The 57,671-nt window shown below is 59.0% G+C and carries 52 protein-coding genes (2 of these 52 running past the window's edge); 18 read left to right on the top strand and 34 right to left on the bottom strand.

What is annotated here, in order from left to right; translation table 11 throughout:
• The 14 genes from LARV_RS17695 to rpiB form a co-directional block, all read right to left on the bottom strand.
• Window positions 1-256 carry the start of a DUF58 domain-containing protein gene (locus LARV_RS17695; RefSeq protein WP_075074889.1) on the bottom strand. It extends 998 nt beyond the left edge of the window, so the window shows 256 of its 1,254 coding nt (coding positions 1-256); it begins with the start codon at window positions 254-256; its stop codon lies off the left edge, out of view.
• A complete protein-coding gene (locus LARV_RS17700) occupies window positions 253-1,215 on the bottom strand; it encodes an AAA family ATPase (protein ID WP_075074890.1) in 963 nt (320 codons plus the stop codon). Before LARV_RS17700 ends, LARV_RS17695 begins: the two co-directional genes overlap by 4 nt.
• A complete protein-coding gene (locus LARV_RS17705; protein WP_075074891.1) occupies window positions 1,202-1,789 on the bottom strand; it encodes a hypothetical protein in 588 nt (195 codons plus the stop codon). The genes LARV_RS17700 and LARV_RS17705 overlap by 14 nt, the downstream gene beginning before the upstream one ends.
• A complete protein-coding gene (locus LARV_RS17710; protein WP_075074892.1) occupies window positions 1,786-2,634 on the bottom strand; it encodes a DUF4129 domain-containing protein in 849 nt (282 codons plus the stop codon). Before LARV_RS17710 ends, LARV_RS17705 begins: the two co-directional genes overlap by 4 nt.
• A 270-nt stretch (window positions 2,635-2,904) precedes the next feature.
• Window positions 2,905-3,165: a hypothetical protein gene (locus LARV_RS17715; RefSeq protein ID WP_152031840.1), complete on the bottom strand. Its 261-nt coding sequence runs from the start codon at window positions 3,163-3,165 to the stop codon at window positions 2,905-2,907.
• A 14-nt stretch (window positions 3,166-3,179) separates the two neighbouring features.
• On the bottom strand, window positions 3,180-3,476 hold the full coding sequence (locus LARV_RS17720) for a EutN/CcmL family microcompartment protein (protein WP_075074894.1): 297 nt from the start codon (window positions 3,474-3,476) through the stop codon (window positions 3,180-3,182).
• A gap of 9 nt (window positions 3,477-3,485) precedes the next feature.
• Window positions 3,486-3,806 carry a EutN/CcmL family microcompartment protein gene (locus LARV_RS17725; protein WP_075074895.1) on the bottom strand — a complete coding sequence of 107 codons (321 nt, stop codon included), beginning with the start codon at window positions 3,804-3,806 and terminating at the stop codon, window positions 3,486-3,488.
• Window positions 3,807-3,809: 3 nt separating this feature from the next.
• Window positions 3,810-4,229 (bottom strand): hypothetical protein, encoded by a 420-nt coding sequence (locus LARV_RS17730; protein WP_075074896.1) that lies wholly within the window; start codon window positions 4,227-4,229, stop codon window positions 3,810-3,812.
• Between the two features lie 35 nt (window positions 4,230-4,264).
• Window positions 4,265-4,894, bottom strand: a complete 630-nt coding sequence (locus LARV_RS17735) for a hypothetical protein (RefSeq protein ID WP_075074897.1) — start codon at window positions 4,892-4,894, stop codon at window positions 4,265-4,267.
• A 32-nt stretch (window positions 4,895-4,926) separates the two neighbouring features.
• Window positions 4,927-5,244, bottom strand: a complete 318-nt coding sequence (eutM, locus tag LARV_RS17740) for an ethanolamine utilization microcompartment protein EutM (RefSeq protein WP_075074898.1) — start codon at window positions 5,242-5,244, stop codon at window positions 4,927-4,929.
• Between the two features lie 37 nt (window positions 5,245-5,281).
• Window positions 5,282-6,742, bottom strand: coding sequence for an aldehyde dehydrogenase family protein (locus tag LARV_RS17745; protein WP_201785939.1), 1,461 nt, complete (start codon window positions 6,740-6,742; stop codon window positions 5,282-5,284).
• Window positions 6,743-6,766: 24 nt separating this feature from the next.
• On the bottom strand, window positions 6,767-7,057 hold the full coding sequence (locus LARV_RS17750; protein ID WP_075074900.1) for a EutN/CcmL family microcompartment protein: 291 nt from the start codon (window positions 7,055-7,057) through the stop codon (window positions 6,767-6,769).
• A 10-nt stretch (window positions 7,058-7,067) separates the two neighbouring features.
• Entirely contained in the window at window positions 7,068-7,766 is a 699-nt protein-coding gene (gene deoC, locus LARV_RS17755; RefSeq protein ID WP_075075295.1) for a deoxyribose-phosphate aldolase, read from the bottom strand.
• 236 nt (window positions 7,767-8,002) lie between these two features.
• Window positions 8,003-8,602, bottom strand: a complete 600-nt coding sequence (gene rpiB / locus LARV_RS17760; protein ID WP_201785940.1) for a ribose 5-phosphate isomerase B — start codon at window positions 8,600-8,602, stop codon at window positions 8,003-8,005.
• Between the two features lie 238 nt (window positions 8,603-8,840).
• Here rpiB and LARV_RS17765 point away from each other — a divergent pair, with 238 nt between their 5' ends.
• From LARV_RS17765 to LARV_RS17820, 12 genes are all read left to right on the top strand, one after another.
• Window positions 8,841-9,350 carry a nuclear transport factor 2 family protein gene (locus LARV_RS17765; RefSeq protein ID WP_075074901.1) on the top strand — a complete coding sequence of 170 codons (510 nt, stop codon included), beginning with the start codon at window positions 8,841-8,843 and terminating at the stop codon, window positions 9,348-9,350.
• Between the two features lie 12 nt (window positions 9,351-9,362).
• The gene (locus tag LARV_RS17770; RefSeq protein WP_075074902.1) at window positions 9,363-11,288 is read left to right on the top strand and encodes a DUF5671 domain-containing protein; all 1,926 of its coding nucleotides are present in this window, start codon (window positions 9,363-9,365) and stop codon (window positions 11,286-11,288) included.
• A 315-nt stretch (window positions 11,289-11,603) separates the two neighbouring features.
• Window positions 11,604-12,875 (top strand): argininosuccinate synthase, encoded by a 1,272-nt coding sequence (locus LARV_RS17775; protein ID WP_083522681.1) that lies wholly within the window; start codon window positions 11,604-11,606, stop codon window positions 12,873-12,875.
• A gap of 24 nt (window positions 12,876-12,899) precedes the next feature.
• Window positions 12,900-14,288 carry an argininosuccinate lyase gene (gene argH, locus LARV_RS17780; RefSeq protein ID WP_075074903.1) on the top strand — a complete coding sequence of 463 codons (1,389 nt, stop codon included), beginning with the start codon at window positions 12,900-12,902 and terminating at the stop codon, window positions 14,286-14,288.
• Window positions 14,285-14,455 carry a lysine biosynthesis protein LysW gene (gene lysW, locus LARV_RS17785; RefSeq protein WP_075074904.1) on the top strand — a complete coding sequence of 57 codons (171 nt, stop codon included), beginning with the start codon at window positions 14,285-14,287 and terminating at the stop codon, window positions 14,453-14,455. The genes argH and lysW overlap by 4 nt, the downstream gene beginning before the upstream one ends.
• A gap of 51 nt (window positions 14,456-14,506) precedes the next feature.
• Window positions 14,507-15,379 (top strand): lysine biosynthesis protein LysX, encoded by an 873-nt coding sequence (gene lysX, locus LARV_RS17790; RefSeq protein WP_075074905.1) that lies wholly within the window; start codon window positions 14,507-14,509, stop codon window positions 15,377-15,379.
• 39 nt (window positions 15,380-15,418) lie between these two features.
• Window positions 15,419-16,456, top strand: coding sequence for an N-acetyl-gamma-glutamyl-phosphate reductase (gene argC, locus LARV_RS17795; protein WP_075074906.1), 1,038 nt, complete (start codon window positions 15,419-15,421; stop codon window positions 16,454-16,456).
• A gap of 401 nt (window positions 16,457-16,857) precedes the next feature.
• Entirely contained in the window at window positions 16,858-17,670 is an 813-nt protein-coding gene (locus LARV_RS17800) for a [LysW]-aminoadipate kinase (RefSeq protein WP_075074907.1), read from the top strand.
• Window positions 17,671-17,729: 59 nt separating this feature from the next.
• A complete protein-coding gene (gene carA / locus LARV_RS17805) occupies window positions 17,730-18,857 on the top strand; it encodes a glutamine-hydrolyzing carbamoyl-phosphate synthase small subunit (RefSeq protein ID WP_075074908.1) in 1,128 nt (375 codons plus the stop codon).
• Window positions 18,850-22,077, top strand: coding sequence for a carbamoyl-phosphate synthase large subunit (gene carB, locus LARV_RS17810; RefSeq protein ID WP_075074909.1), 3,228 nt, complete (start codon window positions 18,850-18,852; stop codon window positions 22,075-22,077). The genes carA and carB overlap by 8 nt, the downstream gene beginning before the upstream one ends.
• A gap of 17 nt (window positions 22,078-22,094) precedes the next feature.
• A complete protein-coding gene (locus tag LARV_RS17815; RefSeq protein ID WP_075074910.1) occupies window positions 22,095-23,255 on the top strand; it encodes an aspartate aminotransferase family protein in 1,161 nt (386 codons plus the stop codon).
• On the top strand, window positions 23,252-24,295 hold the full coding sequence (locus LARV_RS17820) for a [LysW]-lysine hydrolase (protein ID WP_075074911.1): 1,044 nt from the start codon (window positions 23,252-23,254) through the stop codon (window positions 24,293-24,295). The genes LARV_RS17815 and LARV_RS17820 overlap by 4 nt, the downstream gene beginning before the upstream one ends.
• A 138-nt stretch (window positions 24,296-24,433) precedes the next feature.
• Here LARV_RS17820 and LARV_RS17825 read toward each other — a convergent pair whose 3' ends face one another.
• The 9 genes from LARV_RS17825 to LARV_RS17860 all read right to left on the bottom strand — a co-directional run bounded on the left by LARV_RS17825 (window position 24,434) and on the right by LARV_RS17860 (window position 34,178).
• Entirely contained in the window at window positions 24,434-25,495 is a 1,062-nt protein-coding gene (locus LARV_RS17825) for a 2-hydroxyacid dehydrogenase (RefSeq protein WP_075074912.1), read from the bottom strand.
• A gap of 108 nt (window positions 25,496-25,603) precedes the next feature.
• Window positions 25,604-26,470 (bottom strand): class II fructose-bisphosphate aldolase, encoded by an 867-nt coding sequence (locus LARV_RS17830; RefSeq protein WP_075074913.1) that lies wholly within the window; start codon window positions 26,468-26,470, stop codon window positions 25,604-25,606.
• A 77-nt stretch (window positions 26,471-26,547) separates the two neighbouring features.
• A complete protein-coding gene (locus LARV_RS17835; protein WP_075074914.1) occupies window positions 26,548-28,080 on the bottom strand; it encodes an FGGY-family carbohydrate kinase in 1,533 nt (510 codons plus the stop codon).
• A 12-nt stretch (window positions 28,081-28,092) separates the two neighbouring features.
• The gene (locus tag LARV_RS17840) at window positions 28,093-29,091 is read right to left on the bottom strand and encodes an ABC transporter permease (protein WP_075074915.1); all 999 of its coding nucleotides are present in this window, start codon (window positions 29,089-29,091) and stop codon (window positions 28,093-28,095) included.
• Window positions 29,088-30,638 carry a sugar ABC transporter ATP-binding protein gene (locus tag LARV_RS17845; RefSeq protein WP_172797919.1) on the bottom strand — a complete coding sequence of 517 codons (1,551 nt, stop codon included), beginning with the start codon at window positions 30,636-30,638 and terminating at the stop codon, window positions 29,088-29,090. The genes LARV_RS17840 and LARV_RS17845 overlap by 4 nt, the downstream gene beginning before the upstream one ends.
• A 92-nt stretch (window positions 30,639-30,730) precedes the next feature.
• On the bottom strand, window positions 30,731-31,987 hold the full coding sequence (locus LARV_RS17850) for a sugar ABC transporter substrate-binding protein (RefSeq protein ID WP_075074917.1): 1,257 nt from the start codon (window positions 31,985-31,987) through the stop codon (window positions 30,731-30,733).
• Window positions 31,988-32,211: 224 nt separating this feature from the next.
• Window positions 32,212-32,946, bottom strand: a complete 735-nt coding sequence (locus LARV_RS17855; RefSeq protein ID WP_075074918.1) for a GntR family transcriptional regulator — start codon at window positions 32,944-32,946, stop codon at window positions 32,212-32,214.
• Between the two features lie 365 nt (window positions 32,947-33,311).
• Window positions 33,312-33,467, bottom strand: a complete 156-nt coding sequence (locus LARV_RS20440) for a hypothetical protein (protein WP_172797920.1) — start codon at window positions 33,465-33,467, stop codon at window positions 33,312-33,314.
• Window positions 33,468-33,533: 66 nt separating this feature from the next.
• On the bottom strand, window positions 33,534-34,178 hold the full coding sequence (locus LARV_RS17860) for an L-fuculose-phosphate aldolase (protein WP_075074919.1): 645 nt from the start codon (window positions 34,176-34,178) through the stop codon (window positions 33,534-33,536).
• A 218-nt stretch (window positions 34,179-34,396) separates the two neighbouring features.
• Here LARV_RS17860 and LARV_RS17865 point away from each other — a divergent pair, with 218 nt between their 5' ends.
• Window positions 34,397-35,416, top strand: coding sequence for an NAD-dependent epimerase/dehydratase family protein (locus LARV_RS17865; RefSeq protein WP_172797921.1), 1,020 nt, complete (start codon window positions 34,397-34,399; stop codon window positions 35,414-35,416).
• Window positions 35,413-36,174, top strand: coding sequence for a DUF1295 domain-containing protein (locus LARV_RS17870; RefSeq protein WP_075074920.1), 762 nt, complete (start codon window positions 35,413-35,415; stop codon window positions 36,172-36,174). The genes LARV_RS17865 and LARV_RS17870 overlap by 4 nt, the downstream gene beginning before the upstream one ends.
• Before the next feature lie 684 nt (window positions 36,175-36,858).
• Here the strand turns inward: LARV_RS17870 and LARV_RS17875 are convergent.
• The 7 genes from LARV_RS17875 to LARV_RS17905 all read right to left on the bottom strand — a co-directional run bounded on the left by LARV_RS17875 (window position 36,859) and on the right by LARV_RS17905 (window position 47,846).
• Window positions 36,859-39,093, bottom strand: a complete 2,235-nt coding sequence (locus LARV_RS17875; protein WP_075074921.1) for a xanthine dehydrogenase family protein molybdopterin-binding subunit — start codon at window positions 39,091-39,093, stop codon at window positions 36,859-36,861.
• 173 nt (window positions 39,094-39,266) lie between these two features.
• Window positions 39,267-42,716 carry a hypothetical protein gene (locus LARV_RS17880; RefSeq protein ID WP_152031842.1) on the bottom strand — a complete coding sequence of 1,150 codons (3,450 nt, stop codon included), beginning with the start codon at window positions 42,714-42,716 and terminating at the stop codon, window positions 39,267-39,269.
• A 91-nt stretch (window positions 42,717-42,807) separates the two neighbouring features.
• Complete coding sequence (locus LARV_RS17885; RefSeq protein ID WP_075074922.1) at window positions 42,808-43,605, bottom strand: glycoside hydrolase family 16 protein; 798 nt, start codon at window positions 43,603-43,605, stop codon at window positions 42,808-42,810.
• 64 nt (window positions 43,606-43,669) lie between these two features.
• On the bottom strand, window positions 43,670-44,500 hold the full coding sequence (locus tag LARV_RS17890; RefSeq protein ID WP_075074923.1) for a glycoside hydrolase family 16 protein: 831 nt from the start codon (window positions 44,498-44,500) through the stop codon (window positions 43,670-43,672).
• Window positions 44,501-44,605: 105 nt separating this feature from the next.
• Complete coding sequence (locus tag LARV_RS17895; RefSeq protein WP_083522686.1) at window positions 44,606-45,454, bottom strand: carbohydrate ABC transporter permease; 849 nt, start codon at window positions 45,452-45,454, stop codon at window positions 44,606-44,608.
• Window positions 45,451-46,380, bottom strand: coding sequence for a carbohydrate ABC transporter permease (locus tag LARV_RS17900; protein ID WP_075074924.1), 930 nt, complete (start codon window positions 46,378-46,380; stop codon window positions 45,451-45,453). Before LARV_RS17900 ends, LARV_RS17895 begins: the two co-directional genes overlap by 4 nt.
• 74 nt (window positions 46,381-46,454) lie before the next feature.
• The gene (locus tag LARV_RS17905; protein ID WP_075074925.1) at window positions 46,455-47,846 is read right to left on the bottom strand and encodes an ABC transporter substrate-binding protein; all 1,392 of its coding nucleotides are present in this window, start codon (window positions 47,844-47,846) and stop codon (window positions 46,455-46,457) included.
• 558 nt (window positions 47,847-48,404) lie between these two features.
• Here LARV_RS17905 and LARV_RS17910 point away from each other — a divergent pair.
• The 4 genes from LARV_RS17910 to LARV_RS17925 are packed head-to-tail and all read left to right on the top strand — an operon-like array spanning window position 48,405 to window position 51,216.
• Window positions 48,405-48,734, top strand: coding sequence for a PadR family transcriptional regulator (locus LARV_RS17910; RefSeq protein WP_075074926.1), 330 nt, complete (start codon window positions 48,405-48,407; stop codon window positions 48,732-48,734).
• 13 nt (window positions 48,735-48,747) lie between these two features.
• Window positions 48,748-49,674: a pentapeptide repeat-containing protein gene (locus LARV_RS17915; RefSeq protein WP_075074927.1), complete on the top strand. Its 927-nt coding sequence runs from the start codon at window positions 48,748-48,750 to the stop codon at window positions 49,672-49,674.
• Window positions 49,675-49,686: 12 nt separating this feature from the next.
• Complete coding sequence (locus LARV_RS17920; protein WP_075074928.1) at window positions 49,687-50,448, top strand: ABC transporter ATP-binding protein; 762 nt, start codon at window positions 49,687-49,689, stop codon at window positions 50,446-50,448.
• A complete protein-coding gene (locus tag LARV_RS17925; RefSeq protein WP_075074929.1) occupies window positions 50,449-51,216 on the top strand; it encodes an ABC transporter permease in 768 nt (255 codons plus the stop codon). It begins immediately after the preceding gene.
• Window positions 51,217-51,315: 99 nt separating this feature from the next.
• On the opposite strand, the gene LARV_RS20740 is transcribed toward LARV_RS17925, so the two are convergent.
• The 4 genes from LARV_RS20740 to LARV_RS17945 all read right to left on the bottom strand — a co-directional run.
• Complete coding sequence (locus tag LARV_RS20740; RefSeq protein WP_075074930.1) at window positions 51,316-54,879, bottom strand: substrate-binding domain-containing protein; 3,564 nt, start codon at window positions 54,877-54,879, stop codon at window positions 51,316-51,318.
• Between the two features lie 238 nt (window positions 54,880-55,117).
• On the bottom strand, window positions 55,118-56,095 hold the full coding sequence (locus LARV_RS17935) for an aldo/keto reductase (RefSeq protein WP_075074931.1): 978 nt from the start codon (window positions 56,093-56,095) through the stop codon (window positions 55,118-55,120).
• A 171-nt stretch (window positions 56,096-56,266) separates the two neighbouring features.
• Window positions 56,267-57,142: a DUF362 domain-containing protein gene (locus tag LARV_RS17940; RefSeq protein WP_075075301.1), complete on the bottom strand. Its 876-nt coding sequence runs from the start codon at window positions 57,140-57,142 to the stop codon at window positions 56,267-56,269.
• Window positions 57,143-57,332: 190 nt separating this feature from the next.
• Window positions 57,333-57,671, bottom strand: partial view of a MerR family transcriptional regulator gene (locus LARV_RS17945; RefSeq protein ID WP_075074932.1) — the 3' portion only. 57 nt of this gene lie beyond the right edge of the window; only the last 339 of its 396 coding nucleotides appear in the window; its start codon lies beyond the right edge, outside the window; the stop codon is at window positions 57,333-57,335.

A 57,671-nucleotide genomic window follows, 5' to 3' on the forward strand; every position in this document is an offset into this window, starting at 1 on the left:
ACCGCAATCGTGGGATCGCCTGGCCCTGGTTTTCGAGCTTCAGGGTCATAGGGATGGGTTCCTGCCCGCTGCAGCGCGCCTGATCCGGCGACCGTCGCGCAACCAGGTGTGGATTTTCCGGGCTGGTCAGCCGCCCCACGCCCAGATAGACCAGGAACGGCAGCGCCATGAGCGCCAGCGCGCCGTTTCGGCTGATCAACGCCCCCAGCAGGAGTGCGATCAAGACGAGCAGGACCAGGTTGGACTTGGAGTTCATTTGGCCGGCGAGGTGACCGGAACCGGCACCGAAGCGGCGATGCCATCGATGACTTCATTCACCGCGTTTTTGCGATTCCACAAGTTCGGATCCAGCAGGATGCGGTGACCCAGCACGGGCAGCATGAAGGTCTTGACGTCATCCGGGATCACGTAATCCCGGTTATGAATGGCCGCCCAGGCGCGGGCGAGCTTCAGCAGGGCCAGCGAACCGCGCGGGCTGGCGCCCAGTTCGATCTGGCGGTGCTTGCGGGTCTTCGCAGTCACCTGGACGATGTAATTTTGAATATCCGGGTTCACGAAGACGTCCTCGACCGCCGCCCGCATCGCCAGGAATTCTTCCGGGTTGACGACGGCCTGCAGGGCAACTGCGTCCTCCTTGCGCTCGGCTCTCCGGGCCAGGATTTGCTGCTCATCTTCGTTGCACGGATAACCTACCGACAGCCGGATCATGAAGCGGTCGAGTTGGGCCTCCGGAAGCGGGAAGGTGCCCTCGTATTCGATCGGGTTCTGGGTGGCGATCACGATGAACGGAAACGGCAGCTTCAGGCTTTCACCTTCCAACGAGACCTGATATTCCTGCATGGCCTCCAGCAGGGCAGACTGCGTCTTCGGCGAAGCGCGGTTGATCTCATCCGCCAGGAGGATATTCGTGAAAAGCGGTCCTTTGCGCAGTACGAACTGATTCTGGCGGGTGTCGAGGATGAAACCGCCGGTGATATCCCCGGGCAGCAGGTCGGGGGTAAACTGGATGCGCTTGAAATCCAGCCCCAGGGCGGTGGCGAAACTGTTGGCAATCAGCGTCTTGGCCAGGCCGGGATAATCCTCGAGCAGAATGTGCCCGCCGGAGGACAGAAAAGCCGCCATCATGCGGGTCAGCACATCGCGCTTGCCGATGACCGCTTTTTCGACTTCATCGAGGATGCATCCGGTCCTGCCGGCTACATCATCGATGCTCATGGTTTTCGTCGGAGACATCATCATTACGGACCTCCAAAAGGATTTCGATTTCAGCCAGAAATGGCTCCAGGATTTCAGCGTAAACAAAATGCCGGCGCAGTTTTTTCACCCCAAGCCAGCGGCGAACGGCTGCGCCGCGTCCCTGGACAGCCTTGGGTTCGAGGACGAATTCATCGACGCCGCGGTTCGTGACCAATTCGTCGGCTTTACGGTTCAGGGAATTGAGCCGGTACTGCAGCGCCCTGCGATTTTCGCCGGATTTCGAGGCGCCTTCGAGCAAGTGCTCCCATTCGTCGACGGCATCCTTCGGCCTGGGCGGCGCCGGTGTGAACGGTACTGAGGATGGGTCGGAACCCCTGGGGAGGATCAGCAGGCTGAACGCAAAAACAACGATCGCCAACAGTCCCCAGTAGACTTGCTGATCGACCATGCCCACCAACCTGAAGAGCATCCACAGCCCGCGGGTGATCGGGTTGATAAAGGCGTTGAGGGCAATCGAAGGAAAGACGAGCGACCCGCCGATGAGCCCGGCGATGATCAGGAAGGCAATCAGAAAGCGCCAGCGAAGCTTCACGTTGCCCTCGCATGGGCCGCCAGGCAGGATTCGCGGATGGCCGTCAGGCAGCGCACGGCCGCCTGCTCATCCTCGGGTTCCGGGGCCTTGTTGCCGTAACGCGCCTTCTCGAACAGGCGCGTGATTTGTAAAATCGGCTCCTGCGGGATGCCACGAGCCGTGAGCAAGGCTTCGAATTCGCGCGGAGTGACCGATTCTTCGCGCTCGATGCCCTGTTCCTCTTTGACGATGCGCAGCATTCGCAGGTAGGCGTTCAGAATCACATCCCTGAAATCGGCTCCATCCTCGATGGCCTTCAGGGCGGCGCCGACCTCCAGCGCCAGCGCGTCCTCCGGCTGCGAAACGCGGATGGATTTGAAGATCAACCAGGCGCCCATCAGGCAGCCGGTCACGATCAGCAGGACCTTGACCACCTGAAACCAGCCGGTGGGTGGGTCGCCCAAGGCTGTGAATTCGTAACCCGCCCCGGCGTCCGTCGATACCGGACTGAGGGTGACAGAATTTTCATTCACCGGCAGGCTGACATCCAGGCGGCTCAAAAGGTAACCCATTGCAATCAAAGCCAGCAGAATGCCGGCCCGGGCGAGCAGTTGCTTGAGGGATGTGTTCTTGACGATGGCGATCAGGATGTTGATCACCACCACCAGAATCCCCAGCGAGATCAGCCCCTTCAAAGCCCAGGGAATCACGAATTCCTCGACCGTGGGATCGATGGGCTGACCGCCCGCGGCCGGCGAGGAGATCTCTCCGCCGACGGGCATGTGGGTTCCTTCCTGGAACCGCAGGTGATCCAGGCTGCCAGCCAGGAGGATCAGGCCGACAACCGCCAGAGCGAGATAAATCAAGGAAGGCTGCCGCTTCGTACGAATTCCTCACTTTCCTGTACATCGAAAAGAAGACAGGAGAGATATCAGCATTGAAATGGGATGATGGCGCGCGTGTAAAGACAGGCTGTGCGCCAGGTTTGTGAATAAGTAATTATATAGGATGAAAACAGAGTCCTGGGACAGTTTTTAACGCACCAAAAGGCCAGGTTTTGACATCCATTTTTTACATTTACTCAAAATTGCGCCTGGGGAATCCTGCCAACGCCGGCGGCTTTCCCGATCCGGTCATTAAATTTCAAACTCGGAAGATAACTCCTTGATGAAATCCGGCGAGAGGATGCCAACCCGGATGGCGACCTTCAACAAATTCAGGAGTTCTTTTTCGGTCAATTCCAGGGGTTGGGATAGTAAACGCCCCTGTTCCCAGCACGAGAAGCGCACCTTTTGTGGTTCCTCCTGCACCGCCGGAATTTCCTCGATCCGTCCTTCGGTGTCACCCAGATTGATCGATACCGCGCGGGACTTCCTGGAATCTCGATGATCGCTCACGTTCGTCTCCTTTTTCAATGCACGGGCTGACCCGCTTCCTCGATTTCGATATAGGCCGAATCGACAATGCCGACGATGACCGAAATGACGCAGGCGTCCGGGTTCCTGAGCACCTGACGGGCGCCGTTCCCTTCCCGGTTCACCAACACCGTGTCGCCGATGCCGGCCTGGCTGTTGTCCAGCGCGATGAAGTCATCCTCGGGGGATTCACCGGCCAAACCCAGCGGCTGCACCACCAGCAGCCGCCGGGTTTTATAATCGCGGTGACCGATGGTGGTCACGACTGTCCCAACCACTTTGCCCAAAATCATCGTTATCTCTCAGGTAAAACGGTTATTACCGCGTTTCAGGGTGAAATCGAAGCCCTCGTCAGGGCGGACGATCAACTCGTCCACCACTCCCACCAGGGCCAGGTCGACCGGGACGAATTTGACGGCCGGCAGCGCCAGCGAGGCCTCGCGCGAGCGGACCATGACGCACAGATCGCCAATGCCGGCATCCACCACGTCCGCGGCCACCTGATATGCGCCCAGCGGCCTGAGCTTGCGATCGAGCGGCTGGACGATCAACAGCTTCAGGCCTTCGGTGCCCGGATATTTCAGCGTGCAAACCGCCGTCCCTGTCACTCTTCCGAACAGCATCCCTTATTTGACTCCTGTATTTTGGAGCACGCGCGTGATGATCACATCCACCAGGTTCGCGTCGACCTGGCTGCCCAAGCGCGCGATCACGGCGTTGCGAATGCGATCATGAACCGCTTCGCCATCCGCCTGAGCTGGTGGGACCGTCTGAGCTGCGCCAGCCGTAACCGGAGCAGCGAACGCCGGGGGCGAAGCCGGCGAAACCGCGGGCGTCGCCGGGCGGGCGAATTGTTGGGCGATGTAGGGCCGCACCGGCGCGGCCGGTGGGGCATCGGGCCGGTCACGCACCAGCCGCATGCCCAGCCGGTTGGCCTTCTCGTAGGCCAGATCGGTCAGCACGACCTGATCGTTGAGTTCGAGCGACAGGATGCCGCGTTTCACCATGTCCTCGATATCGCGTTCTGTAAGAAACTCTTTGGGCATTGATCGCTCCTATCCTACCTCCCGTCGATCCTCGCTCAGCCGCCTTCCCGGCCATGCAGGCTCTCCAGGGCGCGGGTTGCGGCATCCCTGGCGGTCTGGATCTCGGCCTCGCTCCCTGACAACCACATCCGGCCGAAGCGCCCCACCGAAGAGACATGGATGAGCTTGATGCTGGCCGTCTTTTCGGCTTCGTTGCAGGCATAGTTGATATAGGCAGCCGGCGCGCATTCCAGGACCAGCATGGTTTCACCGGGCACCAGGATGCTGCCGCGCCGGAAACGGTTCAGCAGTTGGGACTGGTAGGGATCGATGTGCGTGATCACCTGCGTCGAAACCACCTGCGGGCGGATGCGGTCCTCGATGTTCAATCCCAACCGCTCCAATACAACCCGGCCGGCTTCCTGCACGGCCGCCTGGTTGGGCGAATGCACCTCGAACATGCCGAACTCACGTTCGACGATCTGCGCGCCCGGCCGGGCTTCGGTCGCCTTGACGGCGATATCCAGCACCCGGAAGACCTCGTTGCCGGGTGACATCTCGACGTACAGCGCTGCCATACCCTCGGTCGGCAGGTCGCCCTGCGTGACCGTGCCCACAAAGGCGGCGTACTGGGGCTGCATCCGATCCAGATAACAGTAGCAGCGTAAAGAAAAGACTTCAGCCATGGGTTTCTTTCTTCACTGGATTGTGATCGAGGTTATGCGTTTCTTCCGCCGATGCTCCCCTTGGTCTGCTTGGGCAGGATCATTTCCACGTCATTGTGCGGGCGCGGGATGACATGCACCGAAACGATCTCACCGACCCGCTTGGCCGCGGCTGCGCCGGCATCGGTGGCGGCCTTGACGGCGCCCACATCCCCCCGCACCATGACGGTTACCAGGCCGCCGCCCACGTACTCGGAGCCAATCAGGGTAACGTTGGCCGCCTTGACCATCGCATCGGCGGCTTCGATCGCGGCCACCAGCCCGTGCGTTTCGACCATTCCAAGTGCTATCAAAGAGGTGTCTTGAGCCATTTTGTTCCTTCCTTTGCGGTTTGGGAATCAGATACGGTCAATAGGAGGTTTTACTTTCCAACAAATCATGAATCACCTGCTGGACGACGCGCTCGATTTCCTCGGGCGCGGGGCCGGCCGGAATTTCACCTGCTGAAAACGCTTCGGGCGGCGGCGACAGGGTCTCATACGCCAGGCGCTTGATGTTGATCAGGTGATAGGCGGTGATGTTGTCGCCGGTGATCGATCCGCCCACGCCACCCGAGCCCAGCGTCATCGAAGGCATCAGCCCGGTCGTAAAGCCGATGGCGCCGAGCGTGCCCATGGAGTTGACCAGGATGCGGAATACGGGTTTTTCCAGCCCGAAGGCCATGATGACGCGCTCGTCATTGGCATGAATAATCTGGGTATGCCCGCGCCCACCGGCCTGGATCAAAGCAATCGAGGTCTCGCAGCCCTGTTCCCAGCCGTCCACTTCGTACCAGCCCAGCACCGTGGTCAGTTTCTCGTGCGAGAGCGGCTCGGCCCGCCCGACCTTCAGCAGCGGCGCCACCAGGACGCGCGTCTCCAGCGGCACGTGAAAACCCGCGTACACCGCCACATAGCTGGCTGATTTGCCGACCACGGCCGTGTTCATGCTGCCGTCCGGATGGAAGAGCGCCCGGCGCAGGGCGTCCGTTTCCTGCGGGTTGGTAAAATAGGCGCCTTCCGCGCGCATGAGCTCGGCCAGCCGGCTCGCCACCGGCCGGTCGGCGATGACGGATTGCTCGGTGGCGCATATGGTCGAGTAATCGAAGGCCTTGGAGGCCACGATGTAGCGCGCGGCCTTCTCGATATCCGCCGAACGGTCCACGTAAACGGGCACGTTGCCCGGGCCGACGCCGTAAGCCGGCTTGCCGGCCGAATGCGCGGCTTTGACCATGGCCGTTCCGCCGGTCGCCAGAATCAGGGCCGTGTACTTGTGCGACATCAATTCCTGCGTGCCCGGCAGGGAAACCTGCTGCAGGCAATTGATCAGCCCTTTGGGCGCACCGGCGTTCTCAGCCGCCAGCGCCATGGCCTGGACTGCCTCGTAGATGCAGCGTTTTGCGGAAGGATGCGGCGAAAAGATGATCGCGTTGCGCGCTTTGACCGCGATCAAAGCCTTGAAGAAGGCGGTCGAAGTCGGGTTGGTGGAGGGCACCAGGGCGGCAATCACGCCCATTGGCCAGGCGATCTCGTACAGGCGGCGATCCGGGTCGTGCCGGATGACGCCGACTGTCTTCTGGTCGCGGATGCTCTGCCAGACCACCCGCGAGCCGAATTCATTTTTCAGTTTCTTATGGGCCGCTACGCCATAGCCTGTCTCTTCCTGGGCCAGGCGCCCCACGCGTTCGGAGGCCTGATAACCGGCTTCGGCCATGGCCGCGCACACCCGGTCCACGTCCGCCTGCGAGACACGGCTCCACGCCTTCCAGGCCTCATAGGCTCGGACGACGGTATCGCGCGCTTCTTGAATGGAAGACAGGTCTGGATCCAAGTTCAGGTCCCTTCACAGGTCGAATCAGGTCTTGCGAAAAACCACTTCGCCGTCCACTTCCAGCGAATCGATGATCGACATGATGACCGCGTCAACCGGGGTATCTTTGGTGATGGCCGTCTGGCGCGCCGAGGAGCCCGCGCAGGTCAAAACCAGGTCCCCGATGCCGGCGTCCACGGTATCCACAGCGACGTAGGGTTTCCCCACCGGGCTGCCGCGTTCGTCGGTCTGGCGAACGATGAGCAGCTTGCGCCCGAGCAGTTTTTCGTCCTTGATGGTGGACACCGTCGTTCCGATCACTCTGGCAATCAGCATAAGATTCCCCTCAGTACGTTTTAGCCGGCGCAGCGGTTGATGGCGCGGCCGGTTTTTCAGCGGGGCCCTGGATGATTTTGACGCCGGCGCTGGCGCCGATTCGCGTGGCCCCGGCCTGGACCATCTTTTCGGCGTCCTCGAAAGTTCGCACCCCGCCCGAGGCCTTGACGCCCATCTCGGGGCCGACCACACGCCGCATCAGGGCCACATCATGCACGGTCGCGCCGCCGCTGGAGAAACCGGTGGAGGTCTTGACGAAATCAGCGCCGGCCTCCTTGGCAATCAGGCAGGCAATCGTCTTCTCCTCATCCGTCAACAGGACGGTTTCAAGGATGACCTTCACGATCGGGCCACGGGAGTGGGCCGCGTTTACCACCCCGCGGATATCTTTGGCCACCAGGTCCAGGTCGCGCGCCTTCAACGCGCCGATGTTGAGCACCATGTCGATCTCGGTTGCGCCGTGATCGATGGCGTTTTGGGTCTCGAAAACTTTCACCGCAGAGGCGGTCGCGCCGAGCGGGAAACCGATCACAGTACAGACTTTGGCCTGTGAGCCCTGCAGCAACTGCGCGCATAAGGGAACCCAGGTCGGGTTGACGCATACGGATGCGAAGCCGTACTTGCGGGCTTCGAAACACAACTGGGCGATCTGGTCGGGCGTGGCATCCGGCTTCAGCAACGTATGATCGATCAGGCCCGCCAGGTTCAGGTCGTGCGGGACGCCGCCCAGGGTGGACGAAAGCCGTTCAGCGCCGGCGCTCACCACCATCCCCGCCCGGTCGAAGCAGGTTTTGACGCACAGTCCCTCGGCACAATTCAGCTTGCACTGCTGGCCCTGTGGAAGTGCGGCCCGCGCTTTCTGCTCGACCATGGCAACCAACACTTCGCGGGTGATGATCTCGACCAGTTGCTCGACCGTCTTCAAGTCAGGGTCCATCGTGGCCTCTACTTCGTATAAAGCTTTTCGACAGCGGTAATCTTGTTCACGCGGCGCTGGTGACGCTCGCCGCCGAAGGGGGTCGAAAGCCAGACTTTGAGAATCTGTTTGGCCAGGGCGACGCCGATCAACCCGGCGCCCAGGGTGAGCAGGTTGGTGTCGTTGTGTTCCCGGCTGTTCAGCGCGGAGGAATAGTCGTAGGCCATGCCGGCGCGCACGCCCGGCACCTTGTTGGCGACGATGCAGCTCCCGATGCCGGCGCCGTCGATCATGACCCCGCGCCAGGCCTTGCCGCTGCTGACCAGTTTGGCGACCTCATGCGCGAAATCGGGATAATCGACCGCGTCCTTGGTGTTGGTGCCCACGTCGATGTAATCATAGCCCAATGCGGTCAGCTCGGGCTTGAGGATCTCTTTGAGTTCGAAACCGCCGTGGTCGGCGCCAATCGCGATCACCTTGCGGAGAGTTGGATTCGGATCGGTCTGGGGAAGGGTTACAGGCGTCGAGGCGCCGGCGGATGCAGCCGGGCTTTGATTCGAAAGCCCCGCGTAGCGCTTAAGCACCCGCTGGACTATCTGATGAACTTCGTCATCCGCCGGATCGCTCACCTTCGACTCCATGGATTCAAAGGAAAGATGTTAAATCATTGACAATATTATCGACTTTTCTATCTAATTAATCAAGTAGATCAACGATGTTGATCATTGCGATCACTCGAAACCCTGCGCAGTCAAAATCCAACGCGTCCGGAAAGCAAATCGCAGGTCAAGTGTCCCCCGATTTGCTTGTATTTCGGTCGTAAAATACCTAGACTGGAATCAGAACCCTTGATCATTGGGAGCCCCCATGAAAACGGATCGCTTTCTCCTCTTTCTATTGATCGGCATCGGCCTGCTGGTCGTGCTGGCGGTTGGGTTGTTTTTGGCGCGCGGCGGTGTTCAGCAGGCGTACGGCGATGAAAGCACCCCGGAAGGCGTGCTGCGCAATTACTTTCTCGCCGCGCAAAAGCAGGATTTCGACCGGGCGTATTCTTATCTCTCCGACACCACGAAGGGCAAACCCACCCGCGCAGCCTTCCAGAGCGCGATGACCGAGATGCAAACCAGTATCCTTCAAACCGGGGTGGAAATCGGGGATACCCAGGCACCCGGCGAGGATACGGTTGTGATCACCATCACGCTCATCCATAATTCGGGCGGGGTATTCGAAACGCCGTACCGCGATATCCAGACGGTGGCCCTGGTGCGTGAAAAGGGGAAATGGAAGATCGCCAGCATGCCATATCCGTATGGCGATTACAGTTGGTTCGGGGGATATACCAACAAGTTCGAACCTGCGCCCGTGCCGGAAGAATAATCGGAGGCCGATATGCGAACCATCCGTCGAATTTATGTGTATCTGGTGTCATTCGTCAGCCTGGGGGTGATCGTTTGGGGCGTCATCGGGCTGGCGCGAACCACCGTTCACCTGCGTCAGATCGGCGGCACGGCCAGCGATCTGGCCGGCTCGCTGGCATTGACCCTGGTGGGCGTGCCGGTCTTTCTGCTGCACTGGGGCATGGCGCAGCGCAGCGCCGCCCGGGACGTGGAAGAACGCCTCGACCGCACCCGCGGCGTCTTTTTCTATGCGGCCCTGGCCGGAACGCTCATTCCCGCCGTGCAGAGCGGCATGGCACTGGTGAACCGTCTGCTGCTGATTCTATTCAGGCTTCCGGTGGCCGGGCGCCTGGTGGGCAGCAATCAAGACCCATGGGACAACGGGATCGCCCTCCTGATCAACGCGCTGGCAGCCGTCTACCTGTTCAGCGTTCTGCTGCGCGACCGGCGCCAACCCGAAGTCCTTCCGGTATCGAACGAGGTGCGCCGCCTGTATCGGGCGGTGTGGCTGCTCTACGGCCTGGGACTGACCATTCTGGGCGTGCAGATGCTGGTCACTTATATTCTCACACCCGGGAGCGATATCATTCCCGCCCGGGGCGTGACGGTCGCCAACGCGGTTACCTTGCTGGTCGCCGGGCTGCCGATCTGGCTGCTGACCTGGCGCAGCATGCAGGCCGCCCTGGACGAGTCCGGGGAACGCGATTCGCTGCTGCGTTGGGTGGTTCTTTTCATCCTCTCGCTGGCCGGCGTGGGCACGGTGCTGACCAGCGCCGGGTTGGTGCTGGCTGGAGTGTTGAACAAATTGTTGGGTGCGTCCATGAACTGGACTCAAACGCTATCCAATATTCGCCAGCCGTTTTCACTGGCGTTACCTCTGGGCGGCGTTTGGGCTTATTACGGCAGTATTTTGCAACGCCAGATTGCAACGGTCCCGGCTACGAACCGCCGGGCCGAGCTTCGCCGACTTTATAATTACATTCTGTCCGCTTTCGGCATCGGCACGCTGGTTTCGGGGTTGATTTTGCTAAGCGGTTATCTGGTCGGTGAGATGATGCAGTCCCCCGCTGTGCATATCGCTCAATCAGGACGCCTGGCCAACGCCCTGGCGGTGCTGGCGGTCGGCCTGCCGCTCTGGTTGATCGCCTGGCGCCCGATGGCGGTCGAAGCCGCGCTGCCGGGCGACGATGGAGACCGCGCCCGCCGCTCGCCCATCCGCAAAGCCTATCTCTACCTGGCCCTGTTCGCCGGGGTGATCGGCTCGATGGTCAGCGCCTGGGGCGTGCTGTCGCCGCTGTTCAAGGTCTGGTTCGGCAACGCCAATGCGACTCTACGCACCGAGTCATTGACGAACCTCGCCTATCTGGTGATCTTCCTGGTCTTTCTGGCCTACCACTGGGTTAGCCTGCGCGCCGATGGACGGGCCGCTTCCGAGGCGCTGGCCCTGCGCCAGAGCCAGTTTGGCGTGCTGGTGCTGGCAACCGAGGAGGAGTTCCTCGGCGCGGTTCAAACCGCCCTGCACAGACAGGCTCCGCACATTCCCGTGACCGTCCATAACCTGGCTCAAGGGATGGCCGGGGTGGAACAGGCGGCTTTTCAGGCGGTTGTCCTGCCGGCATCGCTGGCCATCCACCCATCTCCCGATCTGCGTGCCTGGCTGGATGGCTTCCAGGGCGAGCGTCTGGTGCTGCCGGCATCCGCGGACGGCTGGGCATGGGTCGGCAGCGGCGAGCGTTCGCTGCGCGAGTGGGCCGAGCAAACCGCGCATGCCGTACGCCTGCGCGCCGAGGGACTGCCGCTGCGCGCCGCGCCTTCGTCCAGCCCGTGGGTGATGGCCGGCTACATTTTCGGCGCCCTTTTCGGCGTGGAAGTATTGATCCTGCTGGCGTCGCTGCTGTTGAGCACCGTTTTCCGCTGAGAAAAGTTGCAAAACAGGATTTTTCGTTGCATTTCCCTAGATTACTCTTTTCGAGTATTGACAATTTCACGTCCGGTATTTAGAATTGCGCCCAATATGTATAGACATCTTGTCATGCCCCGCTCCCGTCGTCCGCATCCCACCTCTCCCCGAAAAGGTTGGGAGTTTTGGCTATGGATGTCCGCATAAGCGTCGCCGCACCGTACTTTTACCGCAAGTCCACCCAAGCAGCCCTCCTTTTCGGAGAGCTGCTTTTTTTATAAATTTCCGGGGTAACCCATTATTCGCCGGAGAGTTTATCCAAAAGGAGTAACCATGATTTCCAAACCAAAACCGTCTGTCAAGAAAGTCGTCCTCGCCTACTCGGGTGGCCTGGACACGTCCGTGATCGTTCCGTGGTTGAAAGAGAATTACGGGTGCGAAGTGGTCTGTTTCTGCAGCAACGTCGGCCAGGGGGATGAGGACCTGACCAAACTGGAAAAGAAGGCCATCAACAGCGGCGCCAGCCAGCTCATCTGTCACGATCTTCGCGAAGAACTGGCCAGCGATTACATCTTCCCGATGCTCAAGGCCGGCGCGATGTACGAACACAAATACATGCTTGGCACCTCTGTGGCCCGCCCGCTGATCGCCAAGCACCTGGTGGAAGTGGCCCATGAAGTCGGCGCGGATGCGGTGGCGCACGGCGCGACCGGCAAAGGCAACGATCAGGTGCGCTTCGAACTGACCGTGATGGCCCTCGATCCGCGCCTGAAGATCATCGCCCCATGGCGGGAATGGGACATTCGCTCGCGCGAGGACGCCATCGCTTATGCCGCCAAGCACAACGTTCCGGTGACGGCCACCATCAAATCCATCTACAGCCGCGACTCGAACCTGTGGCACATCTCCCACGAAGGCGGCATTCTCGAGGACCCCTGGAACGAACCCGAAGAAAGCATGTACCAGATCAGCACCTCGCCGGAAAGCGCCCCGGATGAACCGGTCTACGTCGAGATCGAATTCGAAACCGGCAACCCGGTGGCCGTCAACGGTGAAAAACTCTCGCCCGCCAAGATCATCGAAGTGCTCAATGCCATCGGCGGCGCACACGGCATCGGCCGGGCGGACCTGGTGGAGAACCGGCTGGTGGGCATGAAATCGCACGGCGTCTACGAGACCCCCGGCGGCACCATCCTGCTCTTTGCCCACCGCGAACTCGAATCGCTGGTGCTGGACGGCCAGACCCTGCATTACAAGGAAATGATGGCCATCAAATACGCCGAACTGACCTACAACGGGCTGTGGTTCACGCCGCTCCACGAGGCGCTGGACGCCTTCGTCAACAGCACCCAGGGACCCGTCACCGGCACGGTGCGGCTCAAGCTCTACAAGGGCAACATCATCAGCGCCGGACGCAAGAGCCCGTTCAGCCTGTACCGCGAAGATTTCGCCACCTTCGGCCAGGAAGATGTCTACGACCAGAGCGACGCCGAGGGCTTCATCCACCTGTTCGGCCTGAGCCTGAAGGTGCGGGCGCTCAACGGTCTGCCGGTCTCCGGGCTGGATATGCCCAAACCGGATTACTCGAAGTTCAAACGCGACTGAGCATCACTTCCCGAAGGAGTTGCCATGACCCTGTGGGGCGGACGTTTCTCAAGCAAGCTCGATGAAAAAGCCTGGGCGCTGAATACCTCGCTGCCCATCGACCGGCGGCTGGCCGCGCAGGACGTGCGCGGCAGCATCGCCTGGGCGGGCGCGCTGCGAAAAGCCGGCGTGCTCAGCGCCGAGGAACACACGGCCATCGTCACCGGGTTGAACGCCATCGCGGCCGAATTTGCCAGTGGAACCTTTACCTTCAGCGCATCGGATGAGGACATCCACACCGCCGTGGAAAGACGACTGGGCGACCTCATCGGCACGGCCGCGGGCAAGCTGCACACCGGGCGCAGCCGGAACGATCAGGTGGCGACCGACTTCCGCCTGTGGCTGTTGGAAACCCTGCCGCAGTTGGATGCCGCCCTGCACGGGCTGCAAAGCACGCTGGTGAGCCTGGCCGAACAAAGCCGGAATGTGTTGATGCCCGGTTACACCCACCTCCAGCGCGCCCAACCGGTCACGCTGGCGCACTGGCTGCTGAGTTTCTTCTGGCCGCTGCAGCGCGACCGGGATCGCCTGGCCGACCTGCGTGAACGGACCGCGATTCTGCCGCTGGGCTGCGGCGCCCTGGCCGGCACGGCCTTCGACATCGATCGCCAGGCGCTGGCCGCGACGCTGGGTTTCACGGAACCCGCGCCGAACAGCCTGGACGCCGTTTCGGACCGCGACTTTGCCGCCGAATTCCTCTTCGACGCTGCGATGGCTGGTCTGCACCTCAGCCGGCTCTCCGAAGATATGGTGCTCTATACCAGCGCCGAATTCGGCTTCTTCGAACTCTCCGATGCCTTCTCCACCGGCTCCAGCCTGATGCCGCAGAAGAAAAACCCCGATCTCTTCGAACTGGCGCGGGGCAAGAGCGGCGCCTTGATCGGGCTGCTGGCCGGGTTCATGGCCACCCTGAAGGGCCTGCCCTCAAGCTACGACAAGGATCTGCAGGAAGACAAAGCCCCCGTTTTCCAGGCCGTCGATACCCTGCTGGCGATCTTGCCGGTGCTGGCGGCCACGCTGGCGACCATGACCGTTCGGCCGCAGAAAATGCTGGCGGCGATCGATCCGACCCTGCTGGCCACCGATCTGGCGGATTACCTGGTGCGCAAGGGCATGCCCTTCCGCGAAGCCCATGCCGCGGTCGGGAAGGCCGTCCAGTTGGCCGCCCGGAAAGGCATTCCCCTGAAGGATCTCGAACTGGAAGAATGGCAAAGCATTGCGCCCTTTGAGGCGGATGTGTACGCCGTTTTCGATCCGATGGAAGCCGTCAAACGGCGCACCGCCGAGGGAGGCACCTCCCCGGCCGCCGTCGAAAAACAAATCCAGAAAGCAAAATCAATTCTTAATCAAACCCTTATAGGAGAAAAATCATGAATACCGTTACCTGTACCGAATGCGAAGCCGAAATCACCCTGACCGATAACGTCGAAGTTGGCGAAATTATCGTCTGCCCTGAATGCGGCGTCGATCTGGAAGTCACCGGCCTCAACCCAGCGGTGGTCCAACTTGCCCCCATGGAACAGGAAGACTGGGGAGAATAATCTCTCCCTGCGCGGCGACGCGGAAGTCCGGAGGAAGGATTGGAGTTGAGGATGCAAAAACGATTACGAATTGGCGTAATTTTTTCCCGGATGCGGGTGGAAGAAAAGTGGATCTTTGGGGCGCTGGAAAAACGCGGCATCGATTACGAACGACTGGACGATCGGTCGATCGCCTTCGATCTGGATCATCCGGAACCCTGGCGCATGTATGACGCCGTCATAGAACGCAGCATCAGCTACACCAGCGGCTTGTACTCGCTGCGCATGTTGAACGCTTTCGGCGTGCCGACTGTCAACACAGCCGCGGTGGCCGAGATCTGCGGCGACAAGCTGGTGACCAGCGCCATGTTGGCCCGCGCCGGCCTGCCGCAGCCGCACTGCGTCACAGCCTTCACGCCCGAAGCCGCACTGGATGCGATCGAAGCCTTCGGTTATCCGGTGGTGCTCAAGCCGGTGGTCGGCTCGTGGGGCCGCCTGCTGGCCAAGATCAACGACCGGGACGCCGCCGAGGCGGTGGTGGAACACAAGGCCACCCTGGGATCGGTGCAGCATTCGGTCTTTTACATCCAGGAATACATCGAGAAACCCGGCCGCGACATCCGCGCGGTGGTGATCGGCGACCGCGTGCTGACGGCCATTTATCGCAAATCGGCGCACTGGATCACCAACACGGCCCGCGGCGGCGAAGGTGAGCTCTGCCCGGTCACGCCTGAGATCGAAGAACTCTGCCTGGGCGCTGCCAAGGCGGTTGGCGGGGGCGTGCTGGCCGTGGACCTGGTGGAACATCCCCAAAAGGGCATGCTGATCAACGAGATCAACCACACCATGGAGTTCCACACCCTCCAGCCGCTCAGCGGCATCGACGTCGCCGGTGAGATCGTCAACTACGCGATGGAAGTGGCCAAAGCGAACCCGCAATCCTGAACGGGGTTCGCGCAAGGCGAACGCTAAAGGAGAAAAGCAATCATGGTGAGTGTTTCGATTATTGGCGGTTCCGGTTACGGCGGCGGCGAGCTGCTGCGCCTGCTGCTGGGGCATCCCCAGGTGGAGGTCAGGCAGGTCACTTCGCGCTCGCACCTGGGTGAGTACGTCTACCAGGTGCACCCCAACCTGCGCAAGCGCACCCAGCTCAAGTTCATCGATCCCGAACAGGTCGAGCCGGTGGACGTGCTCTTTCTGGCCCTGCCGCACGGCCAGGCCCAGTTGAAGATCGATCAATACGCCGCGCTGGCCCCGAAGATCATCGATCTATCGGCGGATTTCCGGCTGAAAGATATGGCCCTGTACGAAAAGTGGTACGGCCAGCCGCATGCCGCGCCGGGTTGGCCGGCCAAATTCGTCTACGGGCTGCCGGAACTGCACCGCGCCGAGATGGCCGCGGCCAATTACATCAGCGGGGTGGGCTGCAACGCAACCGCCAGCAACCTGGCGCTGCTGCCGCTGGTGAAGGCCGGTCTGATCGACCTCGACGCGCCGGTGATCATCGAGATCAAGGTCGGTTCGTCGGAATCGGGTGCCGAGGGCAACGCCGGCTCCAATCACGCCGAGCGCGCCAACGTCATCCGCACTTTTTCAGCCTATGGCCACCGCCACACCGCCGAGGTCATTCAGGAACTCGGCCTGAGCGACGTATCCCTGACCATGACCGCGGTCGACCTGGTGCGCGGCGCCATGGCCACCGCCCACGCCAGAGTCAAGCCCGGCGTGGCCAACAAGGACCTGTGGAAGGCGTATCGCGCCGTCGCCAACGAAAATCCGTTCGTGCGCGTGGTAAAGGAACAGCGCGGCATCTACCGCGTCCCGGAGCCCAAGATTGTCGCCGGCTCGAATTACGCCGACATCGGCTTCGAACTGGATGAGAGCAACGGGCACGTCATTTCGATGTGCGCCATCGATAATCTAATGAAGGGCGCCGCCGGTACTGCGGTGCAGTGCCTGAACCTGATGCTGGGCTGGGACGAGTCGGCCGGGCTGGACTTCGCCGGGCTGCACCCGAGTTAAGAGGGATCACCACGGAGACATTATGCCCGTAAGGGTACGGAGAACACGGAAAAGAAATTTTGAAAGAGAAGATGTAGGTTGGGTTGAGGGGTGGTTAGGAAAATACCTATTGAGCATTTACCTCACCCCGAAACCCAACGTTCCAGGCCCTCACCCCGAAACCCAACGTTCCAGGCCCATGTTGGGTTTCGTTCCGGCAAATGTCAACACCGGTCCGGGTTCACATCACTCAACCCAACCTACAAGACTAAATCCTCTTCTCCGTGATCTCCGTGGTGATAATTCTTAAAAAAATACCACTTTGACACAGCAAGGGATTTCTTCACTCTTCCCTCCTAAAAACCTCTTCTCTGCGAGCTCTGTATCTCTATGGTTATCCCCTCCTTTGAAAGGAAACGATAATGGCGAATACAATTGTGATCAAACTGGGCGGCACCGAAGGCGTCGATTTCTCCGCCATCTGCGCGGACGCAGCCGAACTGCTGAGACAGGGCCGCCAACTGGTCTTCGTGCACGGCGGCTCGGCCGAGGCAAACGCCCTGGGCCAGGCGCTGGGGAAACCGCCTAAATTCATCACTTCTCCCTCCGGTTACACCTCGCGCTATACCGACCGCCAGACCCTCGAGATCTTCCTGATGGCGGTCAACGGCAAGGTCAATTCGCTGCTGACCGAGCAGCTTCAGAGCCTGGGCGTCAACGCCTTCGGGCTGTGCGGCCTGGACGGGCGGCTGATGCTGGCCGCTCGCAAGGACGCCATTCAGAGCATCGAAAACGGCAAACGCAAGATCATTCGGGATGACTTCACCGGTAAGATCGAGCACGTCGAAGCCGGGCTGCTCGAAATGCTGCTGGCGGCCGGCTGTCTGCCGGTAATCGCGCCGGTGGCGGTCAGCGCCAAAGGCGAGGCGCTCAATGTGGACGCCGACCGGGCAGCCGCCATGGTCGCCGTCGCGCTGAAAGCCGAAACTCTGGTCCTGCTCACCGCGGCGCCGGGATTGATGGAAAAGTTCCCGGATGAATCCACGCTCATCCACACCCTGCCGCAGGCCAGGCTGTCCGCCGCGCTGGAAATGGCCCAGGGCCGCATGAAGAAGAAAGTCCTCGGCGCGGAGGAAGCTCTGCAGGGCGGCGTCGAAAAGGTCATCATCGCCGATGGTCGGACTGAAAAACCGATCTCGGCCGCCCTGGCCGGCGCCGGCACGTTGATCCAGTAAAGCTTTATTCGGAAAGCCTCGTCTTATTCGTAAACCCGAACAGGAAACGGTAAATTATTGTGAATCAGGCCACACTCGTACTGGAAGACGGAACCACGCTGCAAGGTCAGGCCTTTGGCGCCCAGACCGACGCGGTTTTCGAGCTGGTGTTCAACACCAGCATGACCGGTTACCAGGAAATCATGACCGACCCATCCTACCGCGGCCAGGGCGTGTTGTTCACGGTTGCCCATATCGGCAACGTAGGCATCAACCTGGAGGACGATGAATCCGGCGCTCCGCAGATCTCCGCGGCGGTGATCCGCTCGCTCAGCCCGGTTACCTCCAACTGGCGGGCGGCCCTGGCATTGTCCGACTGGCTGGCGCTCTTCGGCGTACCCGGCATCAGCGGCATCGACACACGCTGGTTGACGCGCAAGCTGCGCGACGGCGGCACGCAAAAGGCCGCCCTCTCGACGAAGGGTACCTCCGCGGCTGAACTGCTGGCGCTGGCGCGCCAGTGGCCCGGCCTGGATGGGCGCGACATGGTCCAGGAAGTATCCTGCCCGGCGCAATATGTCTGGCCGGGCGACGCCGGCAGCCAGTGGGTTCAGCCGGCGGGCGATCAAAAGGCGTCCATCGTGGCCTACGATTTTGGCATCAAAGAGAATATTCTGCGTCACCTGGCCAGTTACGGCGCGCAGGTGACCGTCGTCCCGGCCGGAACCCCCGCCCGGGATGCGTTGGCGCTGCACCCGGACGGCATTTTCCTTTCGAATGGGCCCGGCGACCCGGCCGGCCTGCCCGGTCTGGTGGAGACCGTGAAGGCATTGATCGCCAGCGGCGTCCCACTGTTCGGCATCTGCCTGGGCCACCAGTTGATCGGCCGCGCGCTGGGCGCCGACACCTACCGGCTCAAATTCGGCCATCATGGCGGCAACCATCCTGTCCAGCACCTGCCGGGCGGCGAGGTGTTGATCACGGCTCAAAATCATAATTACTGCGTCCAACCCGGCCAGCTCGACCCCGCCGAGGTGGAGATCACTTACCAAAGCCTGAACGACGGCTCGCTCGAAGGGCTGCGCATGAATCACCGGCCCGTTTTGAGCGTCCAGTTCCACCCCGAAGCCGCCCCCGGCCCGCACGATGCGCACGACATCTTTGGCGACTTCTTCGCCCTGGTCGGCGAAAGGAGAACCCATGCCTAAACGCAGCGATATTCACACCATTCTGGTGCCCGGCTCGGGCGCCATCGTCATCGGTCAGGCGGCTGAGTTCGATTATTCCGGCACCCAGGCGGTCAAGGCCCTGCGCAGGGAAGGCTACCGGGTGGTGCTGGTCAATTCCAACCCGGCCACAATCATGACCGACAGCCAAATCGCCGACGCCACCTATATCGAACCGCTTATCCCGGAGGCGCTGGAAGCCATCATCGCCCAGGAAAAACCGGATGCCATGCTGCCCACCGTCGGCGGACAGACCGCCCTGAACCTGGCGCTGGCGCTCAGCGAAAACGGCGTACTCGAAAAGTACGGCGTCCCGCTCATCGGCGCCAATCTGGCCTCCATTCAGGCCGCCGAAGATCGCCAGCTCTTCCGCGAAACGATGCAAAAGGCAGGCATCCCCGTGCCGCGCGGCGGCGCGGCCTATTCGCTGGCCGAGGCCGAAGAACTGGTCCAAGCGACCGGCTTCCCGGTGCTGGTGCGGGCGTCCTTTGCGCTGGGCGGCAGCGGCGCCTCATGGGTCTACAAACCCGGGGAACTGCCTGAAGCCGTGCACAAGGCTATCGCCGAATCGCCCATCGGTCAGGCCTGGATCGAAGAATCGGTCCTGGGCTGGAAGGAATTCGAGCTCGAAGTGATGCGCGACCGGGCGGACAATTTCGTGGTCATCTGCACCATCGAAAACATCGATCCGATGGGCGTTCATACCGGCGACAGCATCACGGTCGCCCCGGCGCAAACGCTCACCGACCGCGAATTCCAGATCCTGCGCGACCTGGCCCACCGCGTCCTCAGCGCTGTCGGGGTTGAAACCGGCGGCTCGAACGTGCAGTTCGCGGTCGACCCACGCACCGGCCGCGTGGTTGTGATCGAGATGAACCCGCGCGTCAGCCGCTCCTCGGCGCTGGCCTCCAAGGCCACCGGCTTCCCCATCGCCAAACTGGCCGCCCTGGTGGCCGTGGGCTACACCCTCGACGAAATCACCAACGACATCACCCGCCAGACCAAAGCCGCCTTCGAACCCGCGCTGGATTACGCGGTGGTTAAGATCCCGCGCTGGGCATTCGAGAAATTCCCCGGCGTCGATCCCACGCTCGGCCCGCAGATGAAATCGGTCGGCGAGGTCATGGCCCTGGGGCGGACCTTTGCCGAAGCCCTACACAAGGCCGTGCAGTCGCTGGAGATCGGCATCGACGCGCTGGACGGCAGCGGGCCCAGCCACGGCCTGCCCGCCGCGCCGGAAACGCTGGCGGGGTTGGAAGTTCCCGGCGCGCTCCGGCTTTTCCAGGTCTACCGCGCCATCCGGCAGGGCTTTGCGCTGGAAGAGATCAGCCGGGCCTCTGGATACGACCTGTGGTTCCTGGCCGAAATGCAGCAGATCGCGCGCCAGGAAGCCAGAATCGCCGCCGGCGACGTGCAGGGTCCCGACTTCCCGATCCTGCTGCGCGCCTCCAAGCGCATGGGCTTCTCGGATGGACAGATCGGCCGGCTGCTGGGCAGGTCGACCGCGGAAATTCGAATTCTGCGCAAGAAACTGGGCATCCTGCCCACGTTCCAGCGCGTGGATACCTGCGCGGCGGAATTCGAGGCCCAGACGCCCTACCTGTACAGCGCCTACGAGACGGAGGATGAGTCCCGCCCGACCGGCAAACCCAAAATTCTCATCCTGGGCGGCGGCCCAAACCGCATCGGGCAGGGCATCGAATTCGATTACTGCTGCTGCCAGGCCGCCTTCGCGCTGGGCCGGATGGGCTACGAGACCATCATGTACAACTGCAACCCCGAAACGGTCTCGACCGATTATGACACCGCCGACCGCCTGTACTTCGAGCCCCTCACGCTGGAGCACGTGCTGAACGTGGTCGACTGCGAAAAACCGGAAGGCATCATCGTCCAATTCGGCGGGCAAACCCCGCTGAACCTGTCGGCGGGGTTGGAAGCGGCCGGCGCCAAAATTCTGGGGACCTCGCCGCACGCCATCCAGCTTTCCGAAGACCGCGAAGCGTTTGCCCAAATGCTTTCCAAACTCGAAATTCCGCAGCCGGAAAACGGCATCGCCCGCTCGCTCGAAGAGGCGCGCGCCGTGGCGCGGAGCATCGGTTATCCGATTTTGGTGCGGCCCTCGTTTGTACTCGGCGGGCGGGCCATGGCCCTGGTGGAGGGCGAGGATAGCCTGGGCGGTTTCATCCAAAATGCCATCGAAGCGGCGCCCGGCCAGCCGATTTTGATCGACAAGTTCCTCGAGGATGCCTTTGAAATCGACGTGGACGCGCTGGCGGACGGCGAGCGGGTGGTAATCGGAGCCGTGATGCAGCACATCGAAGCCGCCGGCATCCATTCCGGCGACGCCGCCTGCGTGCTGCCGCCGTATAAGGTCAGCGCCTATCACCAGGGCATCATGCGCGAGTACACCGAGCAGTTGGGGCTGGCTCTGGGCGTGCGCGGCCTGATGAACGTGCAATTCGCATTAAAGGACGAAATGGTCTACGTGCTGGAGGTCAACCCGCGCGCCTCCCGAACCGTCCCCTACGCCAGCAAGGCCACCGGACTGAACCTGGCCTATATCGCGGCCCAGGTCATGGCCGGAAAGAGTCTGGCGGAACTGGGTGTGCTGCACGAACCGCGCGTGGAAGGATTCTTCGTCAAGGAAGCCGTGCTGCCCTTCAAGAAGCTGCCCGGTTCGAGCGCGGTGCTCGGTCCCGAGATGCATTCGACGGGCGAAGTGATGGGGCATGCCGCTCACTTCGGCCACGCCTTTGCGAAATCCCAGCTCGCGGCCGGGGTGGGTCTGCCGCTAAACGGCGGGGTGTTGATCAGCGTCAATGATTACGATAAGAGCGCCGCGCTGAAGATCGCCCGCGACTTGTTCCGCCTGGGCTTCAAGCTCTACGCCACCTCTGGGACGGCGGATTTCTTCGGCAAAGTGGGGCTGCCCGTCGAGCGGGTCAACAAATTCAAGGAAGGCTCGCCGCACACCGTGGACCTGGTCCGGACCGGGCAGGTACACATGGTCATCAACACGCCCCTGGGGCCGAACGCGCGCACGGACGGCGCCGAAATTCGCGCCGCGGCGATTGCCATGAACATCCCGCTGCTGACCACGCTCTCGGCCGCGACTGCCGCGACCGGAGCCATCGTCGCCCTGCGCCAGAAGACGCTGCGTTACCGCAGCATGCAGAGCCTGTTTTCACCCAATCAAGCCTGATTTCTCCGGGAGGGAATATGGATATTATCAGTATGGAAGCCAAACACACATCCGGATTGTATGCCAAACAACCCATCGCATTTGTTCGCGGGCAGGGCGCCACCCTGTGGGACGTCGACGGCAACGCGTACATCGATTGCTCGTCCGGACACGGCGTGGCCAATCTGGGGCACGCCAACCCGAAAGTCGCCGCCGCCATCGCCGACCAGGCCACCAAATTGCTCACCTTGTTCGAGACGTTTCCCAACGATCAGCGCGCGCTGTTGATGGAGAAGCTGACCGGTTTCACGCCGGGCCTGGACCGGGTGTTTTTCTGCAATTCCGGCACTGAATCGGTGGAAGCTGCCTTCAAATTCGCGCGCATCTCCACCGGGCGCATCGCAATCATAGCCACCATGCGTGGTTTTCACGGACGCACCCTGGGCGCTCTCTCGGCCACCTGGAACAAGAAATATCGCGAATATTTCGAGCCCCTGGTGCCGGGTTTCAGCCATGTGCCCTACAACAACATTCAGGCGCTCGAAAATGCCGTGACGAACGAGACCGCCGCCGTGATCCTGGAGGTTGTCCAGGGCGAAGGCGGCGTGTACCCGGCTGATCCCGAATACCTGCAGGCGGCCCGGCGCATCTGCACCGAGCGCGGCGCCCTGTTGATCATCGACGAGGTTCAAACCGGTTTCGGCCGCACGGGGAAATTCTTCGCCTACCAGCATTACGATATCGTCCCGGATATCCTGTGCTGCGCCAAATCCCTGGCGGGCGGCCTGCCCATGGGCGCCGTGTTGATCGGTGAGCGGGTCAAGAATCTGGTGCCGGGGGCGCACGGCTCGACCTTCGGCGGCAACCCGCTGGCCTGCGCGGCCGCCAATGCCGCCCTGAGCGTCATCGAAGAAGAGGACCTCCCCGGACAGGCAGCACGCAAAGGCGCTTATCTGATGGAGAAGCTGAAAGCCATCCAATCCCCGGAAATTCGCGAAGTGCGCGGGATGGGTTTGATGGTGGGTATCGAACTCAAACAAAAGGTGGCGCCTTATCTCAAGGCGCTGCAGGAAAAACACATCATTGCCCTGAACGCCGGCATGACCGTCATCCGCCTGCTGCCGCCGCTGGTGATCACCCAAGAGCAGCTCGATCAGGTGGTCGCCGCCCTGGCCGAAGTGCTGGGAGCTCAGGCATGAGCCAGACCCTGCTCGGGCTGGTCTCGCATTACAGCCCTTCCCGGCAGGAGCGCGCGGCCTGTTTATGGCTGACGGAACACATGCGCTCCCTGGGCTACGACCGGGCCTTCATCGACGCCGCCGGGAATGCGGTCGGCGTGCTTGGAAACGGGCCGCGCCAGGTGGTGCTGCTCGGGCATATCGACACGGTGCCCGGCGAACTGCCCGTGCGCGTGGAAGACGGCGTGCTCTACGGGCGCGGGGCAGTGGATGCCAAGGGACCCCTGGCCTGCTTCACGGACGCAGTCGCCCGGGTCGGGGCTGTGGAAGGCTGGCAGTGGGTGGTGATCGGCGCGGTGGACGAGGAGCGCGATTCGCTGGGGGCCCGCTTTGCGGCCGGCCAGTACCATCCGGATTACGCCGTCATCGGCGAGCCCAACCGCTGGGAGCGTGTGGCCCTGGGATATAAGGGCTCAGCCGGGGCGCATTTGACCGTACGCCGCAGGCAGGTTCACTCGGCCAGCGGCGAGCAGACCGCCTGCGAAGCAGCCGTGGCCGCCTGGCTGGCCGTGCAGGCCTGGGTCGAAACGTTCAACATCGGAAAAACGCGCGCCTTCGACAAAATCATGCTGTCGCTGCAGGGGATGGAATCGGGAGGCGACGGTCTCGAGCAGTGGGCGCGCCTGAAACTGGGCGCGCGCCTGCCGCCGGACCTTGCCCCGCAGGAGTGGTATCGCCGCCTGGTTGAAATCGCCGCCGGTGCTGAAATCCAGGAGGCCGGTTATGCTGTCCCGGCCTGGGCCTGCGAGAAAAATTCGGCCCTGGTGCGCGCTTTCCTGAGCGCCATCCGCGCCCAGGGCGGGGCGCCGTCTTTCGTCTATAAAACCGGCACGGCGGATTTGAACGTCGTCGCGCCGGCCTGGGGCTGCCCGGCGCTGGTTTACGGGCCGGGAGATTCGGCGCTGGACCACACACCAGATGAGTGTGTTTCGCTGGCTGAATTTGAAAAAGCGGTTGCCGTTCTGGCAGCCGCGTTCCAGGGAATCGCCGAAAAGGGTTAAACTCGCTGGCTCCGGTCAGAGCCCGGAGCCAGCAGGGGGAGGTTACCCGCCAATCACATCAGGTCACCTCTATTGCGAGGATGGCAAAGAAAATACCCGTAATCTTCTAAGATACCTTTTTACCTGTATAGAACCCACTCACGCCAGGGCGAAGTGAATCTTATCCATATTCAATGCCCCGCGCGGCGACTTTCCGCTCTCGAACAGCGGAACCAGGTTATTGGCCAGCAGCAGCGGTGAATCGGTCATGGTGTTGATCGTGCCGCCCGCCAGATGGGGCGTGATGGTCACGTTTTCGAGCGTGGCGATCGGATATCGATTATCGATCGGTTCCTCATCGAACACATCCAGCGCGGCGCCCATGATCTTCCTGGCCTTCAGGCATTCATACAGCGCCTTCTCGTCGATCAACCCGGATCGGGCCGTGTTGATGATGTAAGCGTTGGGTTTCATGAGGGCCAATTCGCGCGCCCCAACCATGTGGAAGGTCTCCGGGACCAGGCGGGCGTTCATGCTGATGATATCGGACTGGGACATCAATTCATCCAGGCTGACCATTTTTACATTCAAATGATCCACGCGGTCCTGAGTGACGTATGGATCGTATCCCAGAATGTGGGTCTCGAATCCCTGCAGGCGTTGGGCCACCTTCTGGCCGATTTCGCCCAGGCCGATGATGCCAAAGGTCCGCCCGAACATATTGGGCACGCGGTCCTTGTTGGTGTAATCGCGCACCCACTTGCCCTGCTTCAGATTGTGGTGCGACCGGGCGATGTTGCGAATTTCCGCCAGCGCCATGGCCATGGTGAAATCGGCCACCGCATTCGCGGTGCGCCCGGGTGTATTTACACACAGGATATTCTTCTGGGTGGCGTACTCGATGTTGATGTTCTCGACCCCACCCCTGAGAACGCACACCATCTTCAGATTCTTGCAGTGATCGATCAAACGTTTGGTAATCGTGCAGAAGTGGGTAACGATAATATCGGCATCCTTGACGGCAACGTAGACTTCCGAGGTGGGTTCGATGGTTTCGCTGCCGCCTTTTTCGACTGCCAGATTGATTTCTTGAAAGTGTGGAATATCCCCCACCACCCATTCGACCGTCTCCACCTGAATGCCGAATTTCTTCAGGGGTTGCAGGCCGGACTCCATATATTCTTTCTTTACGAACAGATCATAGATCGCAACGAGTTTCATTCCATCGTTCCTTTGATTGCGAGAACAGGGTCCTCGAAGTACTATTTTATTGAAAGTGGATGGAGAACCTTCGGAAATCCTCAGGTTCTCCATCCCATCCAGTAATGGCTACCGATAAAGCCCCGCCTTATTGACGGAACCGAACAGGGTGTTTTTTTGATGAACGACTTCCTGGGTTACCTTGCGGGTCAGGTTGTCGATATCGGTGATGTCGAATTTTTCGCAGGGCTGGGCGGCCAGCGGCTGGACCTTCTTCAAGACGGCCATGCGGATGTCGGTGTAGACGTTGATCTTGTTGATTCCCAGTTTGACGGCCTTTGCGATTTGATCCTCGGGCGTGCCCGAGCTGCCGTGCAGTACCAGGGGGACGTCGATTTCATCGCGGATGGCGGCCAGGCGTTCGAAATCGAGATGGGGTTCGAATTTGTACAGGCCGTGGGCGGTGCCGATGGCGACGGCCAGGGCATCCACGCCGGTCTGATCGACGAATTTCTTGGCTTCTTCGACGCGGGTATACAGCGCCTTCATTTGATCCTCAGGAAGGACATCCAGACCCACGCCGACGTGGCCCAGCTCGGCTTCGACCGTCACGCCCTGCTTGTGCGCCATCTCGACCACCTGTTTGGTGATGGCGACGTTCTCGGCAAACGGTTTGGAGGACGAATCGATCATGACGCCCGTGAATCCGGCCGCCAGGGCAGCCTCGACTTCCTTGATGGAAGGGCCGTGATCCAGGACCAGCGCGGCGTCTACGTTGCGACGCTTGACTTCCGCCTTAATAAAGGCAGCGTAAGTGGGGTAATATTCGGGTGGAATCATGGCCGGATAGATCAAAATGATGACCGGCGCTTTATCCGCTTCCGCGGCATCCAAAATACCGTAAGTCGTTGCCAGGTTGGGTGTGTCATAAGCGCCAATACCCCATCCTTTGCGCACGCTGGGCTGAAGAATTTCAGAAAGACCTAACATTGCCATAATTTGCTTCTCCTTGATACAAGCGGTTTATGATTTTTCCAGTAATCGAAACCTTGCCTGCTTTGTCTGGGATTACCTCACCCGATATTCTCCCAGACAGGCAAGAGGGCTTTCACAATGTCGCTGTACTTCGCGTAAGCTTCCGCCAGTTGCGCATGCCGTTCTGGATTGGGCGTATGCGTACGCGTAATCTTTACGACCGCGCTGGCGGCTTCTTCGATCGAGCTGTAATAACCGGCGGAAGTTGCCGCGCACAGGCTGGCGCCCAGCGCCCCGGCTTCGTCGATATCCGGAATGGCGATGGGGACGTCGAGTGCATCGGCGAATAACTGGCTCCAGATCAGGCTCTTGGCGCCGCCGCCGGAGAGGCGCACTTCACTGAAATCGCAGCGCTTCTTGAGCGAATCCACGTGGTACTTATGGTTGAAAACCACGCCTTCGTAGATGGCCTTCAGCAGATGGGCGCGCCGGTGCCAGCCTTTGATGCCGATGAAGCACGAGCTGGGCTTGTCGCCGAACGGAGAACCGTATAGAAACGGGATAAAGAAGACTTCGGTCTTTTCACGCAGAACTTCCTCGACCTCGCGGTTCACGAAATCGAACCGGGACCGCTTCTCCAGCTTGGCCTTTTCGCATTCGCCCTGGCACAGGTTCTGAACCATCCACTCCAGATTCGCCGCCGAGGCCGGCGAACAGGCGCAGTTCAACCAATATCCGGGTTGGATGAAATTCCGGCAGATCCAATCCGGATCGATCATGGGCTGGGTGGTAACAACCTGGTTGATGCCCCAGGTTCCCGAAATGATCGAAAGCTGGCCGGGCTGCAAACAACCCATGCTGACCGCGCAGGAATCGATATCATGTAAACCGGTCGCCACCTGGGTGCCTTCGGCCAGGCCGGTCTCGGTCGCTGCCTGTCGGGTGACCTTTCCGGCCGGTTCGAACGGCATCCTGACCGGCGGCAGTTTGCCGACCATTTCATCCAGGCCGGAATTACGCAAAATGGTGTTTTCGATCATCTGCGTGTGCACATCCGTGGCGGTGCTGCTGGATTCGGTGAAATCCGTAGCGACCTCGCCGGTCAGCTTGAAACGGATCCAATCCTTGCAGTACAGCAGCCAGCGGACCCTGGCGTAATTCTCCGGCTCATTGCGTTTCATCCAGGCCAGCACCGGTAGCGAGGAACCCACCAGCGGTCTTTGGCCCGAAATACGCATGTTCTTCTCGATGATGCCGGCCTTTTCCCATTCGTCCATCAAGTCCGAACTGCGGCTGTCCAGCGAAAGGATGGCCGGCCGCACCGGCTTCAAATCGTTGTCCAGCAGGAAGGCCCCGTCGCCGTGGGCGGCCATGCTGACCGCCTTGATGTCCTTCGGCGAGACCCCGGAGGTTTGGATAGCCTGGCGGATGGCCTGGCAGACCCAATCCCAGACCGAGTTCATATCACGCTCGACCCAATGCGGCTTCGGCGAGGTATTGGTTCCCATCACGTGCCCCGAACCGACCTCCTTGCCGTCCACAGTGAAGATCACCGCCTTGATCATGGTCAGGCCGCTGTCGATTCCGATGAAGTAGGGAGGAGCCAGTTTTGCTCCCGGATTACTCTTCATAAGGATTGTCCTTTATGCCTTCGCCTGCTTGCTGACGCGCTTCTGCAGACTGGTCAGGATGATTGCGATCAGGAGGATGATGCCCTGGACGACCTGGCGAATGGATGGGTCGATACCCAGCAGATTGAGCATGTTATCGATGATGGTCAGAACCAGGACACCCGCGAACACACCCGTGATGCGTCCTTCGCCGCCCGACATGCTCGTTCCGCCCAGAATGGTGGCTGTGAACACGTTCATGATGGTCCCGGAACCCAGGTCGGCGATGACGGACGAAATACGGCCGGATTCGATCAAACCGCCGGTGGCCGCGAACAGCCCCGCCAGGACGAACGCCAGGATCTTGATCTTATCGATGTTGAGGCCGGCGATGTAGGCCGCGTGCTCATTGTTGCCGATGGCATAGATGGCCTTGCCGATGCTCATCTTTTCGGTCAGGAGATAACCGAATACATACAAAAGCAGGAAGACAATCACCGCCACCGGAACCAATCCGCCGATCTTCTCCTTGCCCAGGAACAGGAATACCTTGGGCAGGTAATAGATGCCTTCCGGGATCCAGGAAACCAGTAAACCGCGGAACAGGGTCATGGTGCCCAGTGTGATCAGGAACGAATTGACGCGCAACTTGACCGAGAGAAAACCGTTCAGCGAGCCGATCGCGGCGCCGACCAGCAGGGTAATGATCACGGCCATCCAGGGCGTAACGATGCCCTTCATCCATGAGGTCATGAGCAGCACCGCAAAAGCCGGCGCAAAGCCCAGGGTGGATTCCAGCGACAGGTCGGTCCCACCGGTCAACATCACCAGGAACATACCCAGCACCATGCAGCCCAGCGAAGTAGCCGCCCAGAAGATATTGATCACGTTCTTCACGGTCAAGAAGCCGGAAATGCTCGTGGCGCCAATGCACAACGCGACCAAAAGAACCCAGATCAAATGCTCGGAAAGGAGGGTGCGGCAGAAACGGCTGACCGCTGCCCTCGGTTTGGATATTGCTAGGGTAGTCATAACAGATTTACTCCTTGGACAGCTTTATATACTTCAGCAAAGCAGAAATTGGGATCGCCCCGATGGAATACTTTTCGGATCTCGCCCTTATAGAAGACATAGACCACATCGCTCACGTCGACCAGTTCTTCTTCGCTTTCGATGGTCAGAATGACGCCGCTGGTCTTGCACAATTCATGGCGAATGGTGCCCAGAATTTCAGGTTTGGTCGAAATATCCACCCCGCGGGTGGGTTCGTTCAAAAGGTAAACGTTGGGATTTGTGTTGCTGATGCGATTGATCACCACTTTCTGGCGGTTACCGCCCGAAAGGGTATCGATGTTCGAATGCCGCGAAGGAGTTTTGATGTTCAGGCTCTTGATGTTGCCTTCGACGATTTCTCTTGCTTTCCGGTTATCGATCCAGTTAAGCCAGCCGCAAATCCGGTCGTAGATCGAAATCAACGCGTTTTCTTCCACCGACCGGTTGTGGATGATGGCCTGCTCTTCGCGTTTCTTCGGCAGGTAGGCGATCCGATGCTTGAGCGCAGCGGTGGGGGAAGAGATGCTAATCTCGCGATCCTTGTAGATCAGTTTTCCCTCATTGGGATGGATCAAGCCGGTCAACGCCTCGAGAAATTCGTACTTTCCAGATCCATCCAAACCAGCCAGGCCAACCACTTCACCTTCAAACAGGTCAAAACCAATATTATTGAAACAGCCTTCTTTATTCAGGCCAACAATTCTCAAAAGAGGTTTTTTCGTTCGATCCAGATTTTTTCGATCATTCTGGAAGCTGATCGGGGTTGCATTCGGCTTGACATCGCCAACGATGTAATCCGCCAGTTCCTTGGCGTTGGTTTCGGGCACGTTCAGGGTTTTCACGACTCTGCCGTCGCGCAGGATCGTCACTCGATCGCAAAACTCGATCACTTCATTGATGTAATGCGTGATCAACGTAAACGAGATTTCAGGGTTTTCCTTGATCGTTTTCCGCAGCAAGTTCAACAACTGAACCTTGCGATCTTTCGGTAGAGAAGCGGTGATTTCATCCAGTAAAATGATCTTCGATTGATTGATAAATAAAGATTTTCCAAAGAATAAGAGCTGCTGGTCTTCGATCGGCAGCGACCCGATACAGGCATCCGGAGATACTTTTACCGACATCCGATCCGCAATATCGAGCACAATATTCTTCATTTTTTCACGGTCCAGCAGTCCGAATCTGGTCTTCAGTTCAGAATTCAGAAACAGGTTGTCGATCACGGACATGCTGGGCATCAATAAAGGCTCTTGAGGAATCAACATGACACCCATCTCGCGCGCCATCGTCGGGGTGTACGTGCGCATATCGATTTCTTTGCCCTGGATGGTGATGGTGCCTTCATTCGCCCGTGAGATTCCGGCGATGAGGGTCATCAAGACGGATTTGCCGGCGCCATTCTTTCCGATGATCCCGTGGATTTCGCCCTGTTGGACGCTCAAATCGACTTGGTCGACTGCCAGGACCCCCGGGTATTTCTTCTGTACGTTCCTCAAGCTGTATGCGACTTCTGGAGAACTATTCACTTCTGACCTCATGCCCTTTGACCTGGATGGTTCGGTCTTGTGGCTGGGTGATTGCTCACCCAGCCACATCCTAACAGTAAGCAGAACAGGAATTATTTGCCGTAATTGCCGTCGTACACAGGATCGGAGCCGTTCTGGTCGACGTAGATCAGGTTGCCCCAGTTGGATTTATCTTCAACCTTGCGATCCACAGGGACGCCGTAGGTCTGCAGCTTGAACCAGGGGCCTTCGAAGCCAAGGCTTGCGCCGGAGGTCTCGACAACCGGTTCCCAGGGCTCATCGCCGGTCAGGTAGTCCGAATCCGCAGTGGGGGTATCCATCTGGGCGCCGCCGTTCTTGATCATGTCCCACAGAACGTGCATGGAGGTGATGCCCTCGCCAACGGCCGGCTGGACGAAACTCACATCGGTGTCGCCCTTGTTGATGGCCTGCAGTTCAACCTGGGTGCCATCCACGGTCGCGATCACGATGTGCTTCGCATCTTCTGGCGGAACCAGCATGCTCTGAGCATCCAGCGCGGGGACCGCACCGCCAACGCCCATGGTGCCGTCGATGCTGACGATGGCCATGATCTTGTCGCCGTAGCGCGAGATCATGTCATCCACGTACTTGCGGGCCTTGGCGCCATCGCAACCAGCTTCGGTGGTTTCCCAGGTCAGGTTCTTGTTCTCGGCCAGGATGGGATCGAACACCGAGTGATAACCATCATGGCGGCCGATATCCGCGGAAATGGTCACAATGCAGCGCAGTTCAACCAGAACGCCGCCTTCGGTCTTCGCCCAATCAGCGCCGCGAACTTCCTCGAGGCGTTGTACGACGTACTTGGCAGCGCCTTCACCGGCTGCGAAGTTGTCCATGGCAACGAAAGCGCTCTTTCCACCCGGGATGGCATTGTTGTGCGCCACAACCGGGATGCCGCGCGTGTTGAGATCTTCCACCAGGCTGACCATTGCTTCACCGCGCCAGGGGGAGATCAAAACGCCATCGATACCCGTATCCATCATCTGCTGCAGAGCGGTCACCTGCTTGGCAGCATCATTGGCGCCAAACACATTGAAGTTAATGGTGACGCCTTCTTCGGTCTGGATGCGATCGCGTTCCATTTCCTGACCGAGTTGGACACCGTTGAAGTAAATGTCGTTCGGATCCCAGCGGATCACAGCGATGTTGTATTCCTTCTTCTCAGCGGCCGGGGCAGTGGTTGCTTCCGGAGCACTGGTCGCCTGTTCCACAGCGGGTGCAGTTGTTGGTTCAACAGCTGCGGATGTCGCAGTGGCAGCCGGCGCGCATGCAGTGAGGAACATGCAGGCGACGAAAAGTAAAGCAACGAACGTTACTACCTTTTTCATGCAATCTCCTCCATTAAGAATTGGATAGGACTCTGACACGGGATTTATCAATGTTCTGACTAGTATGAACATTGTTGTGTCCATCGGATGGTCCCCGAAATTGGGGAACACGAAACCACGCCATTACCGGGATACGGAATGGCCCTTACTGAACACGGTTCGATTTCTCAGTGTATTGGGGTCGGGGGGGGGGGAATTTCGTTAAGGTCGTCCAGCCCTTACAGCTAAACATGTAATTTCATAACGATATTGTATTGGTCTCCTGGGTAATAAGATTGGGTCGCTTCGATCGGTTTGCGATCGATTCCACGGGTAATCCGTTCGACGTAAAGAACGGGGGATTTTTTCGGAACCTTCAGGTAACTGCTGATGTCGTTGTCTGCGGCGATGGCCCTGATTTTTTGGTCACCGAAAGTCGGGAAATAGCCGTTCTTGCGATAGAGCGCATACAAAGACAGAGTCACAAGATCCTGAGTCGTCAGATCCGGGACGATAAACGCCGGGAAGATATTGACCTGGTAGGCGATCGGTTCATCGTTCGCCAGGCGGATCCGCTGGACCTTGTAAATCGGATCGCCCACCCGGATTTCGAGCCGCTTAGCGAAATCCTCCGGCGCCGGGTTCATCTCGCAGTTGACCACCCGGGAGGATGGCTTCATCCCGAGCGCGACGATCGTCTCCCAGAAACTGGTCAGGTGGGTTTCTTCGTTCAGGCACAATTTACGGTCGATGACGTATGTGCCGCGCCCGACCTGGCGCGAGAGGTAGCCTTCATCCACCAGGCTGGTGATCGCCCGCCGGGCTGTCAAACGATTTACCTTCCATTTGAATGCCATTTCCGCTTCCGTGGGGATGCGGTCGCCCGGTTTGTACAGGCCGGAAAGTAGCTGGTAGCGCAAGTTTTCCCGGATTTGTACATACATGGGGGCATCCTTGGCGGCCAGGCTAAGGTAATCCATTTGGCTTCCTTCAAGTGTCCGGTTGGGGGATTCCATGTGTAGTCCTTTAGACAAAGAGATGATTTGTATAATCATCTACATAATTCTGATGATGATTCTATCCCGGAATGAATGAGCGTCAATCAACAATATGTGTAATTGTCTACTCAAATGCGCCCACTTTCATCACATAAACCGCATGGCATTTGTCATGTAAAAAAAGCCGGATCGTATGCGTTGTAAAAAATAATTTGCGCCGTATTCGGACCGACCGCCCGGCCCACAATCGCATGTCGTACGATCGGAAGGTTAATCACGAAGAGCTGTCCGGGGGACAATCCGGACAGCTCTTCGATCCAATGATTCGACCGGATGGAATGATGACTTTATGCGGGCCAGAGGGTCTTTGCGTTATAAACCCGTTCAGGGCGTTTGCCGTCCATCCAGGCCACCAGTTCCACACCGAGCTCAGCCACTTTGGCCGGTGACAGGTAGGGATCGTAGGCAATGACGCGCCTGTTGCGCATGAGGACGGTATCCATGCTGAACGCGCCGATGCTGTTAAAAGATCCAATAAACTGCCGGATTTTCCCGCAACCACTAAATCGTTATTTCTTCTGACCGTAGGTCTTGAATTTCTCGCCAACGACAGCCATCTGGTCATTCGACAAAATGACCGGCTCGCCGATGCATTTGGTCTGGTAGTAAAGCCGCGCCACCAGTTCGATTTCCTCCGCGGCGGTAAAAGCAGTGGCGATGTTTGCGCCAACCGTCACCAGGCCGTGGTTTTGCATCAGGCAGGCGTTATAATTCCCAATCGAGCGAATGATGTTGTCGGCCAGCTCGGGTGTTCCAAAGCAGGCATACGGCGCGATCGGGACCTTGTTGCCCGAAAATCCCACCAGGTAATGCACGGCGGGCAGCTCCCAGCCCAGGCAGGCAATGGTCGTCGCATACACCTGGTGGGTGTGAATGACTGCGGTGATATCGGGTCGGGATTTGATCAGGCCAAGGTGAAAATTGAATTCACTTGAAGGCAGCTTGTTGCCATCGACGACTCGGCCATCGATCGTCATCACCACCACATCCACCGGCTCCATATCGAAATAGTCGATTCCGGTCGGCTTGATGGCCACCAGGCCTTCTTCACGGTTGTAGATGCTCAAGTTTCCGCCCGAACCGGTGGTGAGGTTCGATGTGATCAACTTTCGGCCGTACTTTACGATTAACTCACGTTCACGCTCTAAAAGCATCCTTTTCTCCTTTGGGGCATTTTACTTTCCACTTTATCGGCAACATTACAAATTTTCAATAGTGAACAATTGTAATGCTCAGGGTAACAAAAAACACCTCTATCCCGGTCGCCCGGGCACAATTCAATGGTGTTTTTGATTCTGAAATCTACTTGCGGTCTTACAGTTGATACGGACCTTATAATAAAGAAACGATCCTAATATTAAAAAGGTGGGGCTTGAGCGATATCGTTCTCGTCACGGGGGCATCTGGATTGGTCGGTGCAAATCTGACCCGCGCTCTGCTGAAGCAGGGGCGCGACGTTCGAGCGTTGGTGCACGAAGATCGCCGGGCTTTGGAAGGTTTGGAGGTCGAGGCCGTTCAGGCGGACATTCGTGATCTGGAAGCGCTTGAACGAGCGCTGGCCGGCGTGGATGTGGTCTACCACCTGGCCGGATCCATCTCGCTAGAGATGGACTCCGGCCCTGAAATGGAAGCAGTCAACGCGATGGGAACTCGAAACGTGGTGTCCGCCTGCCTGCGCTGCGGGGTACGGCGGCTGGTGCATTTCAGTTCGATCGATGCCCTGAGTCCGCAACCTTACGATGTGCGGGTGGACGAAACCCGGCCATTGATCGATGAGGATCGTTCGGCGGCTGAATTCGAGCGAATCTCGCCCTACCAGCGTTCCAAAGCGCAAAGCGAGCGCGAAGTTCACGCCGGCATCGATCGGGGTCTGGATGCCGTGATCCTGCGGCCCACCGCGATATTCGGCCCGAATGACTTCAAGCCCTCCTTTATCGGCCAGGCGCTGATTCAACTGGCCCGCGGGCGCATCCCTGCCCTGGTGCGCGGCGGTTTCGACTGGGTGGACGTGCGCGATGTGGTAATGGGCGCATTGCGCGCCGAACAGATTGCCCCCACCGGCGCCCATTACCTGCTTGGCGGCCACTGGCAATCCATCCGCGAAGTCGCCGAACGAGTGGCCGCCGTGACCGGCCAACCCGCCCCGCGCTTCAACGTCCCGATAGAGCTGGCAGATGCCTTCGCGCCGGTGATGCTGAAAATGGCCCACTTCAACGGCACTCACCCGATCTATACGAAAGTGACCCTGGACGCGCTGCGCGGCAATCGCCAGGTGAACTGCGCGCGCGCAACCCGCGATCTGGGATATACCGCCCGCCCGCTGGACGAAACGGTGCGCGATACGCTCAACTGGTTTCATGAACACGGTTACCTGGCAGCGAGACATCCATGATCGAAGGCAAACTGAACTTCTTCGTCGTTCTGGCAGGATTGGCCGTGGCCGCGGGCGTCTTTGCGGCCCTGTTTTTCATCAGCGCGCCTTACGGGCGGCATCTCCGCCGGGGCTGGGGCCCGCTGATCGCCAACCAGTCCAGTTGGATCATTATGGAATCGCCGGCCGCGCTGGTATTTGCCGTCTGCTTCGCCCTGGGCAGCGTTCCCCGGAATTTGCCCATCCTGGTCTTCTTCGCTTTGTGGGAACTGCATTACATCCACCGCGCATTCATCTATCCCTTCACCATCCGCGACGGGCACAAGAAAATGCCCATCGCGGTGATGCTGATGGGCTTTGCCTTCAACCTGGGCAACGCCTATGCGAATGGTCGTTTCCTGTTTACTTTTTCGGGTGGGTATCCGCAGCGCTGGCTCATGGATGCGCGTTTTTGGGTGGGAGTCATTCTGTTTCTGACGGGTACCATCCTCAACCGCTGGGCCGACCTGACCCTGCGCAGTCTGCGCCAGCCCGGCGAAACCGGTTACCGGATTCCCTACGGCGGTCTGTTCCGCTGGATTTCCTGCCCCAATTACCTGGGCGAAATCGTCGAATGGTGCGGTTGGGCCCTGGCGACCTGGTCGCTGCCTGGGCTGGCCTTTGCCGTGTGGACGATCGCCAACCTGGCCCCGCGCGCCCGTTCACATCACGCCTGGTACCATGCCAACTTCGCGGATTACCCGGGCGAGCGCAAAGCGCTGATCCCGGGGTTGTGGTAGGGCACTGGATGTCATCGGGATGCTGGCGGGTGTGAAATGAGAGATCACCCGCCCCCAACCGATTGATCTTAAGCTGTAGATCATATTCGGCGGGAATGTTGATTATCCCGCGCGCCTCAGCGAATTTTCGCCATTCCGGAACAGTTGAGTCATACGCATCGCGTAAATTTAATCTACCAATCAAACGGTCATCCCCGAATTTTAGGATTCGAGTTTCTCGAAGGGAATCAGCAATTTAGGCGCACAATGATGGCCGTCTCCATCAACGCTTCATAAGTACCTGACTATCCAACCTTGCGAGCACTGAAGTTCAACTCTTACCTGTGCTTTTCCAAACAATGCCATGGAATACCTCCTATGGGAAATTTCAAATGACATCTAACAGTTCTTGGGCAGCCCTGTCTCTACTCGGATCGGCGTAGCCGGCGCGCAGGCTAAACCATCCGATCAACGAACCGAACTGCTGGCCGGTATACAGGTAGGCAATAAAGGTCGTTCCAGTTTACGCGTAGAGTTCCCCAAAGGCCGTGTCTGGATCGATAACAGCTCCCGAACCATGGTTCGTCCCGGAAGCAAAAAAGGCGCGTCCAGGTTTGGACGCGCCCTTCGAATGAACCATGGACCAGCGCATCGCTCTGCGATTTGACGATGCGATCCTGCTGGATTTTTCAGCCCTTCAAATTCTTAGCCCTCTTCCAGGGTCTCACCACCGGCAAGGCCGTTCAACACTGCCTCGGGAGTCAACGGAAAATGGTCGAACCAGACACCGGTGGCGTCATAAACGGCGGCCGTGACCGCCGGCGCCAGGCACATATTCATGACCTCGCCCAGGCCGCGCGCCCCCCAGGGACCACGCGGGTCGGGGATTTCCAGCACCTGGATGTCCATTTCCTCCGGGATATCCAGCACGGTCGGCACCAGATAGGTGGACAGGTTCGGCGTGAGAACCCGGCCGTCTTTCTCGACGAAGTTCTCCAACACCGAGTAGCCGACGGACTGCACCAACCCACCCTGGATTTGCCCGACCACCTGCTGCGGATTGATGGCTTTGCCCACATCGATGGTGCAGTAGATCTTTTCGATTTTCACCTGGCCGGTTTCCAGATCCACCGCCACCTCGGCGGCCTGGGTGGTATACGCATAAGCCACGTTTGGGTCGCACTGCCCGGTTTCCGGGTCGGGCGCGGTGGTCTGGTGCGGCCAGTAGGTATGGTCCAGGTGCACAGGGCGTTCTTCATTCGCCCACATTTCCAGGGCTTTCTCGGCGCCTTCTTTGATCGCGTTGCCGATGAAGAAGGTCATGCGCGAGGCAGAGACCGAGCCCGCATCCTTCACCTGGGCGGTATCCGTAGAGACCAGTTCGATCTTTTCCATCGGCAGCCCGAGCGCGTCGGCGGCCATCTGGGTGATCACCGTGTGTGCGCCCATGCCAACTTCGCTGGCGCCGTGGCGGATGACCGCCCGTTCGATCTCGTTTTCACCGAACAGATCGATGCCAATGGTGCAATTCTCCGGGTAGCCGTACGAGAAGCCGACGTTCTTATGCGCGCAGGCGAGCCCCAACCCGTGGCGCACATACGGTCGATCCGGATCGGTTTTCGGCAGAGGATGGGTGCGTTTCCATCCCGCGGAGGTGTCGCTCCAGCCGGCTTCCTTCGCGCAGGCCCGGGTGACTTCTCGGATGGTCACGCCCGGCGGGAAAGGTGTGCCCATGGTCTGGAGCGAGCCTTCCTTCGCCAGATTGCGCATGCGCAGTTCCATCGGGTCCATATGCAGCGCGGCGGCCAGTTTATTCACCATCTGCTCGGCGCAGTAAACCCCCTGTGGACCGCCAAAGCCGCGGAATGCGCCGCGCGGTACGTTGTTGGTGTAAACGTCATAGGCGTCGACTTTGACGTTGGGAATTTCATAGGGCCCCAGCGAATTGATCACGGTGTTGCTGCTGACAATGCTGGTCGTGAATTTATAAGCGCCGCCGTCGGCTAGCATTTTGACCTCGGCTGCGACGATCTTGCCTTCCCTGGTCGCGCCCCAGCGTGTGAAGAAGCGGAAGGGATGGCGTTTGCAGTGCCCCAGGATCGATTCTTCCCGGGTCCAGACCACCTTGACCGGCCGGGGATTGCCCATACGCTTTAACTTCAGGACAGCCAGGGCCACGATGATCTGGACGGAGATATCCTCGCGCCCACCAAAGGCCCCACCCGTCATCGGGTAGATCACGCGCACCTGATCCTCGGCCAACCCGAGGGCGTGCGCAATCTGCTTGCGATCTTTCGTACCCCACTGACCGGTGGTCACCACCGCCAGGCGGCCTTCCTCATCCAGGTAGGCCAGGCCGGACTCGGTCTGCAGAAAGGCGTGTTCCTGGGCGGGCGTGTTCAGAACGGATTCGACGATCACATCCGCCTGCTGAAAACCCGCTTCGATGTCCCCGTTGTACAGTTTGTGGTGACTGAATACGTTACTGCCCACGTCCGGGTGCAGGATCGGGGCGTCCGGCTGCATGGCTTCTTCCACATCGCAAACTGCCGGCAAATCCTCGTATTCCACCTCGATCAGATCGCGGGCCTTTGCGGCGATGGCTTCGGTTTCCGCAACCACGGCCGCGACCCGGTCGCCCACAAAACGCACCCGATCCGTATAGGGCTTGTCGCTCTGGCCGCAAAGCACGGGCTGATCGTACGTGTAATAGCCGAACTCATTGCAGGGCACGTCTTTGGAAGTAAGCACAGTGAGCACGCCGGCCAGCGCCTCTGCCTTTGAGGTATCGATGCGCTTGAGGATGGCATGCGGCCGGCGGGCCATCAGCATCTTCATGTAGGCCTGTCCGGGCATCACCATGTCCGAAGCGAAGACGGCTTCGCCTTTTACCTTTGCTACCGCGTCAATCCTTTGAACAGACTGGCCAATATATTTCATGATCTTTTTGTCCGATCTGAATATTCGGGGTTAAGAAATTACCTCATTTGTAGTGTAGTCGAATATTCAGCGCAAGATCAATTGAGGATTGCAAGGAAATTAAGGGTAATATGCACACTTGACATTTTGATTGTCATTCATGCGATTTGTCAGACAACATCGGGCGCTTCGACCTAAACCGTTACCTCCAGCCATTCCACCTCGCCATCCCGCAGAAAGATATGCCGGCTGGTTTCAGCATCCAGACGATTGTCCGGAACGTGGCGCTGGCCACCCTCGCGCAGGTGAACGCTGATGCCGGGTTGTTCGGCTATGCGCAGAACGATTGGGACCTGACAGAATGAGTAGGCCAGTGAACCGGCCGGCAGTTCGATCCGGCGGGGCTGTCCGGCCGGATCCAGGTATTCGTACACGGACGGTTCGCGCAGCAGTTCGCCGCGATCGAACAGCAGGAAATCAAAGGCGACGCAACCATCCATGATGACCAGGCCCAATTCGGCCTGCCGCGCCAGAATTTCCTCTTTGACCATGCCGGTCATGCCGGGCTGTTTCGCGCCCTGGCCGCGGGGGGTGTGCGAGTAGGGGTCGGTGGGAAAAGCGCCGTACTCCGCCGGGGTTTTGTTGAAGCACTGACCGGCGCGAATGTCGGCATAGCAATCCCGTAATTCGGAAAGACTCGAGGCGTTTCGGGTGCGCAGAATGGTCTCCTGCACAGCCAGCAGCAACTTGGAAACCATATGCCAGTAGATGCTTCCCAGGCCTTCATAGGCGAAGAAAGTACCCGAGCGGCCGGTGAACTGATCGTGATGGAAAGTCGATTCGAACAACACCTCGATCGCTTCACAATCCCGAGCTGCCAGGTCGGCGAAACGCGCCTGGTGTTTCAAGGCCTCCAGTGCGCGCCGCACATCCTTCAGGTTGCGAATCTTACCGGCAAAATGAAAGTCGCCGTTTTCATCCCGAACCAGCAGGCTGTCATCGCCTGCGCGCATCAACTCACTCACCAGGGCCAGATCTTCGACCTGATCCGGCGCGAGACAGTTGCGTTCGACAAAGCCTTTCAGTTCCCGGTCCGGATAAAGGATGTAACTGTACTGGCCCGGCAGGAAGAGCGGTCCGCGGCGCAAGCTTTTTAACAACGCCAGCGACTCGGCGCCGTCGAGCAGCCCGGACGACAGGATCGCGACCTGACCTTCCAGCATCTCGTACAGAGGACTGATCCTGGCCGCGCCCGGCTCGAGGTGCAGAACGTTGTAAGAGTGATATAACCCATCCTCGCGGCGGTTGGCGCGCAGGGTGTGGTCACAGTAACGCAGCGTCCGATCGAGAAAATCGATGATTTCCGGCGCGGATAATTGAGCATTTTCTCCGCTGAGCCCATGCTCGTAATAATTCCAGCGGTAGTCGCTGCCCGCCTGCCCGAGTTCGTCCATCAATGCTCGCCGTGTTTCCGGGGTGAACCCGCCCTGCAGGCAGGATTCCGAATCCTGGAGGATTTTCCCGACCCGGTCGAAGAAATCGCGGATCTCGGCGCGCACCGCCAGATTTACGCAGCCGCTTTGCTGTAACAGGCCGCGCGCGAAAACGATGTAGCGGCGCAGATAAGCCAGCGTGACCAGCGACAACCCCTTGCCGACCAGCGCGTTGTTGGCGTCGTTCCATTCCGGGCGCTGCGTGTTCATCCAGATGCCGCCCTCCGGTACGAAATTCGCCAGCTTGGCCAGCAGCAGGGTGAGCAGTTTTTCAATCAACGTCGCGTGCAACACCCGGCCATCGGTCGATTGAACCAGCTTTCCGTCGCCGCCCTGTTCCTGGGCACGCTTTTTGATCGCCTTATCCAGTTCCCTATCAAAAGAGATCGTGTTGTACGGATCGCGCTGCAGCTCGGCATAGGGTTTGATGCGGTATGGCACATTGGCGTAACTGAACAGCGCCCGTGAAAGATCGTTCTGCAGGCGTCCGGGATGGAATTTAACGCTGATTTCCATCAACTTGAGCAGATAGATGATCTGGTGATCGCTCCAATAGCCGATGTTGGCCCACGGATTGTTCGGCTCGGGCACCTCCCAGTCGATGCCGCGCCGGGTGATGCGGTAAGGGTTGTAGCCATCCACCGTGGTGGCATTCAAAAAAGCCGAGATCATGCCTTCGGTATATTCCGGATAGGAATAAGTCAGGGCCTCCCAATTTTGGAAGATGTCGCGCCAGTTGCCTTCGTAGTCGTACTTCAGCGAACCGTCCTTCTTTTTGAGATTGATCGAGAATCGGTTCCACGGGCGGCTGGGATCGCCGTGACGGCGGGAAAATGCCAGCGGCAGATAGGCATGGGTAAGGCGGGTCAAATCCGCCGAACCGGTTCGTTCGGCCAGGCTGCACAGCTCCTGGATGGACAGACGGAATGGAAGGCTTTCAAAGAAAGCCGCCTGATCGGCCAACACCTGCCGGTTGAGCGCGCCAACATAATCGCCAAAGTCCTCTTTGCGGATCGTGTATTGATCCGGAAAATAACCGCCGCGCATTTCATTGAACATCACGTTGCTGAAATGATGCGCCGCGTGCAGGGCATGTTGGGATACCTGCAAACCGTCCGCGCTGGCCACGATCCGCACCAGGCCGGCCGTATTTTCAGCCAGGTCCTTTTCCAGCAGCGCCGATAACTCGAGCGGATTCTTCTTCAGCAGATTGCGCAAGTGCACCACCGCGGCTGCATCCTGATGGACATCCGCTGCCAGATGCCAGGCTCTGCCTTCGCCGGCCGCCAGTTCGAGGTGGCTGTTCACGAAGTAAGCGCCGCGCGTTCCGCGCATCTCCGTCTCCGTTTCCATGCGCTGCCCGGCGCGGAACGCATCCAACTGGCGCGAAGAAAGCAGATAAGCCCTTGCATCCAGCCCAACCTGCCAGACCACGCTGGACAGTAAGGATTCGCTCGGTTCCGCCAGATCGGTCAACGCTGAATTCAGGGTGTAGAGACCCAGCCCGTCGGACGGGTTGAGTTCGTTGCGTTTGTACGCGTCCAGCAGCGGACTCAGGGCGGTTTGCATCCAATCCGAAACATTCGCCGGCAACAGGTTTTGCAGCCCATCCAGCACTTCCACCCGGCAGGGCGCCGGGCTATCGTTGAGCAACCAGCCGGTCTTCACAAAGCCGAAGGTGTCGCCGGTGCGCCAGGCGTAGCGGTAAGTCAGGTTCAGGTGATGGTTGATCTCCTCGAAGACCAGCATCGTCCCGGGCACATTTTTATACAAGTTCCGTTGGATAGCGTAGAACCCCTGCTGGCGTTTCGAGAACGGCTCCCATAGGTACGTTTTGCCGGCGCGTTCGACCAAAAAAATTGCCTTGGCGCCGGTGTTTTCGTTGTTTTCGCTCAGTTTATCGACCGTGTAATATGGAAACAGCGCCTGCTCGACGTTGACCCGCCCGGCCGTAAGCCCGCCGGTGGACGCAATGAACAGCCAATGATTGGAGCTGCTGACCAGGCTCATGAAGAACGGCGGCATGGCGTCGTAATCGGAGATCTTGAAATACTTCTCGCCCTCCAGGCGGACATATTCACCTGAAACGCCGTGTTCCACCTGTTGTTGTAAGGTTTCACCCAAAAAGATCGGGCGCGATGTCGCGTTCATATTCTTTACTCCAATTTCCGGATTTCTTCTCAACCTGAACGCGGTGTCATTTGCGCCAGGAAAATCCCGATTATCCTCTTCAGAATGGCCTTCATTGGGTCACTTTTACCCAATCGACCAGCATCCGGGCCTCGCCCCGTTGAATCGACTGCACGGTAGATTCAGGCAGGCCGAAATAGGGCTGGCGCACGCCGTTGACCTTGAATGGGTAATTGCCGCCGAGCGCAAAATTCAGAATGAGGAATTTCGGGTTGTCATAGGCCCACGGGCCAAAGACCTCGACCATCGGGCGCGTCACCCGGTACACCAGTTCACCATCGATTCTGAATAGCAGCCCATCCGCCGCCGTCCAATCGACGGCATAGACATGCCAGGATGTGGCATCGTTCTGTGGCGGAAAATAGCGGTTGTTGACAAGGCCGGCGTCGCCGGAATACCCCGGCCCGTGCGCGGCCACGCTGGCCCAATCGGGCTCGCCGACATTCTCCATGATGTCGATCTCGCCGCTTGCAGGCCACGTTCCCAGTCCCAGCAGCCAGAAAGCCGGCCACAATCCAACCCCGGCGGATAACCGGATGCGCGCCGCGATGCTTCCGTAAGTAAATTCCACCCGGCCGCGGGTGTGGAGGCGCCCGGAGACAAAATCGAAGCTTTGTCCCCCGGTTGTGCGGGTTCCCGGCCGCCAGCGTGGGTGCAAAACCAGCGCCCCATTGGCGTTTTCAGACTCACCGGAAATCAAGTAGAGTGTCTCCGGCGAGTCGATATACGCCTGCTGCTCGTGATTGGTCACCTCGCCGGTGATCGCCACGTTCCACTTGCTGCGGTCGAGCTCCCCGGCGGTGAAATCGTCGAAGAAGATCGTTTGGCCGGCGCCAGAATTTGCATGCATGTCGGTTGTTTCCATATCCCTCAGTAATAAAAAGCCAATGAATAAGATCTTAAAGGCGGTTGGCTCACTGCGCCTTTTCGAAAACGCGCACATAGTCCACCAGGTACTGCCTGGGGAAAGTCACATCCAGGCCGATCGGTCCGGGCAACTGCCCACCGACCGCCAGGTTGAGGATGATGAAAAAAGGCTGGTCGAAGACCCATTCGCGGTCGCCCACGTCGGCGCGCTTGACGGTGTGGTACAACTGGCCGTCGAAATACCAGTCGATTTGCCCTTCCTGCCATTCGATGGCGTAGGTATGAAAGTCGTCCGCGATATCAAACGTTTGCCGGTTCCACATGGAGATACCCAGCGCGCCGGAATAACCCGGTCCGTGGGCGGTGCCCATGATCAAATCCGGCTCCTTACCGATGTATTCCATGATGTCAATCTCGCCGCAATCCGGCCAGTTGGAGCCATCGAAAGTCGAGCCCAGCATCCAGAAGGCCGGCCACATTCCCTTTCCCGCCGGCACCTTGAGGCGCGCTTCGATCCGCCCGTACTGGAAATTTTGCAGTCCCTTCGTCTTCAGGCGCGCCGAAGTGTAATAGGAGCCTTCATACTTTTCCTGGCGCGCCTCGATGACCAGCATGCCATTCTCGAGGCGCGCGTTTTCAGAGCGGCCGGTATAATATTCCGCTTCGCCATTGCCCCATCCCCCGGCGCCGAGATCGTAGGTCCAGTTTTGCGTATCGATCTCCTTGCCGTCGAACTCATCGCTCCACAGCAGGCGATAGCCCGGCGGAGGGGTGATCTTTGACACGGTCGCGGTCCCGGCGCAGGCGGCCAGCAGACTGACCAAAACAAGGACGAGCGTGACTCTGGTGAACTGGCGAACGAATAGACGGTGGGGCATGGCAATCTCCTCACGAAAAGAATTCGAATCGGTTGAACGGAGCTGGGGGCCTCCCGGGATCGTTCCATTGGAGCGGACCGGGGAGACCCTTTGTTATCCGGATTTCTAGCCTTTGACCGCTCCAGCCGTGAGGCCGGAGATGATGTAGCGCTGTAAGAACACGAACAGGATCAGCATTGGGAAGGTCAGCATCAACACGGCCGCCGCCAGGGTGGGCCAGTTGCTGCCATAGACGCCCTGGAAGACAATCAATCCGCGCGTGATGGGATAATAATTCTTGTTGGTCAGATAGATCGTCGGCGCGATGATCTCGTTCCAGATGCCGATGGCGTGCAGCACGATCACGGTGGCAATGGCCGGCCGGATCAGCGGCAGGACGATCGCCCACACAAAGCGAAAATAACTGCATCCTTCCAACGCCGCGGCTTCATCCAGTTCGCGCGGCAGGGTCTTGATGTAGTTCACCAGGATGATGATGCCCATCGGGTTGACCAGGAATAACAGGATGTAGCCAATCGGATTGTTGTACAGGCCGATGTTGAGAATGAGCTGGAACTGCGGAATGAGGGCCGGCGGCAGGAACAGGGCGATGACGAACAGGGTGAGCAGCCAGTTGGCGTGCTTGACGTAACCGCGCGCAATTGGAAAGGCCACGAAAACAGCGGCCGCGATGTAAATGGCGGTGGCTGAGAAGGTGTACAGGATGGTGTTCACCAGATATTTGGCGAAATTGGCCTTGTTCCAAGCATCCACAAAATTCTTGAAGTGCAGTTCCGTTGCCAGGTTGGTGGCGTCTTTCATGAAGGACGGCATGGTCTTCAGCGAGGTGTTCACCAGCATGAGCAGCGGGCCCAGATAAGCCAGCGCCAGCAGGAACAGGAAGAAATAGGATCCGATGAGGCCCCAATCGACGGGCTTGCGAGACATGGATTTCGAAGGGGTTATCGCGCTCATCCCATAATCCTTTCTTCCCTGCGGCGCAGCAGAGTCTGCGTCAGCATGCCAATCACCAGCACCAACGCGAACAGGATCATCGAAGCCGCCGCGGCGTAACCCTGGCGGAAGCTGGAGGTGACGCTGCCGGAGGTCTGGCCGAAACCGGTGGCGTAGATCAGATAGCCCAGCACCTGCGTTCCGTTGCGGTAACCCAGCAAAACCAGGAATAACTGCCAGGCCTGCAGGCTGCCGATGATATTCAGCAGCAGGTTGGTGTTAACGCTGGGGGTCAGCAGCGGCCAGGTGACGTTGCTAAATACCTGCCAGGTGTTGGCGCCGTCGATGCGCGCCGCCTCGTACAGCTCAGAAGGAATGGTCTGCAACCCGGCCAGGAAGATCACCATGGTGACGCCCATGTTGGCCCAGATTTGCACCACGATCACCCAGGCGAAGGCCTCGGATGGTAAGCCGCCAAAGAATTCGGAATGCGCGCCAAACAGCGCGAGTAGCTTCGCGACCGGCCCGCCCATCGGATACAGAAACAGCGACCAGATCATGCCCTGGATGACCGCGCCCAGGATGACCGGCATGAAATACAACGTGCGGAAGAAATTGCGGAGCCGGATACGCGGGTTGTTCAGGATGACCGCGGTCGCCAGGCCCAGCCCAAACTGAAGGGTGGTTACGAAAAAGCAAAAGATCAGCGTGCGGCCCAGCGCGGCCATGTTATCTTTCGAGGCCTGCCCCATCATCAGGAATTCCTTGTAGTTGGCCAGGCCAAGCCAATGTACGGCCGCACCTTTTAGACCGGTGGCATCGGTCAATGAGTAGACGGATGTTGCCAGCGACGGCCCCAACGAGATCAAGAAGTAGAAAGCGATCCCTGGTAGCAACATCAGATAGGGGGTCAACCTGGACCAACCCCGACCAAAGTGGTAATTCATACGGACCCTCCTCCCTGGCATCCATAAGTCAGGCCTCCCACTGGGCAGTGGGAAGCCTGACTGCACGATAGGTACTATTTTATAGCGTCGAGGCCAGCCTGCAAGTCGGCCTGGACTTTATCGGCAAGGGTCTTGGGATCATCGTAGGTGCCGAACGGCTTGAAGTAGGAAGCATACGGGTTGGCGAACTGACCGGCGCCCTTGGGAGCAACCCAGTACTGTTCGTAGCCCACGCGGAAGTTGGCCAGGTAGGGGGCCACTTCACCGCCGATCTTGGTGTCGAGCTTGGCGGTCGGCTGGGTGGGGATGAAGCCCACGGCATTGGCGAAAGCCTGGTAATTCTCAGGAGCCGAGAACTCGGTCAGGTAGTTGATGGCAGCTTCCTTGTTGGGGGTCTTGGCGGCAATCGCCCAGCCCTGGTCGTACTTGCCGAACAGGTACTTGTTATCATCGGCGTTGTCGGAACCCGGGAAGGGGATGTAACCCCAATCAAAAGCCGGTTCAGCAGCTTCGATGGCGGAAGCATACCAGGTGCCGCCGGGGAACATGGCCACGGCGCCCGAAGCAAAGCGGCCAGGAGCCGCATCGCCGGCCACGCCGGAAGCGCCCTGTTCCATCATATCGCGGGCGTAGATCTGCATCTTTTCCCACATACCCAGCGACTTCTCATCGTTCCACTTGATCGTGCCGGTCCACAGGCCTTCCACCAGGGCAGCCTGATCGGGGTAGGTCGCGCCGAGCAAACCGTAGGCGCCCACAAAGATGGGCCAACCGTCTTTACCGCCGGCGGTCATGCAGGGGGTGCCCGCGGCAACGAAGGTCTTGCAGGCGGTCACGAGTTCACTCCAGGTGGTCGGGACGGCCAGTTTGTTGGCGGTGAACAGGTCTTTGTTGTAGAAGATGCCGCTGTAGGAAACGCGCCCGAGGTTGACCTCATAGACCTTGCCGTTGTAGCTGCCGGCGTCCTTGAGGGTGGCTTCGTCGTAGTTCTTGGTGAAGGGTTGGTCGGTGATGTCCATCAGCAAACCAGCATCGATCAACTGCTGCCAGTTGGGGGCATCCACGTTTTTCATGTAGGACTGCGCGCCGTTGGCGAAACCGAAGATATCGATCACATCGATGTCGTTGGCGGTCAGGCGGGTCTGGGTGACGGTGCTCAGGTCGTTGGCGTTCACGACCGCCATATCCACGGTCACGTTCGGATACTTTTCCTGGAATTTAGCGTTGAAATCTTCCATGAAAGTGACCATGGGCGGATTCTGGTGGACCAGCACGCGCAGGGTCACTTTTTCGGTGGAGGCCGCCGGAGCCTGAGTGGCTGCGGGCGCCTGAGTGGCCTCGGGGGCGCCGGAAGTGCTGTCAGCCGCAGGCGCCTGGGTGGCGGTCGCGGCGGGGGTCGAGCAGGCCGTTAAGGCCATGCTCAGGACGACCAAAATGGCCATGACGAACAAAATCGACTTTCTCATCTTCTTTGCTCCTCTTGAAAATCGAACCGGGTGAATTAGAAGGTACGCATCACGGATTGCGAATGCGTGGAAGTGGAAGGGGATCCGAGAGAAATTTCGATCAATCTTTCTCCTTTCGAACCGTTATGCGTGCTTACGAACAGGGGAGAGAAATAGCCAGGGTTCCTTGCGGCTTGCCGCGCAGTTCTCATGCAGTAATTTGGAACCGCTTTAATTTCATATCTATTATAGGAAACCACCCCGCCGTGCGCATGGAGGAATCCGTGCGGAAGGTGGAGGATTCATAGCAGCCGGGCAGAGCTGCACGGTCCAGTCGTTATAACGCCGTAATCGTTTTCTGCGTCATTGGCAGCCCATCCGCCGGCAGGGGTGAGGCAGGAAAAATCAAGAGAGCCTTGCCCGGAAACGACATGCTCCGCCCTTACCAAATTGCCTTTCAGGGCACAGGCTGCACTAGCCTCCTCAAACCACGCTCTTTTCAATCAAAGTACAAAAACAATAAAAGTACCTTGACAGACATAGTAATATGTTTTATAATACCAATATCGAGGTGATCCTATGAGTGACAACAAAATCACATCCGATCTGCTGCGCGGGCATACCGATACGATGATCCTGCGGCTCCTCTCCGAAGCGGATCGCTACGGTTACGAGATCGTCAAGCTGATCGCCGAACGCTCGGGCGGCGAGTATGAACTGAAAGAAGCCACGATGTATTCCAGCGTGCGGCGGCTTGAGGAGGACGGTGATATCGAGTGGTACTGGGGCGATGAAACCCAGGGCGGAAGGCGCAAATATTTCAGGATCACCGAAAAGGGTAAAGCCACTTATGCCCGCAACAAGGGCAACTGGGAGTACGCCAAACGCGTACTGGGCAACTTATTGTAAAGGAGATCCGATTATGAACGAAAAACTTAGCGACTACTTGAACGGCGTTTTTGCACCGTATGATGGGTTGAAAAGTGTGGATGACCTGAAGGCCGACCTGCTGAACGATTTGCAGGAGCGCTTCCGCGAACTCAAAGCCGAGGGCAAGGACGATGAAACGGCATACGCGATGACCATCGACAGTATCGGTGACATTGAAGAAACGGTACGGGAGGTGGTCAACCTCTCCCGTTCGCTGGAACGTCAGGTGCTGACCAACTTCAGCGCCAGCAACCTGCCGGGCAGTGATTTCGCAGGCATCACCGCGCATCATGGAAAATTTGACGCGAGCGCGTTACGCGGCTCCGATTTTTCAAGCGCAGATCTGACCGGCAGTTCGTTTTCGGCCAGCGACGTTCGCGAAGCCAACTTCAAGGGCGCCAACCTGACCGGCAGTTCTTTTTCAAGCAGCGATGTGCGCCAGGCCAACTTTGATGGCGCAAACCTGACGGACTGCACACTGTATGCCAGTGACTTTACCGGTGCAAGCTTCAATAAAACCATCCTGGTGCGCACCAGTTTCAACGCGATGGGGCTGACCGGCACAAAATTCACCGATGTAAAACTGATCGATGCAAAGATGAACGCGGCCGACCTCCGGGAAACCACCTTCGAAAATTGCGTCTTTACCGGGGTGGACTTTACGAATTCCGATTTGCGCGGGGTATGCCTTGATGGGCTGACCTTTATCGGGGTCAAGTTCAACAAGTCGGCGTTGAATGAAGCCACGTTTAAGGGTGCGACATTGAAAAACGTGTCCTTCCTGCCGGGATTTGTCTTGACGAATAAATTCTACCGTGCCCTGAAAACCATCCGGTTTGAAGGCGCGAGGATGGATAAATTGACTTATGCCGCGCTCAAGGGTCTGGGAGTCGATTTAACCGGGGTTACCGTTATTTAGGGAGTAGCGCAGATGCAAAACATAGCGATTCAAACCCAGGGACTGCAAAAGTCCTTCAAGCAACTTCACGTCCTCAAAGGCGTGGACATCCTGGTGGAAAAGGGCACCATCTTCGCCCTGTTGGGTTCAAATGGCGCGGGCAAGACGACGATCGTCAAAATCCTCACCACGCTGCTGCGACAGGACTCTGGCACGGCCAGCGTCAACGGATTCGACGTCACCTCAAAACCCGACGCCGTGCGGCAGTCAATCAGCCTGACCGGGCAATTCGCAGCCGTGGACGAAATCCTGACGGGACGCGAAAACCTGGTCATGATTGCCAGTCTCCGGCACTTAATCAACCCACGACAGGTGGCCGCGGAAGTGCTCAAGCGCTTCGGTCTGAACGATGCCGCCGACCGCAAGGTATCCACCTATTCGGGCGGCATGCGCCGCAGATTGGACCTCGCCATGAGCCTGGTGGGAAAACCGCAGCTCATTTTCCTCGACGAGCCAACCACCGGGCTGGATCCCGAAGCGCGCATCGAGGTCTGGAAGATTGTCAAAGAACTTGCTGACGGCGGGACGACGGTGTTTTTGACCACGCAGTATTTGGATGAGGCCGAACAGCTTGCCGACCGGATTGCCATTCTGCACGAAGGCCGGATCATCGCCAACGGCACGCTGGCGGAGTTGAAGCAACTGTTCCCGCCCGCGAAGGTTGAATACGTTGAGAAGCAACCGACATTGGAGGAGATCTTCCTTTCGATCGTCAGCAGGAAAGAGGAAAACTAAATGGGAGCAGTGAAGAATCACTTTTTTAGCGATATGAGCGTGATGCTTGGACGATCCATGCGCCATGTTTTTCGCAGCCTGGACACCATCATCACGGTGACCATCACGCCGATTGCGATGATGCTGCTGTTCGTCTACGTATTCGGCGGTGCAATTCAAACCGGCACGGATCACTATGTGAATTACCTGTTGCCTGGAATCCTGCTGATTGCCATTGCAAGCGGCATCGCCTACACGGCTTACCGCCTGTTTATCGATGTGCAACAGGGGTTGTTCGAGCGTTTCCACTCCATGCCGATCGCGCGTTCAACGGTGTTGTGGGGGCATGTGTTAACCTCGCTGGTCTCCAACGCGATTTCGGTTGTCGTCATCATCCTTGTGGCGTTGATCATGGGCTTTCGTTCACCGGCGGGGGTGCTGGCGTGGCTGGCCGTCGCCGGCATCCTGGCATTTTTTACGCTGGCCCTCACCTGGGTGGCGGCGATCGCTGGACTATCCGCCAAATCGGTGGATGGCGCGGGCGCCTTTTCCTACCCGATCATCTTCCTGCCATTTATCAGCTCGGCTTTCGTGCCGACCGGGTCGATGCCGGCGGGCGTGCGCGCCTTTGCCGAAAACCAACCGGTGACCTCGATCGTGAACGCCATCCGCGCGCTGCTGTCGAACCAGCCGGTGGGCAATGAAATATGGATCGCCCTTGCCTGGTGCCTCGGGATTACCCTGGTGGCTTATCTTGTTGCGATGCGGATTTATAAACAACGGGTGTGACTAGGATGGTTACCGGCAATCTTTCTCGCTGGAGGCTGTCCGGTTCAAAACAAATTAATGACCCTGGCGGGCATACTGTCTTCCGTGGTCGTCTTTCTTCTACGCCGAGCGGCGGAAAGTCTCCGGTGACATGCCGCTGATACGCCGAAAGATGCGGCTGAAATAGCCGCTGTCGGAAAAACCAACGTCCAGGGCGATCTCGCTGATGCTGCGTTCGGTATTCTTCAACAACAGGCGCGCTTGTTGCACGCGGTAGCGCTGCAAATATTCGATCGGTGTCGTCCCCAGTTCCTGGCGAAAGCAAAAGGTCAGGTGGTCTTCCGATATGCTCACATGCTGGGCGATCTCGGGGCGCGAAATGCTTTCGGCGGAATGCTCGTGAATGTAAGCCATCGCCTTGCGCACCAGACGCTGCGCCTCGCCGCTCAGGCGTCGTTTCCGTTCCAACGCGGCGTTGATGTGCTCGACGGTTTCATCCAGGCTGAATAATCCCTTCTCCAGAATGGTCGCCACGCCGCGGTTCAAACGGGCCATTTCTTCCTCGGTCAGCACCTTGCCGGTTACCACGATCACCGGAATCCGGCTCAAGTTCTCGTTTTCACGCATGCGATCCAACACGCCGAAACCGTCCATCTCCGGCATCTGCAGATCCAGAAGCACCAGATCGATGGCCTCGCGCTCCAGAATTTCCAGCGCCTCGCGGCCGTTGCGCGCCTTAAGCACGTGATTGGCGGCCGAATGCGACTGCACGATGCGCGCGTTCAGATCCAGGGTGTTGGGTTCGTCGTCCACAACCAGAATGGCGCGCGTTGGACGCTCGCCGTTGTTGAGCGACAACTGCTGATCCAATGCCCGGGTCAGCTCGCCTAATTCGATGGGTTTGGTCAAATAGTTCAATTCGAGCAGGGCGCTGTTTTCGGTTGAAGATTTAAAGAAGAGCACCGGAACATCGCGCGACTGCGGAGAATTCTTGAAAACCTGCAATGCCTTCCAACTCGAACCGGCGGCCAGGTTGGCATCCACCAGAACCGCGCCGAGAGCCGGATTGGACGTACCCGGATTCCAGCCGTCCGCATCGTTCACAGCCTGGACCTGGACTTGAAAACCACGTTGGTGTAAACATTTCACCAGCAACTCGTTGGTGGAGAATGCATCCGTGAGGACCAACACCGAGTGCGCCGCCTCGGGCAGGCCGGCCAACGAATTGCCGCCCTCGACCGGCGCGGGAACGGTCGGCAGCGTGAAAAAGAAGGTCGAGCCGGCGCCGGGGATGCCGCTGGAGCGAACGCCGATCACGCCGCCGTGTAACTCCACCAATCGTTTGCTGATCGCCAGACCCAATCCCAGCCCGCCGTAGCCCAACGCCACGCTGTGATCGGATTGGCGAAATTCATCGAAAATGACGTGCTGGTCCGCGGCTGAAATGCCCAGCCCGGTATCGCTGACCAGCACGGTGACCGACTCCGGGTGGGTTTCCATTCGCAGACTCACGCTGCCGTGTTCGGTGAATTTCACCGCATTGTTGATCAAATTAAGGGCGACCTGACGCAGCCGGGTGCGGTCCCCCCAGATCCAGGGGCCGTTTTCCGGCAACTCGGCCTCCCAGGTCAACCCTTTATCGGCGGCCAACTGGCGGCCGCTCTCAGCGATGACATGCAACGCCTGTCCCAGTTCGACAAAATCATTATTCAGGCGCAGTTGTCCGGCGTCGCTGGTCGCCAGGTCGAGCACGTCGCCGATCAAACCGCCCAGGTGCTGCGAATAGGTGTGGATGCGCTCGATGTCCTTTTGAGTGGTTTCCGGCAGCACCGTTTCATCTTCATCGCTGGTCTTCAGAATGATTTCGCTCAGGCCCACGATCAGGTTCAGGGGTGTGCGCAGTTCATGCCCGATGACGGATAATAAACGGCTCTTCATGCGGTTGGCTTCTTCAGCCAGCCGGCGGCCTTCGGTGGCTTCGCGGTACAGGCGGGCTGTATTGAGCGCCCCGCCGATCTGCTGTACGATGGCGCCGTACAGATTGATATGGTCGCTGTTGAAGACGACATAGCCGGGCGGGCCGCTGCGGTGCGCCAATGGTACCAGCGTCAATTGAAAAGATTGCCCCCTGGCCACAAGTTCGCGCGGCGGAAAATGCTGGCTGCGAAAACGCAGCGGCGCATCCTCCGGCGCGAAGACATTCCGCATCCGGCTCCAGACGGTCGGATCGTCCTCACCCGATTCATACAACGCGATCGACGCGTCGTGAATATCCATGGTCGGCAAATGCTGCCGCAATACCGCATAGATCTGGTCTTCATCCAGCGCGGTCAGCAAGGCGGCGGTCAAAAGGCTGAGGCGATTGGAGATCCAACCGAGGCTGGAGATGTACTGGCGATGCTGGCGCTGCATGTGCGAGCTGATGGCCAGCCGCGCCCGATCCAGCAGTTCATCAGCCCGAACGAGCGCGGCTTGGCTGATCCCCGGGGTGCGTTGATATTCCGCGTTCATCAGAGTCATGGCATCCTGCCAGATGTGCGCGTCATCTTCTTCACCGGTCGAGCGCTGCAGCACATCTTCCAGCGTCTTCTCGAAAGATGCGATATCGCCGGTCTCCGCGCCGGACGAAAAGGCGTCCAACAGGCGCTCGCAGAAGGCGCGGCAATCGTCCGGCTCCAGGTTTTGGGTCTGGCGCAGAACCGTCGCAGAAATCCCGGCGATGTCCGCCTGCGCGCCCGACGCGACCTCCGGATAGCTGTCCGGTGTGTGGGTTCCACCACAACCGCAGGATTCGCGGGCAATCAGGTGGGTCTCCACCCGGGTGTTCACGGGAAGTTCCTTCTGGCTCGTGATACGCCCGAAGAGCAATTCCAGGGCGCGTTTTCCCATGGTGTGCAACGGGATATGCACGCTGCTCAAGGACGGCCTTTGGGCGGCGTCCTCGAGACGGTTATCGAAGCCGATGACGGCCACATCGCGTGGAATTTCTCGTCCGGCTTCCTTCAAGGCTTGCATGGCGCCCAACGCCATTTCGTCGTTGCTGGCCAGCAACGCCGAAAATGGAACGCCGGACTTCAGGAATTGTTGAACGGCGGCATATCCGCCGTCGTAAACATGCCCGCCGTAAGCCATGCGGCGCGGATCCCACGCCAGGTTGTGTTCTTCCAACGTCTCGCGGAAGGCATTGAAACGCTCGCCGGTATCCCCGGCCAGATCATCCCGGCTTCCGGCGATGAAACCAATCTGGCTGTGGCCGTGATTAACCAGGTGGCGGATCGCCTCGCGCACTCCTCCGGCGTTATCGGCAGCCAGGGTCGGCCCTTGCTCGCCCGATCCGATGAACAACACCGGGAAACCCTGCCCCAGCAGGCCCTGCACGTAAGCCGAGCGCAGCTCGGAATGTAAGGGCGTGAAGATGATCAGGCCATCCGTGTTCCACGGCCCGATCGGCACGAAATCGTCGTCGGGCGTGTTGGCCGGCCAGGCCGGACGGTTCGGTTCGACCGGCCCGGCGCCGATCCCGATGCCGCAGCCCAGCAGCAAATTGCAATCCCGTTCCTGGGCTGCCCGGATGATGCCCTTGTAAACCGGCATCAGGTAATTCAGGCTTGTCGCGATATTGTAAAATTGCCAACCGGCCAACACGCCGATTGTCGGTTTACCCTGATGATAAATGGGAGACATTCATTGACCGACCCGAGGCGGCTTACTTGAATTATACAAAAGAAACGACTTCGAGAAGGCGAATCGGGGTCGGGAAATTTCTTATTATTGAGGTTTTACCATCCGTCGGTTATCAATCCACCGAGAAGAAAACAAGTTCGATCGATCACCCCCATCCAATACCGCGGATGCCCTTCTCATACCAAGTATGATCCGGGCATCCGAGGCTCATCGAAAAAACGCCGTCTGGTTGGGCGAATTACGAAAAACCGAGCACCGGGTGGGGCTGGTAGGCTTCTTCCAGATGCCGGATCTCATCCGGGATGAGTTGGACAGCAAGGGACGCCACGGCGTCCTCCAGGTGATGCGGCTTGGTCGCCCCAACGATGGGGGCAGTGATCACCGGCTTGGTGAGCATCCAGGCCAGGGCCACCTGCGCCATCGGTATCCCGCGGGCCTCCGCCACATCGCTGACGCGCTGCGCGGTTTTCAAATCCTCATCCGAGTACATATTCTTGCCAAAGGCATCCGTCTGCGAGCGCAGCGTTTCATTCCTTTCCTTCGACGGCTTGCGGGTAAGCAGACCGCGCGCCAGCGGCGACCAGGGAATCACACCGATCTTCTGGTCCTGGCAAAGCGGCAGCATTTCGCGTTCCTCCTCCCGGTAAGCCAGGTTGTAATGGGGTTGCATGGAGACGAAGCGCGTCCAACCGTGCAGATCCGCCGTGTACAGGGCTTTGGCAAACTGCCAGGCGTACATCGACGACGCGCCGATATAACGGGCCTTGCCGGCCCGGACCACATCGTTCAGGGCTTCCAGGGTTTCTTCGATCGGGGTTTCATAGTCCCAGCGGTGGATCTGGTACAGATCGACGTAATCCGTGCCCAGACGTTTGAGGCTGGCATCGATCGCGCTGAGGATATGTTTGCGGGAAAGTCCACGCTCGTTCGGCCCGGGTCCCATATCCATAAAAACCTTGGTGGTGATCACCACTTCATCCCTGGAGGCAAAGTCCCGCAGGGCTTTACCCACCACCTCTTCGCTCGCCCCGTGCGAATAAATATCGGCAATGTCGAAGAAGTTGATGCCCAGTTCCAGCGCGCGCCGGATAAACGGGCGGCTGGCCTCTTCATCCAAAGCCCACGGCCAGCGATCGGTCGACCGCCCGTAGCTCATGCAACCCAGGCAAATGCGCGATACTTTCAAACCGGTGGATCCCAATCGAATGTATTCCATTGTTCTTTCTCCTTTCTGTACCCAATCCTGCACGCGTTGCTAAAGCTCGAGACCAGTCCGATTTTTCGGTTCATCGGGGTGCCGGTCTGTGTATGGATTAATCTTCGATGGAGCTGATCGATCACAATGCGGTCATCGGGCTTCCATTGGGCGAGGTTTATTCCGGATCGTTCAATCGATATCGATCCGCTCGTACTTGCGGCTTCCCAGGCCGATCTCTTCGGCGTGTTCCAGGGTATGGATCGCGTGGCGAGATTCCATGCGCTCGATCAAATCCTTGCCATCCGGAGCCGCATAGACCAGGTCCACGCAGGCCTGATCCAGTGCGACCGGATCCAGCGAAGCCAGGATGCCGATATCCTTCATCGTCGGATCGGCCGGATGGCTGTCACAATCACAGTCCACCGAAAGATGGTTCATCACGTCGATGTACAGGATGTTTCCGCCCTTGGAATCGGCCACGCCCTTGGCGGCTTCCGCCATGGATTCCAGAAAGTCATCCTGAGGGGTGTTGAGGCCGTATCCGGTTGTTTCTTTGCCGGCGCTGTGGATGAGGCTCTTCCCCATCGACGAGGCAATCCCGATGGACATATTCTTGATGACGCCGCCGAAACCGCCCATGGCATGGCCTTTGAAGTGCGCCAGGTTGACCACGGAATCATAGTTGGCAAAATGCGAACCAACCACATCTTCCTTGAGGTGGCGGCCGCCGGCGATCGGAAGATTCAGGGTTCCTTCTGCATCCATGATGTCGACCGATGCTATAGCCGTGAAGCCGTGCTCTTCCATCACGCGCAGATGCGACGTCGTGTCGGCGCGCCCGCCGCCGTAAGCAGTATTGCATTCCACGATCGTGCCATTCACTTCGCTCACCAGCGGCGCGATCAAATCGGGCGATAGATAATAATGTCCGCCCGGTTCACCGCTGGAAATCTTGACGGCAACTTTTCCTTCGGGCTTGCGGCCCAGAGTTGCGTAGATCTTCATCAGTCCGTCCGCGCTGATGCTTTTCGTCATAAAAACTATTGACATGCTCTGACTTTCCATGGTTGGTTTGGTTTCTTGAGGAATTTGGGTTGGCGGGGTTGTCGTGGGATCCGGAAGCTGCGTGGCAGTTGGCGATGGCGTTGCGGTCCGGGCGACACCCCCGGGCAATCCGGTAACTTTCTGACAGGCAGCCAGAAAGGCAGCCGCTGTCATGGCCATCCAGCGGATTGCTTCCCGACGGGAGATATTCTTACTCATCGGCGCTTTCTTTCGAAATCATTTTCTTCTCTTTTTTCAGAATAATATCCTCGTACACGCTGATCTTGTGGTTCAAAATGTCCAGCGTTTTTTGCATTTCCTGCATTCTGGTCACGAGCAGATCGCGCTGCTCGTTCAGGATATCTTTTCTGGCTGCGATGGTCGGGTCGCCCTGTTGAACCAGGCCGACATACTCGATCAATGCTTCGATCGGAAGCCCCGCGCTTCGCATGCACTTGATAAAACTCACCCAGGTCAAATCGTTTTCACGGTATTCCCGGATGCCGCTTTCATTTCGGTTGACGGTTGGAATCAGCCCGACCCGTTCGTA

This window comes from Longilinea arvoryzae, assembly GCF_001050235.1.
Lineage (GTDB): Bacteria > Chloroflexota > Anaerolineae > Anaerolineales > Anaerolineaceae > Longilinea > Longilinea arvoryzae.

What these genes read in the sequence shown, in the direction of transcription:
- LARV_RS17700 (WP_075074890.1), bottom strand. Translation starts at nt 1,215, where the DNA reads ATGAGCATCGATGATGTAGCCGGCAGGACCGGATGCATCCTCGATGAA.
- LARV_RS17720 (WP_075074894.1), bottom strand. Translation starts at nt 3,476, where the DNA reads ATGATTTTGGGCAAAGTGGTTGGGACAGTCGTGACCACCATCGGTCAC.
- LARV_RS17725 (WP_075074895.1), bottom strand. Translation starts at nt 3,806, where the DNA reads ATGCTGTTCGGAAGAGTGACAGGGACGGCGGTTTGCACGCTGAAATAT.
- LARV_RS17730 (WP_075074896.1), bottom strand. Translation starts at nt 4,229, where the DNA reads ATGCCCAAAGAGTTTCTTACAGAACGCGATATCGAGGACATGGTGAAA.
- LARV_RS17735 (WP_075074897.1), bottom strand. Translation starts at nt 4,894, where the DNA reads ATGGCTGAAGTCTTTTCTTTACGCTGCTACTGTTATCTGGATCGGATG.
- eutM (WP_075074898.1), bottom strand. Translation starts at nt 5,244, where the DNA reads ATGGCTCAAGACACCTCTTTGATAGCACTTGGAATGGTCGAAACGCAC.
- LARV_RS17750 (WP_075074900.1), bottom strand. Translation starts at nt 7,057, where the DNA reads ATGCTGATTGCCAGAGTGATCGGAACGACGGTGTCCACCATCAAGGAC.
- LARV_RS17765 (WP_075074901.1), top strand. Translation starts at nt 8,841, where the DNA reads ATGAAAACGGATCGCTTTCTCCTCTTTCTATTGATCGGCATCGGCCTG.
- LARV_RS17770 (WP_075074902.1), top strand. Translation starts at nt 9,363, where the DNA reads ATGCGAACCATCCGTCGAATTTATGTGTATCTGGTGTCATTCGTCAGC.
- LARV_RS17775 (WP_083522681.1), top strand. Translation starts at nt 11,604, where the DNA reads ATGATTTCCAAACCAAAACCGTCTGTCAAGAAAGTCGTCCTCGCCTAC.
- argH (WP_075074903.1), top strand. Translation starts at nt 12,900, where the DNA reads ATGACCCTGTGGGGCGGACGTTTCTCAAGCAAGCTCGATGAAAAAGCC.
- lysW (WP_075074904.1), top strand. Translation starts at nt 14,285, where the DNA reads ATGAATACCGTTACCTGTACCGAATGCGAAGCCGAAATCACCCTGACC.
- lysX (WP_075074905.1), top strand. Translation starts at nt 14,507, where the DNA reads ATGCAAAAACGATTACGAATTGGCGTAATTTTTTCCCGGATGCGGGTG.
- LARV_RS17800 (WP_075074907.1), top strand. Translation starts at nt 16,858, where the DNA reads ATGGCGAATACAATTGTGATCAAACTGGGCGGCACCGAAGGCGTCGAT.
- carB (WP_075074909.1), top strand. Translation starts at nt 18,850, where the DNA reads ATGCCTAAACGCAGCGATATTCACACCATTCTGGTGCCCGGCTCGGGC.
- LARV_RS17815 (WP_075074910.1), top strand. Translation starts at nt 22,095, where the DNA reads ATGGATATTATCAGTATGGAAGCCAAACACACATCCGGATTGTATGCC.
- LARV_RS17820 (WP_075074911.1), top strand. Translation starts at nt 23,252, where the DNA reads ATGAGCCAGACCCTGCTCGGGCTGGTCTCGCATTACAGCCCTTCCCGG.
- LARV_RS17825 (WP_075074912.1), bottom strand. Translation starts at nt 25,495, where the DNA reads ATGAAACTCGTTGCGATCTATGATCTGTTCGTAAAGAAAGAATATATG.
- LARV_RS17830 (WP_075074913.1), bottom strand. Translation starts at nt 26,470, where the DNA reads ATGGCAATGTTAGGTCTTTCTGAAATTCTTCAGCCCAGCGTGCGCAAA.
- LARV_RS17835 (WP_075074914.1), bottom strand. Translation starts at nt 28,080, where the DNA reads ATGAAGAGTAATCCGGGAGCAAAACTGGCTCCTCCCTACTTCATCGGA.
- LARV_RS17840 (WP_075074915.1), bottom strand. Translation starts at nt 29,091, where the DNA reads ATGACTACCCTAGCAATATCCAAACCGAGGGCAGCGGTCAGCCGTTTC.
- LARV_RS17850 (WP_075074917.1), bottom strand. Translation starts at nt 31,987, where the DNA reads ATGAAAAAGGTAGTAACGTTCGTTGCTTTACTTTTCGTCGCCTGCATG.
- LARV_RS17855 (WP_075074918.1), bottom strand. Translation starts at nt 32,946, where the DNA reads ATGGATTACCTTAGCCTGGCCGCCAAGGATGCCCCCATGTATGTACAA.
- LARV_RS20440 (WP_172797920.1), bottom strand. Translation starts at nt 33,467, where the DNA reads ATGGATACCGTCCTCATGCGCAACAGGCGCGTCATTGCCTACGATCCC.
- LARV_RS17860 (WP_075074919.1), bottom strand. Translation starts at nt 34,178, where the DNA reads ATGCTTTTAGAGCGTGAACGTGAGTTAATCGTAAAGTACGGCCGAAAG.
- LARV_RS17870 (WP_075074920.1), top strand. Translation starts at nt 35,413, where the DNA reads ATGATCGAAGGCAAACTGAACTTCTTCGTCGTTCTGGCAGGATTGGCC.
- LARV_RS17875 (WP_075074921.1), bottom strand. Translation starts at nt 39,093, where the DNA reads ATGAAATATATTGGCCAGTCTGTTCAAAGGATTGACGCGGTAGCAAAG.
- LARV_RS17880 (WP_152031842.1), bottom strand. Translation starts at nt 42,716, where the DNA reads ATGAACGCGACATCGCGCCCGATCTTTTTGGGTGAAACCTTACAACAA.
- LARV_RS17885 (WP_075074922.1), bottom strand. Translation starts at nt 43,605, where the DNA reads ATGCATGCAAATTCTGGCGCCGGCCAAACGATCTTCTTCGACGATTTC.
- LARV_RS17890 (WP_075074923.1), bottom strand. Translation starts at nt 44,500, where the DNA reads ATGCCCCACCGTCTATTCGTTCGCCAGTTCACCAGAGTCACGCTCGTC.
- LARV_RS17895 (WP_083522686.1), bottom strand. Translation starts at nt 45,454, where the DNA reads ATGAGCGCGATAACCCCTTCGAAATCCATGTCTCGCAAGCCCGTCGAT.
- LARV_RS17900 (WP_075074924.1), bottom strand. Translation starts at nt 46,380, where the DNA reads ATGAATTACCACTTTGGTCGGGGTTGGTCCAGGTTGACCCCCTATCTG.
- LARV_RS17905 (WP_075074925.1), bottom strand. Translation starts at nt 47,846, where the DNA reads ATGAGAAAGTCGATTTTGTTCGTCATGGCCATTTTGGTCGTCCTGAGC.
- LARV_RS17910 (WP_075074926.1), top strand. Translation starts at nt 48,405, where the DNA reads ATGAGTGACAACAAAATCACATCCGATCTGCTGCGCGGGCATACCGAT.
- LARV_RS17915 (WP_075074927.1), top strand. Translation starts at nt 48,748, where the DNA reads ATGAACGAAAAACTTAGCGACTACTTGAACGGCGTTTTTGCACCGTAT.
- LARV_RS17920 (WP_075074928.1), top strand. Translation starts at nt 49,687, where the DNA reads ATGCAAAACATAGCGATTCAAACCCAGGGACTGCAAAAGTCCTTCAAG.
- LARV_RS17925 (WP_075074929.1), top strand. Translation starts at nt 50,449, where the DNA reads ATGGGAGCAGTGAAGAATCACTTTTTTAGCGATATGAGCGTGATGCTT.
- LARV_RS20740 (WP_075074930.1), bottom strand. Translation starts at nt 54,879, where the DNA reads ATGTCTCCCATTTATCATCAGGGTAAACCGACAATCGGCGTGTTGGCC.
- LARV_RS17935 (WP_075074931.1), bottom strand. Translation starts at nt 56,095, where the DNA reads ATGGAATACATTCGATTGGGATCCACCGGTTTGAAAGTATCGCGCATT.
- LARV_RS17940 (WP_075075301.1), bottom strand. Translation starts at nt 57,142, where the DNA reads ATGGAAAGTCAGAGCATGTCAATAGTTTTTATGACGAAAAGCATCAGC.